The organism is Litoribacterium kuwaitense (assembly GCF_011058155.1).
In the GTDB taxonomy this organism is placed as follows: Bacteria; Bacillota; Bacilli; order Bacillales; family DSM-28697; genus Litoribacterium; species Litoribacterium kuwaitense.
Genome location: NZ_JAALFC010000001.1, coordinates 287163 through 343137, shown reverse-complemented (window position 1 = coordinate 343137; position 55975 = coordinate 287163). Strand labels below are relative to the sequence as shown.

The following is a 55975-nucleotide window of genomic DNA, read 5'->3' as shown; positions in this document are numbered from 1 at the left end:
TATTGTTTGCGTAGTATTCTGCCGCCGTGTAACCTCCAAACATGACACCAGCCCATAAAAGAATGGATAAACTCCACCATACAACGGTCACCCATGTCTTTTTTTCTTTCCCTTGCTCTTGCGAACGTGCATGATCGCCCTGATGCACGTCATGTTTTTCTAAGAGTGAGCGGGCCTCTTTATCTTGCATAGGTTTTCTGTCCTCCTCGATACGGGTCAATCCTTCAAATCATCAGTGGTCTCTGACATCGCCTGTTGATAGTCGTCTGTGTACTGTCGCAGCAGCCAAAGTGATACCCCTTTTGTCCGATAGGTATTGGCCAGCTCTATTTTTTCTCCCATAGTTTCCGGTGTTTCATGAACTAAATTGATGCCAACGAGCACTTTTTCTCTTGGAATAAAATGGAGCGTTTCCTCTAACCCTTTTTTTACAAGATTCATAGGTTCTGGTCGCTGGTGTGCGTCCCCTTCCGGATGATAATCATACAACATTACTACTGCCATATCAACGATTTGTCCAATCTGTTCGTACTCATATTCACTAAAAAAATTATTTGGCGGAGCAATCGCAACAGATAGCGCTAACTGTTTCTTATTTAATGCCTCGTCAAGCTGATCGAGAAAGGTTGTATATAACGACGATAGCTTTTTATCTTCTGGAGTAAACCCTTCAAAATCAATCATAACCCCTGAAAAATCATTTTCGTCGGCGACTGCCACAATCTCAGCGATCGCTTCTTTTTGTTTCGCCTCTGAGTGGAGTAAAGACGCAATATGGTCTCGATTGATTCCATGAACCATAAACCAAGCGTCGCGCCCATTTGACAAGCTCAGGTCAATGATTTCATCGGTACTGGCATCAGGATGATTTTCTGGCCAATAATAATCATTCAGTTTTCCATCAGTGGAACGACTCATTTGGAAATGACCTTCTTTAGAAATGGACCCCCATGTGAATGCCGTACTTGATAGCTCCGCGATGGCATCACGTTGTTGGAACGACCCTAGTCCGTAAAAGCCAAGTGTATATAGCTCCGTCGCTTCCGTCGTAATATTGACTGTTTGTGTATCGCTTTGCCACTGCACGTTCGTCCCTAATGATTCGGCGATAAAACGTATCGGGACAAATGTACGACCTTCACGAATCATAGGCGGTGCGTCTAAATGAACGGATTGCTTATTTACTTCAGCTTCTGTGTTGCCAACAGTCATCCGCACGACACCTTCGTCAGATTGAGTTGTGACTTGTTGGGAGGATGGATTCCAATTGACATGTACATCTAACGCTTCAGCGACTGCGCGAAATGGGACGAACGTACGTCCATCTTCAATAAATGCTGCACTTTCAACATCCATTGTCATACCGTCTACCTTAATAGAAATGTTATCAGCCGAGGGCTGAGCTAGTAAAAGCCCAGCACCGAGTATGCTACTGAGTAAATGCTGCTTCATTTATAAATATCCCTCTCAAATCGCCGGTTTATCTCTGTTTATCAATATTTATGTATAGAACATGTTTGTCTTTATTTGTGTCACTGTGTTTAATTGTTCGAAATTCTATGTTCATTTTTGCCTGTCTGTGATTTGGATATAGGCTTTCCTTTGAAAACATGGTACAATTTACGTCATATAAACTGTGTATTTTGAAGTATGGAGGTTTTTTGATGGATGTTATGGATCTTTCACTCACAGTGATGAGTGTCGTTTCAGTTGTCTATTTTATTTTCCTTATGGTCACTGAATAGTAGCAGGATGAAAAAACTCCCCTTAGCTGTGGGGAGTTTTTTTGTGTTTATGCGCCTTTTACAGTGTCAAAAGCTTGCAAAAGTTGTTCATAAATCTCTTGGGGCTCTGCGCCTTCAATCTCATGACGATGAATAAAGTGATGCACGCTCTTCCCTTTTAAGATCGCCATAGATGGTGAAGATGGAGGAATGTCTCCGAAATACTCACGCATCCGTTCAGTGGCTTCTTTGTCTTGACCAGCAAACACAGTGACGAGGTGTTTTGGTGCATCCTCTTGTTTAATGGCGTGGACAGCCGCTGGTCGTGCAAGTCCGGCGGCACATCCACAGACTGAATTGACGACAACAAGTGTTGAGTCTGCTTCATCTATTCCATTAAAAAACTTGTCCACTTCTTCAGCAGTTGTTAGTTCAGTAAAGTTGGCATTGACTAGTTCCTGGCGCATTGGCATAACCAATTGGCGCATATGTTCTTCATAAGCAGAAGACAATGGTAATCCCTCCATTTTTGTTCAATACGTTTATTGTACTACAAGGAGAGCCATTGCTTCAAATCGAGCCGCTTATCGTTCGCTCTCGTCTAAATCAGTGACCGCACCTTTTGCCGATGAAGATACAAGTCGTGCGTATTTAGCTAAAACGCCTCGCTGTACTTTTAATGCTGGTGCTTGCCAAAGCTCACGTCTTTTCGCAAGCTCTTCATCACTGACATCCATAGAAATTAATTGTTTTTCACTGTCGACAGTGACGATATCGTCATCTTGTAGCAAGGCAATGTTTCCACCGACCTGCGCTTCTGGCGCGATATGGCCGATGACGAGACCGTGCGTTCCCCCGGAGAAGCGTCCATCAGTGAGCAAGGCTACATTTTCACCAAGCCCTTTCCCAACGAGAATCGCCGAGAGTGAAAGCATCTCTGGCATACCTGGTCCGCCTTTTGGTCCTTCATATCGAATGACTAAGACGTCGCCTGGCTTAATGTTGTCGTTTAAGACAGCTTCAGTCGCTGCCTCTTCCGAGTTAAATACACGGGCAGGTCCAGTAAGTGATGTAACTTTTAAACCGGATACTTTTGCGACGGCACCTTCCTCAGCTAAATTACCACGTAAAATAACGAGGGGACCGTCTTTACGCTTCGGATTGTCTAAAGAGATGATGTCCTGTCCTTCTTTTAACGCAGGTGCTTCTGCTAAGTTTTCGGCAATGGTTTTGCCGGTGACCGTTAAGCAGTCGCCATGCAGATAGCCTTCTTCAAGAAGCATCTTCATCACAGCTTGGACGCCGCCGACCTCATGAAGGTGTTGCATAACATACTTTCCGCTTGGACGTAAGTCAGCAATATGAGGCACTTCCTTCTGGATGCGTTCAAAGTCTTCTAAGGTTAAGTCGACGTCAGCAGCATGAGCAATCGCCATGAGATGCAAGATGGCATTTGTCGATCCGCCGAGTGCCATCACGACGGTAATCGCATTTTCAAACGCTTTTTTCGTCATAATGTCTTTCGGATAAATGCCTTTCTCAAGCAAGTGATATACGGCCGTGCCTGCGGCTTCACAGTCTGCTCGTTTTTCCTCAGTCGTCGCCGGATTGGAAGAGCTTCCTGGTAAGCTCATTCCCATCGCTTCAATAGCTGAAGACATCGTGTTTGCGGTATACATCCCACCGCAGCTGCCTGCGCCTGGACACGCATGACATTCAATTTGATGGAGCTCTTCATCATTGATGTTTCCTTTGTTATGCTGACCAACACCTTCAAATGCGGACACGATGTCAATATTTTTACCGTTAAGTTTTCCTGGAGCAATCGTTCCACCATAGACAAAAACAGACGGAACTTGACTGCGCGCAATCGCAATCATACAACCTGGCATGTTTTTATCACAGCCACCGATGGCTACGAGACCGTCAAGATTTTCTCCACCTACAACTGTTTCAATTGAATCGGCAATCACTTCACGGCTTGTAAGTGAATAGCGCATCCCTTCCGTTCCCATGGAAATGCCGTCCGATACGGTGATTGTGTTGAAAATCATTGCTTTTCCGCCCGCGTCGTCGGCCCCTTTTTTAGAGCGGCGAGCGAGCTCATCAATATGTACGTTACAAGGAGTAACTTCACTCCACGTGCTGGCAATACCGATCATCGGTTTTTTGAAGTCTTCATCATTAAATCCGACAGCACGGAGCATCGCGCGGTTTGGAACTCTGCTTGCTCCCCCATCACTGATCACTTTACTTTTAATACGCAAATCTTTTTCTTGTGTCATTGTCTACTCCCTTTTCTACTTACAAGTGTTAATGAATTTTCTGACAAATGAAAGATCGATCATTTGCCAGATCGACTCCTTCGGATGCTTACAACAAACGAAAGAAGTAAAAAATAAGTCAATTAGAATAATTTATACTTAACAATATATCTCTTTTGCATGTACTTTTCAATGGGGACATCTGATTCAGGTGGGAAAACATAGTGAGATATACTTAAAAAACCTCGTGAAGACTTGTGTTGCTTCACGAGGTTCAATATTATGATGGATCTTCTTTTTTACTTCTCATCGTAGCTTCTGTCATTTGCTTCCATATTGAGCCTTTTGCTTCTCCACCACCTGATATTCGTTCAATCGCCATTTGCACTTGTAGGCTGACCTCGAATTCATCATCATCTTTTGCTTTTTCAAGTGCAGGGAGTGCAGTATCGTCCCCTACTTCATAGAGAAACATCGCTGCACGCCAGCGAACAATTTTATTTTGATCTTCCAACGAAGCGACCATTGCGGGAATGGCTTCCGTCATACCGAGATCAGACATTGCATCACCGGCTGTTCGTCTAACGGTCACAGAAGAGTCATTTAACGCTTGTTCAAGCAAAGGCAACACTTTTTTGTCTTCGATCATACCGAGGTAGACGACAGCAAGACGGCGTATCGATGCTTTTTCATCATAAAGTGCCTTTTTGAGCACTGGGAGATCCTCAATGGTCGGATCACTCATATTCTCAAAACGTTGATAGCGTACTTTCCAATCAGGATCATCTAAGTCACTTTCTGTCACACGATGGTATTTCTCGATAAAGGGTGTTGTTTCTCCCTTTTGTAATGACGTTAGACGTTCAGGTGGATAAAGTGCGGATAGCTCTTCCACAAGCGTAGCACCGACATCTTCAAAGTCACCAAAGCGGACGCCGTAGTCGTCCCATGTGCGGTCAAGAACAACATTTTCACCACTGGTTTGCAGCTGCATGACGGCATCACTAAAGCGTGTAGGTAGCCCTACTCTTTTTTCTGACTCGCCATTTGTCAGCTTGATTTGCATTGGAATGCCAGCATATTTTTGAATTTGAACAGAAATTTCACCAAAGGAATCATTACTTTGTCTCTGTACTGCCGATTCAGTCGGCTCTTCACCAAATGATTGGCGGACGGTCGCTAGAATAGGTTTCCAATCGTAGGAGGGATAACGATCTAGCGCCAAAAAGTCAGCGACATGATAAACGGCTTTTACACCGTCAATATTTAGAACGGCCTGAAGCCAGACAGGTGCTTCTTTATGATCTTCTTTTTTGTAATGTCGACTTTGCCCTGTTCCTAAAGCTTCAGATAAATTAATTTTCATTGTGTGCGGGCTTGGGGTTGGTTCGATTGAAACGATATGCATGCGAATCCTCCTATCCACGAATCTATTGAGTATTGTATCATGACAAAAGGTTAATTGCTGTCACGCTGTTTGGCTTGGTGTTTACGCGATTTTCTTGTATATTGACGTTAGAACGTAAAGGGGGAAGCGAACATGCATGCACCTTTAGCCAAATGCACATATATCCAACAGGAGCATCTGCTTTCTGTGGAGGGAAAACAGATCATTACGTCGGCTCATCGATTGTGCCTCTATCGCCACGAAATTACCTCCTCCATAAAAACGTGGAGATTGCAGGACGTTTTTGATGTGTCCTACTGGATGGTTTCTGAGCAGCTTGGGTTTATTTATTTGCATACAATTTACGGTGTGACGCCTTTTTTAATTGAGGAGCCTCCAGTTTCCTTCATAGAAACATTTAAAAATCTTCCTCATCTCTAAATCGTTAGGGTGGTTGTACAACGCAAGGCTTCACTGTAGAATAGTAAGCAGGCTCAATTGTCAAGGGGGGATTTCATTGCCAATTAATATACCAGCTCATTTACCTGCAAAAGAAATATTAGAAAATGAAAACATTTTCGTAATGGATGAAAATCGGGCCTACTCTCAAGATATTCGCCCATTAAATATTGCGATCTTTAATATTATGCCAAAAAAAGAAGAGGCAGAAACACAGCTTTTGCGCCTTCTCAGTAACTCTCCACTGCAAATTAATGTGACGTTGCTGCACCCTTCTACACATCAATCAAAAACGACAAGTGCTGAACATTTGCAAGCGTTTTACAAAACGTTACCTGAAATTGAACAGCAAAATTTTGACGGAATGATTATTACAGGGGCACCGATTGAGCATTTAGACTTTCAAGAAGTCAATTATTGGGATGAGTTTACGTATTTAATGGATTGGACAAAAACGCATGTGACGTCAACGCTTCATTCGTGCTGGGGCGCCCAGGCAGGGTTGTTTTATCACTATGACATCCCTAAACATAAGCTTGAGCAAAAATGCTTCGGTGTTTACTCGCATAACATCGTCGAGCCGAATTGTGAATTGTTGCGGGGATTCGATGATCGTTTTTACGTTCCGCATTCACGGCATATGACAACAACAAAAGAAGATATTTTGCAAGTGGACGATCTAATGCTGCTTGCTGAATCTGAAAAAGCCGGGGTTTGTCTCGTGCAAAGTAAAGATCGAAAACAAGTCTTTTTAACAGGACATCCAGAATACGATACACAAACGTTACAGAACGAATATAAGCGTGATGTGACAAATGGAATGAACATTCAACTTCCGGATTATGAATGTTGTGGTGGTCCATCAGAGTCCGTGCCACTGCATATGTGGCGTGCTCATGCTTATCTACTGTTTACGAATTGGCTAAATTATTATGTATATCAAGCGACACCATATCAATGGTAAAACGTCTTGTGTATGCTGTTTCGCAAATAAAAAGACCCGCGTCTTAGCGCGCGAGGTCTTTTTATTTGGCATCATTCATCTTCACGTTCCCCACCTAACATGCTCCCAAGCGCTTTTAATTCCTTTCCGATAGAACAGCGATGGATGCAAAACTGATGAGCTCGTTTTCGTCCGTAAACATGTCTATAATGAGCCTTCAGGAAGCAGCCTTCACAATACTCATCGAGAAGTTTTGTCGCTTCCTTTATGGCGGTCTGATCCTTCATCATCAGTCAACTCCTTCATATCTGACTCAAGGCGAGAAGTACTTTCAACAACAATATGATTTAACGCTTGATTTGCTAAGTGGTCACAGCGCTTGTTTTCCTTTGAAGGAATGTAGGACCACGTAATGTCTGCCTTTGTTTGTTCTAATTGCTCATCGATACGATCCGCCCAACGCTGTAACACTTCGTCATAAAGGGGCCAGTCCCCTGCCATTTGTCTGATGACGTTCATTGAATCACCGTGAATGTGTACAGAGGAAAAATCATTCGGTAGTGACAATAGCTCTTCACTTAACATCCAAAGTGCAGCAAATTCAGCTTCATTATTTGAACTTAGCGAAGAGAAATAACGGTTTTTTCTCATTTGCCAAGTCGTTTGACCATGATCGTATAAAATACAGATACCCACCCCGGAACGCTTTGAACTTCGATCAAAATTGCCGTCAAACCAACAGCGAACGTTTTGCAGCCTGTTTCGTTCAGCAGTTAAGAACTGTTTCAACGTTTTTTCGCTCCAAGATCGACCCTCTTTGTCAACAAACCGGATATTTTTTGCATGATTTAATCGTGTCGCCTCATTCGCCCAAGCCATCGCGTCTTCGGCTTCTAAATCGCCGGAGATAAATTCGATCGTTTGCTTCCCTTTTACAGTATAATCCCAATAAATTTGCACTTTCATCCGCGACCCTCCTCTAATGAAATGTATCGTGCGTCAAACAACTCTTTGATATACTACCTATGATTGAGAAAAGAGAGGAGAAATGGTGTATGGCAGATTTGTACATCGATGGTGCAAGTGCTGGGAATCCAGGTCCATCAGGAGCGGGGATTGTTCTTATCAATGACGGAATAGCGTATGAGAAAGCAATTCCTCTTCCTCCACTAACGAATCATGAAGCTGAATGGCATGCACTGATTGCGGGGATGAATTTCTGCAAGGAGCATGGGGTGCGAAATGTTTTCGTGAAAACGGATTCTCAATTAATTGAACGAGCGATTGAGAAAGAGTACATAAAAAATCCGCTTTATGTACCATTTTATGAACAAGTGCTTGCGCTATCCAAACATTTTGATTTATTTTTTGTGAAATGGATTCCAGAAAACAAAAATAAAAAGGCCGATCTTCTTGCTAGACATGCAATTCACTTAAGTAAACGATCGTAAAGACCTAAATTTTTGGCCATCTGAATGGCTTCTTTTTTTGTTTTTACATCATTTTCCTGCAAGCGCTCAACAAATGAAAGATAAAAGCTTGGATCAAATTCAAACTGAGTAGACCATACGACTTGAAGCGCAATGATCATCAGCTTGTCGTTTGCATTGGTAAATTTTTGTGCGAAATGGATGAACAATATATCGCTGTAGGAAAGCTTAAACCCTTTTCCTTGCATTTCGTCTAGATAATACCCCAGATTCTTCTGTTGCACCGGATTCAATCCCCATTCCTTGATATTCAAACCGACGTTAATATATATGCTGCATGTTTATAAAATCCGAAAAAACGCACATCCTAGTAATGAAAGGAGCGTTTTAGCCTATGAAAAAACAACGGCACAAAACGAGCGTCAACCCTCAAGGTCAAGCACCGGATGAGATGAATACTGCACCTAAAAGCCAAGGAGAAAACGAAGCTAAAAAGACGAATACAAAACACTCCTAAGCTTAATTATAGCACATATGTCCTGAGCTTATTGATCGTTCATTGGAAAAGCCCTCCACATGAATAGTGGAGGGCTTGAATTATATTAGCTAATCCCCGCGAGAACGGTGCTCGTCATCGTCTGTCAATCCCTAAAAGGAACGTGGGTGCCCGCATTCACGCGTTCGCCCTTACAGGCGTATTCGATCTAATATAGGGCTCCCTTTGACAAATCATCGGATTAAGACAAAAAACGAATCACCCGAACCGCAGGAACACCATTATATCGCGCATATTGGATTTGATCAAGGTTTTAAGTTTACTTACAATACGGTCATTGAAATTTTTTGAGGTTTGGCCAAAATTTCTTTTTGTTCTTATACAAAGCGGCTGCTTGATTGGTTGTCGCGTTTTGTAACGCGGCTTCTTCGGTCGGTATCCGTATCGCTAAAGCGGCACTTTGCAAAATCACACCAGCGACCATGGCGACATAGGCTTCTACAATGACTGCTAACAGAAGCATCTCTAAATAGACGATGACGTAGTTTGGGTGTTTCATCCAACGATACGGCCCTTTCACTTGTAATGGTGCCCCAGGCAATACGATAATTTTCGTATTCCAATATCGCCCTAATGAGCGCATCGTCCAAATGCGTAAAAAAAGGACACCACTATAAAGAAACATGAATATGGGCCAGTACGGTGAAAGCTGGGGGGCTTGAAAAGCTTCATATGTCCATACAAGGATAAACATCGTTTGCCCGACCACAAGCCAAATATAATGACTCTGGCCATACTCAATTGCCCCCTCCCTCTTCATCCATTGTTCATTTTTCCTCGCGATCCACAACTCAATCAAGCGCTGACTAAGTAAAATAATCAACAACAGCCATGCGATCATCATAAACTATGCCCCCTTCCATTCAAACAGAAGAAGGTCCGTTGAAAACCCAGGGCCTAACGCTGACATCAGCCCCTTTTCACCATGCTTTCGCGGATATTTCATACGTTCTTTAAGGACAAACAATACCGTCGGAGATGACATATTGCCAAATCTAGCGAGTACATCGTACGCAATAGCAAATGCTTGTTTAGGAACAGACAATCCTTCTTCATACGCTTCGAGCACTTTCCGACCGCCTGGATGAGAGACAAATGAAACTATATCCTCCAGCTCAGTGCCGTTCGCGGTGAGGAATGCTTTCGTTTCCGGAACAGCCCACGAATGGACAAGTTCTGGAATTTTAGGGGCAAAAATGACGTGCAGCCCACCTTCTTTTATTTCCCAACCCATGATCTCTTGGGAATGAGGAAGCAAGCTTTGAAATCCGGAAATATAATAGAGGGTATTGCCATCGGACTTACCTGCTTGATCCCCACTTACAACGACCGCTGCAGCACCATCTGCAAAGAGCGACGTACCAACAAGGTTGCTTTTTGAAGTATCATCATGCTGAAAGGTTGTTGAACACATTTCTACGCAAACGAGGAGTGCTTTCCTTTCCGGGTATCGTTCACAGTATGTAAAAGCTTTGTTTAAGCCGGAAACGCCTCCTGCACAGCCATATCCCCATAGAGGGTAACGTTCTGTCGTGGCGGGAAGGTCTAACGCTTCAATAAGGGCGACATCAAGCCCCGGTGTCATAATACCTGTACTCGTCACTACAAAAACCGCGTCAACTTGCCGAGAAGACGCCGGTAACTGCTCTAGACAATCTTCAACAGCGCGTATTGAACAATCGTATGCTGCTTGTTGAAAACATCGGTTTTTTTCCGAGAATGAATGCTCGACCGTGTACCAGTCAAGCGGCATTGCAAAATGGCGCTCATGAACAAGACCTGTGCCAAACACTTTCATTAAACGATCGATGTCTTTAAACGCATCGGCAAATATTTTTCGCACCAGAGGCATAATGTCTTTTTGTGTATATACATTTGCGGGAACTGCAGTTCCAACAGCTTCTAAAAAAGGCACGATGACCACTCCCTCCGACTTTTTCCTAGCATGTGGAAAAAAAGGAGGAAATATACCTAGGCAAATGTAACCTGCTGATTTTTTAAGGAAGCAATGATTGCTAGTGAACAAACGTTAATATTTTGCTGTCGCAGTTTCTCTCCCCCAGCCTGAAACCCCTTTTCGATGACAGCGCCAAAGCCGGCAAGGCTCGCTCCAGATTGCTGCACGATATCAAGTAAACCTTCTGCAGCCTGCCCATTCGCAAGAAAATCATCGATAATAAGTACGTGATCTTCTTCTTTGAGCCAATCCTTTGATACAAATATCGGATTATCTTCTTTTTTTGTAAAAGACGTAACCGTCGTCGTAAATACATGGTCTTGAAGCGTTAGCGACTTTTTTTTACGTGCAAAAATGCAAGGGACTTGAAAAGAAAGAGCTGTCATCATTGCCGGTGCAATCCCGGATGATTCTAATGTAAGCACCTTCGTAATTGGTTCATTTGCATAATGTTGATAAAACGCTGTACCGACACTTTGCATCAGCATCGGATCAATTTGATGATTTAAAAAGCGATCGACTTGTAATACTGTTTCTGAAATCACAATACCTTCTGTCAGAATTTTATTTTTTAACGCTTCCATGATCTCTGTTCTCCCTTTGTTTAAATGATCGCTAGCTTTTTAAAACAAGGTCAGCTTGTTTTACGCCCATGCCATAAAAAAAACCGCCATTTCGGCGGATTGAAGGGCTTATGTATGCTTCGTGTTGTTTTGATGGCCTAGCCCCTCGTAGTAAAATAATGCTTTAACATTGCTTAAACGCGCTTCCTGCAAAGATTGCTGAACGTGAGGACTTTCTTCACCTACAAAAGATTCAGCCCGTTTTAGCGCGCGCTCTACTCGCTCAAAAGTAACATACGGATTCAATGATAAGGCCCCTTTCTCAAATAAATCACACATATACCCGCTATTATATGCACGATGAAGGAGCCTTATACGTCTAATGGTGTTTTGACGCCCAAAATTGATAATATTGTGTTTCCAGGTAACCATTAAATAACTTTCTTTTTTTCGTCGCTTTTTGACCAGCATTTTTTTCAAATTGCTTGTCAGCAGTAATTAAATAATACGACCAATCGGGTCTTGTCTGTATGAGTTGTCCAACCTGTTCAGCAATGGCTTTTGTGCCTTTCTCATCACCCATGCGTTCACCGTAAGGAGGATTGCTGACGAGTACGCCATTTTCGTCTGGAAGTGTAAGATCGGCAAGCTGCATTTGTTTAAATTCAATATCAGACATGAGTCCTGCTTCTAAAGCATTTTCTTGACTTGTTTCAATCATTCTGTGATCAATATCACTGGCGAAAATTGACAATCGCGTATCGTAATCTGCCAGATCCTCAGCTTCTTCTCTTGCTTTTTCCCAAACGTCCGTCGGAATGAGCGGCCACCTTTCAGAAATAAACGAGCGGTTAAATCCAGGCGCAAGACGTAAACCAATCATTGCAGCCTCAATCGCTAGCGTTCCTGACCCACACATCGGATCAATAAAAGGCATATGCGGCTTCCAATTTGTCAAGAGCACGAGTGCAGCGGCTAATGTTTCTTTCAAGGGAGCCTCACCTTGATCAAGACGATATCCGCGCTTGTGTAAGCCCGTTCCACTCGTATCTAATGTAATTTCAGCCCAGTCTTTCGTCACATTAATCTCAATCGGAAAAGTGTCCCCTGATTCGTCAAAGCTCATAAATTGAATTTGTTTTGCGGACATGCGATCAACAATGGCTTTTTTCACAATGGATTGGCAATCGGGTACACTGGTGAGTACCGAGCGAACAGACTTTCCTTGTACTGGAAAGGCAGCATCAAAAGGTAAATAAGCTTCCCACGGTAACGCTTTCGTCCCTTCGAATAGCTCGTCAAACGTTTCGGCTTTAAAGCGACCTACAACAATCTTAATGCGATCAGCCGTACGCATCCATAAATTTAACCGAGCTACATCAGTCGCTGTTCCTCGCAAAACAATTCGACCGTTTTCCGTTGTCATGTCGGTATAACCAAGCTGACGAAGCTCTTGGGTGGCTACGGATTCTAAGCCCATTGCGGTCGTGCAAAGGATGGTAAGATCATTTTCCAATAGAGACACTCCTTATGTATTGCATAAAAAAGGCTCTCTTCATGAAGAGAGCCTTCTATTTAATCATTGTTTGCTGAACGTATCCAATCAAGGACGCGTTCATCCAAGTTAGCAAGGGACTCATGCGTTCTGTAAGCCATGTTCTGTGTCAAAGCACTGCAATCGGGTCCTTTGCCCCTCGTGCTTTGATAGCGATCATCTATCTGCATTGTATGATACAATGCCTTCTCATCCGTTTATATTCCTTTTGAGAAGCGCCCCTACCATAATTTGGGTTTCTCGCTCGTGGGGTTTACCTCGTTCCACTCTTCCTGTTTCCAGTGAAGACTCCGTCACTGTGGCACTTTCAAGAGCATAAAAGCCATATCCTCATGGACGTAGGCTTTTTCTCTGCCGTTAGTCACGCTGACTACCCTGACTTATTGTTTCGTCAGGCACGAACACTACAGCCATTTCAGGCTGTGCGAGCATGGACTTTCCTCTGCCTATGCTTGTGCATGGACAGCGATCGCTCGAACGCATAAAACGCTTGCCGAATTATTATACCAGTTCTACAAAAAAAGTCAAATATCTACTTACTCGTAGAGCTTACTTCCGAAAACATGCCTCTCTAAATTCGAAAGTCTTTTTAAAATATCATAATTCGTGCTCCCTTGCTGAGGAGCTGGTGACGTCGGAGCCTTTTGTTTTGGCATCTCCTCTGTCTGTCTTTTCAACTTTTCATTTTCCTGCTCAAGCGTTTCAATATGGGCATGCATGGTTTCATAATCTTTGATAACTTGATCTAAAAATTGATCGACTTCATCCTGATTATATCCTTTTAATCCCGTTTTGAAATCTTTCTCTAAAATGTCTTTTGCCGTTAACTTAAGCTTGTCTGATAACATAGCATTCACCTCGTTCAATGCGTGCGTCGTTAGCATCTATTTTTTCAGAAACACGACGAAAAGTCAATTTTTCTTACCAATCATTCCGTCCATCCCCTTCTAGCTCTTGCATCATCCGTTCTGCTTCGCTGACATCTTCGATTGTAATCCAGTTAATTTCATATGTATTTGCCGCTTGCTTAGCCCGTGCTTCCTTAAGAATGTATTGAGGTGTACCTTGCTGTTCTTCATCATATAATAGCAGTAAGCCGTCAGTATGCTTGACGAGAAACGCATTTCTTATGCGGAGCTGTGTCGGTGACTCGTACGGCCGTTCTGTTATGTACTTTGCATAATCTGCCTGTGAAAGCAGAGATTGAAATAACTCCTGCTCTTGTGGCGACCAACGTTCCTCCCAACCAAAAAATGGAGGTAATATCGCTGTTTTTACATGGGGGTAATCAGCTTGTAAGGTTTGAACAATATCCATTGCCCACAGCTCCACCCCTGTCTGTGCTGATGATATAAACCATTCGACACCTGTCTCCACTTGTTCAATCAGTTTCGAATGAAGTACTGTTCGAATCACTTTTATGCCAGGATGATTTGCTTTAAATATACCGAGTTCGTAAGGCTTGTAACCACTGATGGCGATTGATTTGATTGGATTCATTGGCTCACCTCCAAACACATTGACCTCTTCTATCGTCATTTACAGGTATCAGTTAACAAGTTCTGACGGATGATACTAGTCAGCTATGAAGTCAAATTGGAGACGTCACGTAACCTGAGAGTGAAGACAAATGTATTCTTGCCTTTTCCTATCTTAGCAAATGAGCAGCCTCTCTGTTATTTACAGCCTGGCTTGACATCGGTTAGCAGCCAAGATACGAATAGAGCCTGAGCTTATGATACGAAGAGCAAGATAGCAGGGTCCACATGAAGTGTTTGACAACACGCTGAGAAAGCTGACAAAGTCAGCTTTCCTGTTAACAGTCTTTAGGCATAAGATTTTCTGGCATTTCACAGCAATCGAAATGCTGATGTTTGCATCCGCAACATTCGAAACTGTTTGAGGATAATAATGACGATGTTCATACATGTTATGCTGACGATATTCTGTATGCACTGGATGGATATGCGGTACGATATGACGAACGTATTGATTTTCAACCACCTGTCGTGTCGGGTGAACAATCGGCTGCATCATGATTGGCTGCGTAGCTGCCGGCATCATCTGTTGTGGCATTGGCGATTGCGCGGGCAATTGTGCCTGCGGAGGCTGACAGTGATGCGGCGGATGTGGGCAACAATGTTTATGCATGAGCTTTACTCCTTTCTCTCCTCGTTAGCGAGTACACTATAACCTATGCGTCACTGAACGAAAACGAGATAAGCCAGACACCCAAATACGTAAAAAAGCACAATGAAATCTCCCCGTCGATTGCCGCGATTTTATGCCGAAAGCTCTCACATCCTGCGCTTGCCCGGGAAATGATCTGGAGAAATATCTCTATTTCCTCAGAGATATTTTCGTCCGTAAACGCTTTTCCCGATGGAGAAATTCTGGCATGTCACCTCGAGCTTCTTTGGCCAGTTCTACACACTTGAGCGCAGCTTCATATTCTTTAAACTGGTGCTCATAAAGCATCGCCATGCCAATCTGTGCTTCGTGCAAGCAATGAGGGGCGTCGACCTCGTGATAAACGGTTAATGCTTTATGGAATTGTCCGTTTTGTTTATATAAACGGGCGAGACGAAGCCGGGCGACGTCTTGGGAGTTCTCCTCACGATCTGCGATCACCTTATATAACTGCATCGCTTCTCGTCTGTCACCGACATCCTCCATCCATTTTGCTAGTGCTAAAAGCTCTTCGCTGTCGGCGCTTGCTCCTTCGTGAACTCGTTTTGAAAGATGAATGTAAAGACCGACGAGACTAATGATATCCTTGGCATTATGTGTGATAATCCCTTTTAACCAGCGGGCATCTTCATTTCCGATATATTCTTTGTACATCATTGGTGCCAAAAAGCCAGGAGTGTCATCCATTCGGGAAATGCCAAGCTCTGCCTCTTCAACCTGGCTCAATGAAACCTTTGGTAAACGGTGTTTCCAAAGTCTTCTGGAAGCATGAAGAAGATCATAATGGCCATATGCAGGAAGTGCAGGGACGAGATGACGAATCAGCACATGCTTCGATTTGACTTGAGGCCAATCGAATGACTTTCCGTTGTAGGTGACTAAGTCTGACAGTGCACCATGCTCTTGTAAAAAAGGGAGAAACAGCCCTGCCTCAAGCCCTGGTCTTGCTAAGACATATTGCTTGACTTGAAAACCGGCCGAAGAAAAGCGTCCGGTGCCAAATAAAAAAATCGTATGGCCTGCCCCGTGGGACAGACCCGTCGTCTCAGTATCAAAAAACAGCAAATCCTCTGCTGTTTTTCCTTTGGACGATAAAGGAGAGTGTGAAGTTCGTTTATTCCATTCGGCAACAGAAGCGTACATATCGCCGAGCGTATACTTTCCAATAGGAGTATGAACATCAAAGCACTCGGTTTTTACATAACAGTAGCCTTCCTCAGAATGGACGGCCTCAAAGCCGAGCTCTTTCCAACTTTCCTCAGCAAAAAAAACGTTTTCGTTCTCTCGATTTCCTTGCTGCTTCTTTGGAGGAGATGATGATTGGGCAGAGGTCTGTGCTTGCATTTGTTTATATCGTTCAAGCTTCTTTTTTAGAGACATGATTTCACCTCTTTACGAGCGCCAATAGCTCCAGGGTATAGGCTTTCCCTCGTTCTCCAGCATCCATTCCTACACAGGCAGGGCATCCTTCTTCACATGAGCATGACTGAATCAAATCAATCGCTTCTAGTAATAGCTGCGGCATTTGCCGGGCAATTTTTTGACTAAGACCAACTCCGCCAGGGTAACTGTCGTAAACGAACAACGTCGGCAATTGATTGTGCGGAGCTTTCACTTGCGGGACGACATGAAGATCAGTTGGATCGCACATGACAAATAAAGGAGCCAAATGTTGTATCACATTTTGCAGACCGACAAGCGCCGACTCCAGCAATTCTTCTTTCATCGCTTCAGTATCCGCAAATGAGATCCATGCACTTTCCGTATGCATTTCAACCTCTGGCAAGTGAATGGGGCCTGAACCGATGTTTTCGTGTGTATTGAATTTAATCTTTTTAAAAATGGTCGCCATGCCGCGAACACTGACGTCACCATGCTCAACAGTATACCTGTCACGTTTAAACGTTTCATTCGTTTCTAAAACATCTAACTGTACGGCGAGCTGTGCATCTGTGTAATAATCAGCAGCCACTTCACGGACATATGCCTTTTTTTCTTCCCAATCAAGCGTTTCAACTTGGAATTGCACGCCTTGGTGAAGATAAATGGCTTCTTCGTGTAGAAGGGTTAACGCACTGAACGTATCCATCTCCCCGATCACTTGATGCTTTCCCGTCGTCGATTGATCAATAATGACGACATTTTCCTGGGAAGCGGAACGGAGGCTAATTTCGTGTGCGGGAAACGCATCGCTCATCCAATGCCATCGACCTTGATGAGCGTGCAGAACTTGTTGTTCAGCCAAGTAGTCGAGAAGATCATCGACCTCTTCTCCCCCAAACAAATCTCCTCGTTGAAAAGGAAGCTCGTAAGCTGCACATTTTAAATGATCCATTAAAATAATCAAATTGTTTGGATGAATGCGCGCCGTTTCTGGAGAATGCTGAAAAAAGTAATCTGGGTGTGACACGACATATTGGTCTAACGGTGTAGAGCTTGCGACCATAATGACAACGGATTCTTTCTGCCGCCGTCCAGCTCGTCCTGCTTGCTGCCAAGCGCTGGCAATCGTTCCAGGATACCCGGTCATAATACAAACTTCTAGCTGACCAATATCTACGCCGAGCTCAAGTGCGTTCGTACTTACTACACCGTATATTGAGCCATTTTTTAAACCTTCTTCAATCTGTCGCCGCTGTGTAGGTAAATACCCCCCACGATATCCTTGAATCGCTTTGGGGCCAAGATTTTTTTGCACGAGCCGTTGGAGATAAGTCAGTAATACTTCAACCCGAACACGACTACGGGCAAAAACAATCGTTTGGATCCGATTTTTCAAGAAACCCTCTGCTAGTGCTTTAACTTCTAGCGTTGCACTACGACGAATATTCAACGAACGGTTCACGATCGGTGGATTATAAAAAATAAAGTGCTTCTTTCCAGTTGGGGCACCGTTATTATCAATCAATGACGTCGGCTTTCCTGTCAAAAGCTCTGCTAATTCCTCGGGGTTTTTGATCGTTGCTGAAGTACTGATAAATACCGGATCTGAGCCATAATACAAGCAAATCCGTTTTAAACGGCGAATGACGTTGGCAACATGACTGCCGAACACGCCGCGATATGTATGAAGCTCATCAATAATGACGTACTTTAGATTTTCAAATAAAGACACCCATTTTGTATGGTGCGGTAAAATTCCCGAATGAAGCATATCGGGGTTTGTTAAAACGATATGTCCAGCTTTCCGTATTTTTTGCCGGATATTTGCAGGTGTATCACCGTCATACGTATATGAATGAATCGTGGCTCCGATGGCATCAATCATGTCAGCCAATTCTGTTTTTTGATCTTGTGCCAGTGCTTTCGTTGGATATAAATAGAGTGCCCTTGCATGAGGCTCTTCTAAAATCGTTTGCAATACAGGCAAGTTATAGCATAACGTTTTCCCTGATGCCGTCGGTGTGACCGCAACGAAAGACTGTTTTTCACGCGCGCACTCATACGCTTCTTTTTGGTGTGTATACAAATGTGTGATGCCGCGCTCGTTTAAAGCGGAAGAAAGCCGATGATGCAGATCGTCTGGGAGCAGACAGACTTTAGCCGGACGCTCGTCAATGGTTTGCCAATGGACGACATTTGGCTGAAAGCGATCATCTTGACGAAGTAGACGCACGATTTCCTGTAGCGATTGAGGCTGCATACAAAACACCTCCCTATCATTCCAGTATAGAGAATATACGTTCGAATGACAATACTTTGGATAATGTTTATTTTTACTTTACATTACGGTCATTGAAATTTTTTTGCGCTTTCCAAATGGTGAAACCGAGCGCTGTACTGTGCTTCATCGTGAGTTGTTGATGCATGTCTAGAACACGTACTTCTTCATTTGTAAATGGCTCTTCTTCAACAATAAAGTCTTGCGGATTTGCCATGAGCAAACCGTCGATAATTGTACCAGATTTTTTCTTCTCAAAGCTTAGCCTAGCGTGCTGACATACGTCTTGCCAATCTTCTTCTGTCCACATTTTAGAAAATCCATAAAATGACGTCAGCGTCCTTTGCTCTTGATGCTGAAGCGGATGAAGCATCGTCATTTCATTACACCAAATAGACCCTTCTTCCTTGAGCACTCGTCGCATTTCAGCCAGCACACGATCAATCGGCTGAACAAATGAGAGCACCGATTCGCAAAAGATAAAATCAAATGAAGCATCATTAAACGGGAGCTGACATAGATCTGCGGTGACGTATTGATGTTGTGGGTGCGCTTTTTTAGCCGCTTGAATGAAGTTCACATCACGGTCAACTCCGATCACCTTTGCTTTCATTTCTTTTGCCAATAATGCTCCAGAATGTCCAGTGCCACAACCCGCTTCCAGCACGAGAGACGACGCCGTTACGCCCGCTTGCTCCGCCATCCAAAGTGTTGCCCCGCGCCCACCCGGATGAGCAAACGGGACGCTTCGATTAGCAATCACTTCTAAATAATTCATTGTTGCCCCCTCCCTTTAATTCCATATATGCCTTAATGCACCTGTCCCATACATTTTAGACCGACTTTGCATAGTGTAATGGTAAGACGAATAATGAAGGGAGTTTGCTCATGTCGTATCGCCATTATGATACATGCTGTCGTTATCACGGCAGACCTGTAATGATTCGCTGCCAAAATGGTGCAGAATATCGTGGTGTGATCCGGAATGTGTCTAGATCACACGTATACCTTGAACCGCTCGGAAAAGGTCTGGCCTTGGATATGGCTACGGTGGTTGGGGCTGGGGCGGATGGGGCTATGGAGCCGGTCTTGGAATTGGTGTAGCCCTCGGCTCAATTGCAACGATTGCCCTCCTTCCTTTCTTCTGGTAATTCATAAACAATAGGCACAAAAACCCTGGCCCTGTCATAATTTAAAGGGCAAAGGGTGGTGAGATTGTGTCAAATGAACAAATGCTAGACTGGATTAAACGTTGTTTTTCATCCACTGCTTCAAGTTGGTCTCCCTCTGATGAGCAATGGATGAACCAGTTTGCCAACTTCTTTCCTGGGACACAACCGGTTCAGCACAAAAAAGCAACCGTCGAAACTACGGAATCGTTTTGCATCATCCGCTATCCTGTAGAAAAAGATGCTATAAAAAAATTATCTATCCAGCATTCTTCTTCAATTGTTTGGATTAAGGACAGGGCAAACGAAACTCACGAAGAGGTTCGGCTCCCCTGTCTCATTCAAAAATCGTCGAGTGGCTGGTCTTACGAGCACGATACCCTCGTCGTCAGGTGGCCAAAAAAAATCGATCCTGTTTTGGCAGAAATGCACTTCAATCCCGATATTTTATAGGATTGATTTTTTTTTGCCTTCACATAGTAAAAGAAAAGCGATCGACAAAGGAGGCCGCTTATGCACACCATTTGGAAAGGTGCCATTAGCTTCGGCTTAGTAAACATTCCTGTCAAATTATATAAAGCGACAGACAGTCCATCCATTCCCTTAAGACAACTTCATAACGTATGCAACACTCCTATTCAATACAAGAAGCATTGTCCTACGTGTGACATTGATGTGTCAGGAAAAGACATCGTAAAAGGGTATGAATATGAAAAAGATACATTTAAAGTCGTCAATGAGGAAACGTTAGAAAAACTGCAAAGCGACAACAGCCCGAAAGCTGTATCAATACAACAATTTGTTTCAGTCACTGAAATAGACCCTGTCTATTATCATACGTCGTATTACCTTGGACCTGATGCGACTGGTCATAAGCCATATGCCCTGTTACACGAAGCACTTCACGAAACAAACAAAGCAGGGATTGCCACCATCGTATTACGGCAAAAAGAACACCTTGCGTTAATCCGTCCGTATGACAACGTGTTGCTTATGGAAACGATGCACTTTCCGGAGAATCTTCGTTCCACAGAGCAAGTGCCAGACCTGCCCAAAGAAACGACGGTGTCGGAAAAGGAATTGGCAACAGCGGAAAAACTCATAGAGCAATTAACTGAGCCCTTTGAACCGGCAGCCTTTAAAAATACGTATGCTGAACGATTCAAAGATGCTTTACTCAATACAGAAACAATGATTTCAGCTGGGGAAACTCACAAAAAGGAAACAAATGTTCATGATTTAATGAAAACATTGCAAGCCAGTATTGATCAGACTCAACCAGAGCAGCATCCACCGAAAAAACAAAAGACCGCTCGTAAAACTAAAACAGCACCAGGAAAGAAAGCAACGTGACAACGGGTTTTACATTCACTCCACCTATGAAGCCAGTTCTTTCTACGCGTTGGCCAGAGGAAATGGCCCAATGGGTGTTTGAACCGAAGTGGGACGGCTACCGAATGCAGCTTTTGATCGATCGCCAACACATTGCGCTTAGGAGCATGCACAATCATGATTATAGCCATGCTTTTCCCGAGATTATTACAGCGGCAAAGCGCATTGCCGAAAAACTTCATCATGAACTCCCGATTGTCTTAGATGGGGAAATGACCATGTTAGACAGCGCTTTACACTGTCGCTTTGATTTGCTCGTAAAACGGGCAAACCGAAAAACACAAACGAACGATGACAAAGCGACTTTGAAAGCCACTTTTTGTGTCTTTGATCTATTGTCGAGCGGATCGATTTCCCGTAAAAACGAACCGCTTATCACACGAAAAACACACTTAAAAAAACTGGCTGAACTTGGCGGCTTTGCAGATCCGCCAAAACGAGGAAGCACCATTGCCCTTGCGCCGACTTATACAAATTATGCACCTCTATGGAAAGACATTATTCGGGAAAAAGGAGAAGGTGTCGTCGCCAAAAAACGACATAGCCTTTACGTATCAGGGCGATCAGACGTCTGGAAAAAGTATAAAAACTGGCAGAAGGTTGCTGTTGTCATTATCGCCGAAACAGAGACAGGCTATTTTAAAGGGGTAGTATTACAAAATGGAGCATGGGTATCAGTCTGTACGATCCGCCACGGTATGTCACCTGAAGAAGCGACCGCGTTATCAGCAGTGCTTAAAAACAATCCAAATGCGCCACCAAGTATTGTGCTGGAAGTATTGACGATCGGTTATGCCAATGGCGCGTTACGAGACGTCCGCTTTTCACGTTTTTTGCCTCATCGTTCCCCACATTCGTGTACTTTCACAGCCTTGACAACCGGGCTAGCCTACACACCTGATGTGACACGGCCTGAGAAAATATTGTGGCCAAAGCAGCAATGGACGAAAAACGATTATGTGCAATATATGAAAAGCGTTGCCTTTGATATGATGTCTTTCCTCCACGGACGGGCTTTAACAGTAGTGCGTTGGCCAAATGGTGTTAATGAAGCTTCTTTTTATCAGAAACACACGCCGGCATATGCGCCTCAGACTGTCAAACAAGCTTGTGGTGAACCTGATGGAATGATTTGTCTTGAGATGGATGGGCTCTTATGGCTCGCTAACCAAGCAGCAATTGAGTTTCATGCCCCCTTCCATCGCGACGGTGAGCATCACCCACGTGAGCTTGTCATTGATATCGACCCATATCCGTCTGCACCTATAGAGAAGATCGCCACAGCCGCACTCCAAATCAAAGCATTGTTTGATTCATTTTCCTTGTTCACTTTTGTGAAATCTTCAGGCAGCCGGGGCCTACAACTGTATATCCCCCTCCAGCCTAATGTAGTGTCGTATGTAGAGACTCGTCTGTTTATGGAAGCTGTTGCTGAACTTTTGCTCGCCCAAGCGCCAAACCTTTGGACGATTGAGCGAAGAATCGATCGCCGCGGCAACAAAATGTACCTTGATTACGTTCAGCATCATCCGAAAAAAACCATCATTGCCCCGTACTCCTGTCGTGGACGAGAAGAGGGCTATGTCGCAACACCACTCAGTTGGACACAAGTAGAACGGCACGAGCTTTTTCATTCGCAAAAAGATGTGCTCGAGCAGCGCGCTAGAGGTCACTTGCCATTTTTACAAATGGATGAGACAAGACAAAAAACACAAAGCACCTCCAGGCAATGGCCGATGCTTTGCGTTCTCCCCACTCGTCATAAATGTTGAACATGGAGTCAAGTGTGTAGACATCGTGATACGAGCGATTTGTCTACACTTTTTCTTTACAGCTCATATAGCTTCAAGCAGTGTCGTTTATTTATCTTTTTTAGCCAAGGAATCAATGAGAGCCATTTTTGTGTCGTACACTTTTTGGCTTAAATCGACAAAATACGTTTGCGGGTTTAAGAGTCTGAGCGTCGGCTCCCAAATCTCTTTCAATTGCTCCAAATGAAAGGCACGAATTTCATCGATATTTTTTTTCTCGTATACACAATGGCCGTCCTCAAAAATCGGCACGAGCAGTTCCTTTGCTGTATAGTCGCTAACGATTTTAAACGAATACGGATTATTCGGGTCAAACATTTTCAGCTTGTCTTGCTGGACGTTTTCTTCAACCATCGCGACATAATCGCCTTCGGTTTTGCCGGTTTTATTATTGATAATCCGATACACTGTCGTAAATCCAGGCGTCGGTATTTTTTCCGGGTTTTCGGAAATTTTAATAACGGGCTCATAGCCGGTTTCCGTTTCTTTCGCCACCATTTTATATACGCCGCCAAGTGCTGGCGATTCAGCTGCGGTAATGAGCTTCGTTCCAATCCCCCACATGTTGATTTCGGCTTCTTGAAGCTTTAGATGCAAAATAATTTCTTCATCAAGGTCATTGGATGCAGAAATTTTGACATCGGTAAAGCCTGCCTCATCTAACATCTTGCGAGCTTGTTTCGATAAAGTCGCTAAATCGCCACTGTCAAGGCGAATGGCTTGTAAACGATGGCCACTTTCAGCCATTTTCTTCGCTACTTTTATGGCGTTTGGCACGCCTGACTTTAATGTATTATATGTATCGACGAGCAAGGTTGTATTATCAGGAAATACGTTCATATACGCTTCAAAGGCTTCTTCTTCAGAGTCGTGATCCTGCACCCACGCGTGGGCATGTGTCCCTGATGTTGGAATGCCGAACAGCTTCCCAGCACGAACATTGCTCGTAGAATGAAAGCCCGCAATATATGCTGCCCTTGCACCCCAAATGGCCGCATCCGCTTCCTGAGCTCGGCGCGTTCCAAACTCCATTAAAATATCGTTCTCACCAGCCACTTGTCTGATTCTTGAAGCCTTTGTTGCAATGAGAGTCTGGTAGTTCATAAAGTTAAGCAGTGCCGTTTCGATCATGTGTCCTTCAAAGACCCGGCATTCCACGCGGATAATCGGTTCATTAGGGAAAATAATCTGGCCCTCTTCAACCGCATTGAGCGTCCCCTTAAAAGAAAAAGCTTTTAACTCCTCCAGAAAGTCTTCATCGTAATTTTCCGGCTCTTGGCGTAAAAATTCGATGTCTTCCTCTTCAAACTTCAACCCTTCAATGTAGTTGATAATTCGCTCTAAACCAGCAAAGACAGCATAACCATTATGAAAGGGGTTTTTGCGGAAGAAAGCGATAAACACACGTTTACGATTGTGGGTACCATTTTCCAATGAGCATACATTTGATTAATCTGATATTTGTCGGTATGCAGCGTCAAATTCTCATAATTCAGCATATGAGTGCCTCCAAGTCCTTCGTTGTTTACAATAATATGTTCAGAATAGAGAATTGAGTCAAAAGAGTCAATGTCTCCCTCTTATTTAACGATGAAAATCCTTTTGTTTTAAGAGTATCGCCCAAATCATCGTGCTTTACAACAACTTTTGGTTGAAGCAAAAAGTACACCACTATATCAGTGATGCACTCATTTAAGATGTCTAACATGAAAGACAGGTGATTATTTTTTAATCAAGATTCCATTCACTTGCTTGCCTATAGTAGCGCAGGACCGCGTTTTTTCAGCTGATTGATTTGCTGCTTAAAGGATAAACCACCTTTTTATTGCTCCTTTGGTTGAAGCGCTGCTTCGATACTTTCCAGGACATAGATGATTGCCTCTATCGTATTAATGAAACGTGTTTTCCGTACTTTTGTATGGAAGCATTGCACGGCAGCCATCAAAGCATTTTCAACGGTCTTATCGACTTGTACTGGATGGATATACAAAGGACGAGCTTCTTTTATCCATTGCTTTGCTTCCACGCGCCACGCTTCGGCAGTCTCGGTCACTTCATCAACAAAGGGCTTCACTTCTCCGTAAAAGTCGACCTCATAATCAGGAGACGGACTGCGCTCTAAATATTGCGTCTTCATCGCTTCGGTTTGGCGTAAAAGGTTTCGTTTAACGTATATAAATCGTGTTGAATCACGTATCATTACCTCCACCCTCTTATCATACCAGAGGACGCCAACAGTGGAAAGCGACGGATTTTAAAAACCAAAACGATGCAGCAAACGTTTTCTTTTCGGTTTTTCATTCAACGTACTTTGCTCTTGTTGTTCAGGTGCTTGATTGATTTGACTCACGAGGCGATCAATTTTACGCTCGACATGCTCGACTTTTTCGATTAATTCGTCCATTTCTCGTCGATGCTGGAGCATTTGTACTGTGACGACATCGTCCGCTTTTGCTTTTAATTCGCGATCTATCTTATCGACTCGATCCACTAAAGCATCCATTCGGCTATAAAACTCGTCAATAGGTAATCCTTCTTTTTCCGTTGGTGGCTCATCATTTAATACACCATTTTGTTTCTTCAGCAGGATTAGCGTATCGAGTGCCTCCTGGTGAAACACAAAGTGACCTTTATCATTACGCTCACAAGGAATATCGTACTTTCTGACCCAGTTGCGAATCGTTGTCATCCCAATACCTAGTTCATCAGACGCTTCCTTCGTTTTAACGGTGCCTGCATGAGTCTCCCCCCATATCGCTTTATTTGCTAGAAATATTCTCTCTTTGTATGCACGCTCCCTTCACGCTTGACAAAACTAGAAGAGATTCCGCGAAAGAAATCAGCTTCCGGCAAAAACTTCTCTCTTCATTCGACACTAACTTTTCAATATTGTGCATAGTTTTCCATTTTTTATAAACACTATGTCCAATGGACAGGAGGTGATACTATGGCACAATCACATCAAAACAACAGCCCTGCGCAAAAAAAGCAGCACAAGCAAAATGAGGCTCGAGAAGCTATGAACGAGCCTACGACGAAAACATCTGGTGAAAATAAACCGTCAACGTAATCATTAACGGACTCTCCAATCGTGAGGGTCCTTTTTTATGTTTTTGGAAAATAAGCTAGCATACGTAAAAGAAAAGTAAGCTGCTTTCGTTTATCATCAAACCAGCGATTTAACGGTTCATCAATTAATGTACCGTGATGTTTCGGCTCGAGATAACGAAGGTGAATAAACCAATCATTTGCTGTGAAACGCTGATGTCGTATCATCGGTACTGCAGCTCGTAACAACGGCCCAGAAAAATCGTGTCCGAGATGGATATACTTCTGGTAGTCAAGACGCTTTCCTGTATGAACAACCGTTTGAGCAAACTGTCTCACTGACCGGCTATACGGTCGGAAAAACATCATTTGATACAACTTGCGCCCAAGCTGTATTCGGGCTTTTATATGCGTAAAACGTTGTACAGACTGACCATACAGCACACCGTGAAGCGTCGGGAGAAGAACGACACTTTCGTGCAAGGCCTGTTGACCGTAGAACAGCGGCGACGTAAATACTTCTTTTAACCTTTTTTCTTGTAAAATCGGGCGGGTAATGACATGCTGTTCATTCGTAATCAACGCATGTGTAAGTATGTGCGATTGACGTTCCTTCCAAAAAGACATCCAATGCTTGTACATAAACGACGACACGTGAAATCGATCTAATAGATGAAATAAAGGCTTGTTCAGTCGGCAGGAGAATTCATATAAAAGCAGCTGAGGATATGCATCTTGAAAAATGAGCCAATTCGCCCGCTCATACGCCATAAATAATGACCAACGCACCCGCTCTGAAAGACCATGAATCATGTCATCATGCCAAAGATCAGTCATTTGATAACCGGCATTTCTTGACACCGAAGCTGCAAGTAACGCCCAATGCAGCTCTGGCAGTCGATGATACATCCTGCGATAAGCTTCAGTGCGACTAATATTATCGACATTTAAACGAGTCGTCTTTCGTTGAATGGTCTGAATGAGACGATGTTCGTTCACTACCTGGTCACTCCTTTTTTTAAAAAACGCCTAAAAGTGTACCTTTATTGTGACCGAGAACGTCTAATCTCATAATATGATTTGAGTTTAAACAGCAGACAAAGGTAAAATAGGTAAAGAGCTTTCTCAAGAGAGGAGGACAACTATGATACGATACCCGAATGGAAAGGTCTACGAAGCGCCGCTCACGAATGACCATTATGACAAAAAGAGAAGCTATGGCAAAAGGGGCATGACCCTCGAAGAGGATGTGAATGTATCGAATACATATTATTTGAACGAGGGCATTGCCGTCATTCATAAAAAACCGACACCCGTACAAATCGTTCATGTTGATTACCCAAAGAGAAGTGCAGCCAAAATTACTGAAGCCTACTTTAAGCAGCCTTCTACGACAGACTATAATGGTTTGTACCAAGGGAAATACATCGATTTCGAGGCTAAGGAAACGAAAAATCTGCACTCCTTTCCCTTAAAAACATTCATGAACATCAGATCACCCATATGGAAGCTATTCAAAAGCATGGCGGTATTGCATTTATGTTGATTCGTTTTTCAAAAAATAGAGCAACCTTTTTATTAGATGGTGAGCCGGTGATCCGATATTATAAAGGAATGCAGTCGGAAGAGCGTAAATCGATACCGCGAAAGGTGATTGAAGAGGAAGGTATACCAGTCATTGAAGGCTACGCCCCTCGCCTCGATTACTTACGCGCTCTGCGAACAATGTATTTTTAAGGAGTAGCTGATCTTTTCAGAAAGGCAGGAAAGCATACGATGGCAGATCAATATAAGACGAGGACAGAACGTAAAAAGGGATCTCAACGAAAAACAGCGTCCTCATCAACTCAGAAAAACAAAAAGCCGAAGAAAAAGGGATCTCTGTTTAAAAACATCATGCTCGGGCTGACGATTTTTTTCTTGCTTTGTATATCCATCGCAGGAGTCGCTGCCGCTTTTATTATTAAAGATGCACCAAAAATTAGTGCTGAAGCATTGGAATCACCGCTTTCATCACGAATTTATGATGTCAATGGTAACGAAATTGCAGAGCTTGGCATGGAGAAGCGAGAGCAAGTCAACATCGATGACATTCCCGACGTCGTAAAAGACGCTTTTATCGCTACTGAAGATGTCCGCTTTAAAAAGCACTTTGGTATCGACTTACGGCGAATTGGCGGAGCAGTCATTGCTAACTTCCAAGATGGCTTCGGTGCTGAAGGAGCTAGTACGATTACCCAACAGGTCGTTAAAAATTACTTACTGACTTCAGAAAAAACGATGACTCGTAAAATTCAAGAGGCATGGCTCTCCATTAAGCTCGAGCAGCAATATTCAAAAGACCAAATTCTTGAGCTCTATCTAAATAAGATTTTATTTGCTCAAGATATATATGGCGTCGCTAAAGCAACGGAATTTTATTTTAATAAGGACATTACGACAGACGAAATCACCGTTGAGGAAGCGGCTCTCTTAGCTGGATTACCGCAAAGTCCAAATTACTACAACCCATTTCGTAATCCGGAAGCCGCTGAACAACGACGCAATACCGTCATTTCTCTGATGGAACAACATGGATTTATTGATGCGTCCGCGGCTGAACAGGCAAAGGCTATACCAGTCATCGATTCGATTGTCGAGAAACAGGATAACCCTCAGCCATACGATGCTTACATTGACCAGGTCATTGAAGAATTTCAAGCGAAAACTGACATTGACCTTTACTCTTCAGGTGTTGAAGTCTACACACACCTAGATCCTGAAGCACAGCGTGTCGTCGAGCAGGCGCTAGACACAAATCAATACGTTCAGTATCCCGATGATCAGTTCCAAGCAGGGATCGCCGTCGTCAATACAAAGACAGGTGGCGCCGCTGCCATAGGAGGCGGTCGGAACCAAGAAGTAAAGCGTGGTTATAACTATGCAACAGACATTAACCGTCAGCCTGGCTCTACCATTAAGCCGATCTTAGACTTTGCACCGGCGATCGAACATCTTGAATGGTCTACCTATCATCCAATTGTTGATGAGCCTTACGAGTATTCAGATGGAACGCCAATCAATAACTGGGATAACCGTCATTTAGGACAGATGACTCTACGTACAGCACTTGCAAAGTCACGTAATATCCCAGCACTTAAAGCGATGCAAGCAGTCGGTTTGCCAAAAGCAAAATCGTTTGCCGAAGGGTTAGGAATTGACGTCGGTGAGAACATTTATGAATCTTACTCGATTGGTGGTTTCAACGGCGTGTCGCCACTTGAAATGGCTGGTGCATACAGTGCCTTTGGAAATAAGGGCATCTATAGCAAGCCGCACACCATTGCTAAGGTTGTCTTCCCTGATGGCAGTGAGCAGTCGTTCACGCCTGAGCCTACCGTTGCTATGAAGGAATCGACTGCCTTTATGACAACAGATATGCTAAAGTCTGTAATGACAAGTGGTACGGGAACAGCCGCCAACGTCTCCAACGTCCCAGTTGCCGGAAAAACCGGTACATCTAACTTTGATGACGAAACGCGGGCAAAATATGGACTGCCACAAGGTGCAGTGCCAGATAGCTGGTTTGCAGGCTACAGCACAGAGTATTCCATCGCCATTTGGACTGGGTATCCGAAAACGACGAGCGAGTATTACATGGATTATTCAGCGCAACAAATTTCAAAGCAGCTCTTCCGCAGCATTATGACCGAGATTTCAAGCGGTCAAGTCGCTGATTTTGAACAACCAGACTCCGTCGTTCGTGTCGGCATTGAAAAAGGGTCCAATCCACCTCGTCTGCCGAGCGATTTTACGCCGCAAAGCGAGATTGTATATGAATATTTTATTAGAGGGACAGAACCAAGCGTTCGTTCGGAAAGGTTTGAAGCTGAAGAGCCTGACGCAGTTAGTGGTTTGACTGCTACCTTTGATGAGGAAGCGATGCAAGTTTTGCTTCGCTGGGATTCAATCAGTGATGAGGCAACTTATGAAGTCGAAGTGTCAATTGATGATGGGAACTATGAACCACTCACAACAACAGATGAAACGAGTGTCAGCTTCCCAGACGTCATTCCCGGTGCTATTTACAGCTTCCGTGTCACAGCAAGCGAAAATGAGTTGACCGGCCCAGCTGCATCTACAACGATCGAAATTCCAGATGGCACAGAAGATGACAATGACGGTGAGCCCGGAGAAGATGGGCTCGATGATGAAGAATCAAATCCTGAGGAGTCAGATGGAGATGGCGAAGAAAATCCGGACGATGACATCCCTGGCTTCCCTTGGGACGATCCAGAAGAAAATAACGATGGCGACGAAGAACAGCCGAACGACAACGAGGAGCAAACACCTCCGTCCGGAAACAATGACAATGAACAGGAGCAAGAAGGCAACAGTCCTCCGTCAGAAGACCAACCATCATCCGATGGGGCACAAAGTTCCGGTCAGCGTGAAGATGATGAACGAACTTCAAATTCACAAAATGATTAACAGCTAACGTAAACAAAAACAGCTCTTATGAGGTCTTTTCCTCTAAAAAGAGCTGTTTTTCTTATTGCACAACGCCCCCCTCTCCTACATCGACTATCGTAACTTGCGGAAGCGGAAGGCGACAAATCTTTCATCTTTGTTAAAAAAATACGGTTGACGCCTATGGCATTGTCGAGTGAAACATTCTCCTCGAGTGATCACGGCAATATAATATTAAACAAAGGACAGGCTGGGTTATTAGATTTTCAAATGGATTAGAAGATAAAAAAGCACATCTCTACAAATCTTGCCTGCGCAAAATTCAATAGAGAGTGTGCTTCTGCAGACGAATTGAGCTTGTTCAAGCCATGTTTAATACAACATTTATTCTGCCTGTTCCCACCTGTCTCGTATACGTTACGAATGCTTCAGGCGATAAACCGCCAGCGACTTGCGCAGCTCAATATACATCTGATTTAATTGAATGAAAGATGCATAATGACGAGGTCTGGACACAATAAAGGGCATGCGTTCTTTTAAATTCATTGGGGTAATCGGGCATTGAAGCATGTCTTCCTGCCAACTGGTCAATGCTTGAACAGGTTGGCGTCCGATCCAAAACAATAGGGAGAGAAAATTTGCAGTGCCTTGAATCATCATCGGGCCAGCAACATCCTTCTCATCGTTTGAAAACGCCGTTTGAATCGGTCCTTTCCACGTGTCTTCCCACCAGTTAAACACTTCATTAAACTCGGAGTATGGCGCTTCATATATACGGACATGCGGCTCATGAAGCGCCGCTGCTACATCAATGGCAAAAGGGACGCTCTCAAGCCATGCAGATAACGGCGCATCGCCTTTTGGCAGATGAATGCGGGCACTCTGCTCATAAAAAGGACGAATGCTAAATGATGCAGGCACTTGAATGGCCGTCATACAGCTGCCCCCTTCATTCTTTTCTGCCCTTCTCGACACATATCAAGAAGCGGACACTCTCGACACTGCGGCGACTGCGCCTTACAGTGGTAGCGTCCAAAAAAGATCATTCGGTGATGCGTTATACTCCATGCTTCGGGAGGTAGCTTTGCCATAAGCGTCTCTTCCACTTGTCGTACAGAATCTTTCCATCGGCAAATTCCAAGTCGTTTGCTTACCCGCTCAACGTGGGTATCTACAGCGATGGCTGGCTCGTTAAATGCAACAGACAGCACGACGTTGGCCGTCTTTCGTCCAACGCCCGGGAGTGCTTCCAAGGCTTCTCTACTGTTTGGCACTTCCCCACTGTGCTGCTCAAGCAATTGTTGACTAAGCTTTTGGATGTTTTTAGACTTATTGCGATAAAGACCGATCGAACGAATATCGTTTTGCAGCTCTTCTAAAGGAACGGCAATAAAGTCCTCTGGCCTGTTATATTTTTGAAATAATGAAGCGGTCACTTTGTTCACAAGCGCATCTGTGCATTGAGCCGATAAAACGACCGCGATTAACAATTCAAATGCATTTTCATGGCGCAGCTCACACTGCGCCTCAGGAAACATCTCTCCCATCGTCTCAATGGCTTCAATGGTTGCTTTTTTTGAGAGCATACGCTTCCCCTCCTCCCTTTACTCTAGCCAATTATAAAAAGGGACCGTCGCTGTCCTCGCAGCCGACGAATCTTGCGGTGCCTGCCTCTTCCTATCACGAAACTGCTTTGCATGCTTTTGTGCATCTTCCACGGTTTTTACTTGATTTTTTTGCCATTCAAATAAAATGCGATCAATATAGCGAAAGCTGAGTTTGCCACCTAAAACAGCTTCACGCAAAGCGGCTTTAATGAGGCTAGTCGAATAGTCATCCTTATCCACCCACATGCTTAGCGTTTCGTATTCGATAGGGGATAAAGCCCGCCCAAATTCCTGCTCAAACAGCCCGAATAGCTCATCCGCTTTTTCCTCTTCATCTTTCGCGTTTTGTCGAGCGGTCATGTTCTCACGCCATTCGTAACACTTTTTAAAGAGTGGTTCCAATGACAACGTTTCTGATTTCATATCTCCGCTCTCTAAATCGTCTTTAAGGTCAATTAAGCCGCGGCGAATTAAAGAGGCTAGCATCGCTTGAATGTCGTCTTCATGAGCAGACATCACTTGTGATAGCTCATGAGGGCTTGGAAACTGTACGCCACGTTGCTGCAGATGCCAAATATGCATAATTAAAACCCACTCATGATCGTTTAATCCGAGTTTGCTGTAGGACGTTATGAGAAATGAAGGTACAGCGAAACTCCCTTGCTGCATGAGCTGAACGAACGTTTTTTCGTTCATCAAATCCCACTCCCTTTTCTCAAATACATCATCAAGGCGTTAGACGATTCAGAAGCCTTGGGAACGGAATCGTTTCTCTCACATGCTCAATTCCTGCGATCCACGCCACCGTCCGTTCCAAGCCAAGACCAAAGCCTGCATGAGGAACTGAGCCGTACTTACGTAAATCAAGGTACCAGCCGTACGATTCTTGATCGAGATTGTGCTCCTTGTAACGTTCTTCCATAAGAGCGAGATCATCGATCCGTGCAGAACCACCAATAATCTCCCCATAACCTTCAGGCGCAATTAAGTCTGCACATTCAACGACAGCAGAATTGTTCGGATCAGGCTTCATATAAAATGCTTTTAGCGATGTTGGGTAATGGGTGATAAACACAGGCAGGTCAAAATGATCTGCAATCGCCGTTTCGTGTGGTGCACCAAAGTCATCGCCCCACACAATATCGTCGAACCCTTTCTCATGTAGCAGTTCAATCGCTTTTGTATATGTAATGCGTGGAAACGGCGCTAATATCTTTTTTAACATCTCAGGATCACGGTTTAATGTCTGAAGCTCTACGCTACAATGCTCTAGTACGGAAGACACGAGGTGCTGCACATACGCCTCTTGAATGGCAAGGCTTTCTTCATGTGTACAAAAAGCCATTTCCGGCTCGATCATCCAAAATTCGATAAGGTGGCGGCGTGTTTTTGATTTCTCAGCACGAAATGTCGGACCAAAAGAATAAACGCGTCCAAGTGCCATGGCAGCTGCTTCCATATACAATTGACCAGATTGCGATAAGTACGCATCTTCATCAAAGTATTTCGTATGGAATAACTCTGTCGTTCCTTCAGCACTCGTTGACGTTAAAATTGGCGCGTCAACTTGAACAAACCCTTCTTTATGGAAAAATTCGTAGGTAGCACGAATAATTTGATCACGAATGACCATTTGCGCGTGCTGTTTTGACGAACGCAACCAAAGGTGACGATGATCCATTAGAAATTCTGTCCCATGCTCTTTTGGTGTAATCGGATAATCAACGGCTTCGTGAATGATTTCAATGTCTGTAACTTCTAATTCTACTCCTAATGGAGAACGTTCATCAGCTTTGACCAAGCCTGTGACATACATTGACGTTTCCTGTGTCAATGCTTTTGCTTTCGTAAAAATATCTTCATCAGCGGCTTTTACGACAATTCCTTGGATGAAGCCAGTGCCATCACGTAGCTGTAAAAAAGCAATTTTTCCGCTGGAACGTTTATTTGTCAGCCATGCGCCAATGGTCACTGTTTCACCAACATGGTTGACCGTCTGTTTAATCGTTTTGTTTTGCATCGTCGTCATCTTCCTTCCTCATTTTTTCAGTGCAAACGAGTGGCTCCATAGACGAACCACTCGTTGTTTTTCTTTTTTACTCGACAATCTTGTTATTGACGATGTTTTTCCACAAAGCGTGCCATTCTTGCCACCGCTTCATGCAAGTTGTCCATCGATGTTGCGTACGACAAACGGATATAATCAGGTGTACCAAATCCAGAGCCAGGAACAACCGCCACTTTTTCTTCATCTAAGAGGGCTTCCACCCACGCATCGACATTGCTGAAGCCACACTGCTCAGCCGCTTGTTTTACATTTGGATATAGATAAAACGCACCCGTCGGCTTAACACAAGCGACGCCTGGGATGGCAACTAACGCTTTATACGTTTCATCTAACCGCTCACTAAAGGCTTTCTTCATCACATCTACCGGTTCTTGACTGCCTTCGTACGCTGCAATGGCAGCATACTGCGCAACAGAGGTCGGATTTGATGTCGAATGACTCGCCAAAGAGGTCATTGCTTTAATGATGCGCCGATCACCAACAGCATAGCCAATTCGCCAACCCGTCATCGAATGTGATTTACTTAAGCCATTAATGATGATCGTCTGCTTTTTTAGCTCAGCAGACAATTCGGCAATGGACGTATGAACAACCTCGCCGTAGACGAGCTTCTCATAGATCTCGTCAGAAACGATTAACACGTTATGACGTAGACATACGTCGCCAAGTGCCTGCAGCTCTTCTTTTGTATACATCGCACCGGTTGGATTGCTCGGCGAATTGATTATCACCGCTTTCGTTTGATCAGTTATCTTGTGCTCAAGGATATCAGGTGTCAGCTTAAAGCCTGTCGTTTCATCGGTATGTACGAAGACTGGCTCCCCTTCAGCAAGCTTTACTTGCTCAGGATAGCTCACCCAATATGGCGCTGGAATGATCACTTCATCACCTTTATTTAGCAACACTTGAAACAGGGTGTAAAGTGCATGCTTTGCACCTGTCGTTACAATCACTTCATCTTGCTCATATGTCAGCTTTTGGTCTTGTTGAAGCTTAGCGACAATGGCTGCCTTCAGGCGAGGCAATCCACCTGAAGGCGTATATTTTGTATGGCCTTCATCCATCGCTTGCTTTGCAGCACTTAAAATGTGTTCAGGTGTATTAAAATCGGGCTCGCCGGCCCCTAAACCAATGACATCATGACCTTCCTCACGTAGTGCTTTTGCTTTTGAAGTGATGGCCAGTGTGGCTGACGGTGTTAAAGCAGCAACTCTTTTTGCTAATTCCATAACTAAACTCCCCCTAAGATCGTTTCAGTGAGATAGATTCTAAAAACGTACCGTCTTGAAATGAGTAGTATTCATAATACTGACGCTGATCTTCTGCGATGTACACAGCGCGCCAAACCGGCTGTTGATTTCGTAATCCAAGGCGAATATCGAGAATCTTTTCTGGCTTCCCGTCGGCTTTTAATGTATCAATAATGGTTTTCTTGTCAACTCCATCTGCTGTTTGCTTGACAAGAATATCTTCTTCAGACGAGGCAGGGACCCAAGCGATGTGCGACTCTCCGTCAAGCATCCCTTTAAAGACGTGAACGGTTGTTTCACCATAATACGTTTGTCGCTCAGTGATTCCTGCAAACGAATGAGCGTTTAAAAGTCTCTCTTCAGCGACTGTCTGTTCTTCTATTAATGGTTCACGCGCTGTAACATATGTATCTACAAGCAGCCAGCTTAGAAGAAGAAAGACAATGACACCAATGACGCTAATGATTTTACTCATTTGGACGTGCGGTAAATCGTGAAGACTGCTTGCTCTGGATCGTTATCATCTAAAGAAAGACCAAACATCAGGTCGTCCTCTTTTAACGTCCGGTTGAGTGCATCGACGATTTTGTATAGATCTTTATGATGCTGGAGTGATTGGGTTGCCAGCGTTCTAACACCCTTTTGATCCATGTTTCTTTCGCCTCTCTTTTTTGGTCTGCTAACGATTCTTCCTAGTCTAGTATAACAGCAGAAGACACGCTCGTCATGAGTGTAACGACATACCATACTTAATCAACATAGAGATATGGTGAATAAAGCCTCCCTCAAAAGGTCAGGAGGCTTGAATATGACGCTCTTTCGTTTTTTGCTGCGACTTGTGTGTGCCGTTAACAGCGAAGAGCACAAGCCCATTATCATATGGCAGGCAAGTACAGTTTGCTTTTATAAAACTGTCGAATGGGGTTCATCGAGGAGCATTCGTTCAATCCGATTTTGTCGATCAAGCAGAGCCACTTTAGGAGCAAAGTTTTCCAGTTCCTCTTTTGCAAAAATGCCATAGGCAATGATGATCACTTCGTCTCCTTTTTGAACGAGCCGAGCAGCAGCACCATTTAAACAAATGGTCCCACTACCTCGCGGACCAGGGATAATATATGTCTCTAAGCGGGCACCATTGGCATTGTTCACAATTTGTACGCGTTCATTCATCTGCATACCGACAGCGTCGAGTAAATCCTCATCAATCGTAATGCTGCCAACGTAGTGAAGGTTTGCTTCTGTGACAATTGCTTTATGGAGCTTTGCATACATCATCGTTTTCAGCATGGGCTTATTCCTCCTCCCATAATAAATTATCTATGAGGCGGGCAGCTGAATAACGAACAGCCAGGGCAGCAAGTTGAGGTCCTTTGAACGTCGGTTTCTGCAGCTCAGGAAACGACAAGATGCGTGCGTAGTCAATGGATCCAAAACGAAGCTTTTCTTCTAAAAAGCGAAGCCATTCAGCCTCCAGTACATCGACGGTTAAATGAGGATGAGCATCATAGTATTGTCTGACAAATTGCAGACTTTCATACAATACCGGCGCCTCTTTACGTTCCTCGGACGTTAAACGGACATTTCGGGAGCTCCTTGCTAAACCGTCTTCTTCTCGAACCGTTGCTACCTTTCTTATCGTCACCGGAAGAAAATACTCATGAACCATCCCTTCAACGACGGCAACCTGTTGTGCGTCTTTCATGCCGAAATAAGCTCGAGCCGGCTGAATGAGCATAAACAGCTTTAACAAAACGGTTAGCACACCGTCAAAATGACCTGGACGTGACGCACCACATAGTTCTCGGGCTGCTTTTCCGGCTTGGAGCGATACGCGGAGAGGCTGTACCGGGTACATCTCTTGCACAGTAGGGGTAAACAAAATATCAACTTGCTCCGCTGTTGCGATGTCTCTGTCTCTCTTCATATCCCTAGGATATTTGGCAAAATCCTCATTCGGGCCAAACTGGGTTGGATTCACAAAGATACTTAAGACGACGATATCATTTTCTTTCCGTGCGTCTTTTATGAGAGCGCGGTGTCCCTCATGCAAATAACCCATTGTCGGGACAAAACCGATTGACTTTTGCTTGAGCTTTGTGTCGTGGACGAACGCTACCATTTCGTTTAGTGAAGTTATTTGCTTCATCGCGACCGCCACTTTTTTAATTCGTCATCCGTCATGGCAAACGAGTGTGAAGCATCTGGGAAAGCGCGCGTTCTCACTTCTTCCGCAAAATGCGTTAGCGCTGTTTTCATCCGGACGTAGCTTTGATCATACACTTTAGCGAACGAAGGCGCTTTTGCAGGGCTATAATTGAGCACATCATGGTATACGAGGACTTGTCCATCCGTTTCTGCACCTGCGCCAATTCCAATCACGGGAATGTTTAGGGCCTTTGTTAAATCGCTAGCGACTTCAGCAGGTACACATTCAATGACAATCGCACTGACCCCAGCACGTTCAAGCGCTTTCGCATCGTCAAGAAGTTGGGCTGCTTGATCTGCTGTTTTTCCTTGGATGCGGAATCCGCCTAATACGCCGACTGACTGTGGTGTCAAACCGAGGTGTCCGATAATCGGTACGCCCCCTTTGACGAGCGTTTCGATTTGTGGACAAATGTCTTGACCACCCTCAAGCTTTAACGCATGCGCCCCCGTTTCCTGCATCATATACCTCGCTGTCTCGACCGTTTGTTCAATGGAGCCGTGGTAGGTAAGGTAAGGCATATCAACGACGATGAGCGTGTTTTCGGCCCCACGCTTGACCGCGCGTGCATGATGAACCATGTCAGCGACCGTCACTCGAATAGTGGACTCATAGCCAAGCACGACCATACCAAGAGAATCTCCAACGAGTATAATGTCAACACTTGCATCCTCTGCGAGTGACGCGGAGGGAAAATCATAGGCCGTAAGCATAACAATCGGCTCCATGTTTTCTTTCTTTTTTTGTAAATACCGTAGCGTTTTCAACGCATTTTCCTCCCTTTTTGAAAAGATGTCAGCCACCTTTTCTAGTCTGTCCCTGTCTTTTATCGATCAGAGCAGTCAACAGCATAAATAGAACCGTTCTCGAGGTACAGTTCCAATGAATAGATACTGTCCTTGAACGGTTCTTAGTATAGCATATATTATTCCCCAATATCAGTGATATACACTGAATGGGATTGACCACATTCGTCTTTAATGACCAATGCTCCATCACTAGACAAGCCCGTGACATAACCTTGTAGACCTTCGAGTTGCACATACTTTCCTATTGTTTCCGCTCGTGCTTCCCACAACAGTCGAATGACTGTAAAGCCTTCTTTTTTATAAAGCTTATACAGCCTTTCCACTTCAAGAAAAAGCTGCTGCAGCAAGGCATTCCGATCAAAACGTTTGCCTTCTTCACAAAACAGTGATGTTGCCTTCTCGCTCAGTTCCAAGGGCCATTCCTTACAAGACTGGTTCACGTTGATCCCGATGCCAACGATCGCGGCCACGACTTGATCGGGTTCAGCGACCGTTTCTGTTAAAATGCCAGCAAGCTTTTTACCATTTAAAAGAAGATCATTGGGCCATTTTATTTGACAATATACGCCTGCAACTTCTTCAATCGCTTCCGCACATGCGACCGCCATCACGAGCGTAAGCTGTGTCGCTTGCTGCAGTGGGATGTTCGGTCGGAGGAGCATACTGACAGCAATATTACCACCCTCACCTCCATACCACGAACGTTGTAAGCGGCCTCTGCCGTTGGTTTGTTGATCACAAATCACGGCAGTTCCTTCTTTTGCACCTTGCTGAGCTAATTCATGAAGCTTCGTTTGGGTAGAAGGTAGCGCTTGATAGACGTACAAATGCTGTCCAAAAGTATCTGTTTCGAGACCCGCAAGTAACGTATTTTCTGAAAGAGCATTCGGAACGTGCTTTAAACGATAGCCTTTCCGATTCACCGCCTCAATGTCAAACCCTTCCTCTTGAAGCTCTTTGACGTGTTTCCAAATGGCCGCCCTCGAACAGCCTAACTGTCTAGCCGCTTCCTCACCAGATATAAAATCACTGGGACGAGACTGAAACAAAGAAAATAACCTTTTCTTAATCATGCTCATCATACCACTCCTGCAATGCTATATATGAATTTTCGACCGTCCCATGTAAAACGGCTTCCTCTGCTCTGCGCAGGACGTTTTCAACCCAAGGACCCGCAGGTCGTCGACTCCATGCGAGTACATCTTTTCCTGAAATCGCCAGTTCCTTTCGGTGATGGATCGGCATGTTTTCATAAAGGGCTTCTATGTCACGCCATGCTGGAACAGCGTGCTGAAGATGACGACATACCTCCCAAGCAAACTGCGAAATTGTAAGGTCATTCTGATAGAGAAAACCGATTGTAAACCCTGCTTTTACAGCGTCGTGATAGGCATCTATTCTAGAAAGCACACCATTTTGTAAGGCACGTGACTGCTTCCACCGACGTAAAAACGACTGTATCGCTTCTTTGTCCATCTTTGCCAAGATAGCTAAAAATGCCCAGCGTTCCTCCATCCTCGTCCAAACCCCTTTTGTTTGGACAAACGATGGAAGTACGCGAGCCATCGGTGCAAACAGCGGCAGTTCATCAGCGACGCCAGACCGCTGTAAAATGTCCAAAGCATGATGATCAGCAAATGTAAGCCATTTTGACCATTCGACAGCAATTCGTTCAATAGATAAATGGGCAATCCATGCCTTGGACGCCTGTACAGCCTGTAAAGTGTCATCGTCTAACGTAAAATGTAGCTGAGCCGAAAAGCGGAGCGCGCGAATGATGCGTAAAGGATCTTCACGAAACCGATCGACCGGTTCTCCGACCGTTCGGATGACCTTCTCTCTTAAAGCGCCCTTCCCATCAAACGGATCAATGAGCCGAAAATGCTGATCCATCGCCATCGCATTCATCGTAAAATCGCGCCGACTTAAATCTGCTTCGATCGTTTGAATAAACGTCACTTCTGAGGGGCGACGATAATCATCGTATTCGCCTTCTGCACGGAATGTGGTCACTTCGTACGGCGTATGGTCGACAATGACGAGAACAGTCCCATGCTGCAATCCTGTAGGGACTGTTTTCGGAAAAATCTGCATGACCTCTTCAGGACGCGCAGAAGTAGCAATGTCAACATCTTGAATGGGGAGCGCTAGGATACGATCGCGAACACAGCCGCCAACAAAGTAGGCGTCATGCCCTGCTGATGCCAATATCTCAAGAACCGTTTTTCCTTTAATGAGCAGAGAATCCATACGTATTCCCCCGTAACGTTTGTTCATAAAGCGCCTCATATTGGCTCACAATGCGCTCAGAAGAAAATGACTCCTGAACTTTATCGACAGCCGCCTGCCGCATTGTGCGATTGAGCGTAGCATCTTGAAGAATTCGCAGCACTTTATCAGCAATGTCATCAATGTTACCAACGTCGGTGAGAAAGCCTGTTTTTCCATCATCAATCACTTCAGGGATGCCGCCAATTCTCGTACCAATACTAGGTACACCACAAGCCATCGCTTCCAGAAGAACAAGCCCAAAGCTTTCTTTTTCCGATAGTAAAAGCTTGACATCACTGATCGAGAAAAGCTCGGCAAGGTTATCCTGCTGTCCTAGTAACAACACATCTTCTTTTAGGTTTTCACGTTCAATCAGCTGGCATACTTCGCACATTTCAGGTCCATCCCCAACGAGCAGCAGCTTGGCAGGGATCGAGGCACGAACTTTTTGAAACGCTTTAACGACGTCCTGGGTTCGCTTCACTTTGCGAAAGTTAGATACGTGAATCAAGACCGCTTCATCTTCACGAATACCATACTGCTGTCGCAAGGTCGGGCTTTGGACATGATGATAGACGCGCTCATCAACAAAATTGTAAATCGTTTCAATCTTTGCATCTGTATTTAAGTCACGATGCGTTTGCTCTTTTAAACTTTTTGACACAGCGGTCACTGCATCAGATTGTTCAATGCCAAAGCGAATCATATCACTTAAGCTCTTATCCTGAGCAAGGATTGTAATGTCTGTTCCATGTAAAGTCGTCACAACCTTTAAGTCACGTTTACACAGTTGCTTTGCTAAATACGCACAAATGGCATGAGGCATTGCATAGTGAACGTGTAAAATATCAAGCTTTTCCCGATCAGCAACTTCAGCCATTTTACTCGCTAAAGACAGGTCGTATGGTGGATATTGAAATACAGAGTATTGATTGACTTCAACCTCATGAAAATAAATATTTGGATAAAGCTTTTGCAGACGAAAAGGGACTTTTGACGTAATGAAATGAATGTTGTGTCCGCGTTCAGCGAGCAATTTGCCAAGCTCAGTCGCAATGACGCCTGAGCCTCCAACAGTTGGGTAGCATGTAATGCCTATATTCATCTGCTTAACTGAACTCCTTTATTGATTCAGGTGCGAAAACGAGCGGTTTGTCACTTAAGAAACCTTCTGCAAGCGTTAGACCCTGTTCCTTTGCCATGAGTCGGTCACGCCCTTCAATGGTTTCCAAATACCCATCAGTGAGGGGCGTTTGCACGTTTGATTGCTGTCCAAACTGTGTCGTATAAGCAAGTAAGCTCGCTCGCTTCCGTTCATAAACCGAAGCAACATCGATTAGGAATTGTGGAGGGGTAAACCCATTGATCATATAAAAATACAGTGCACTTGCTTTGTGGGCTTTCCCAAGGGTCGGATGACTTTTAAAAATCCCTGCCGAAAAAACCGCTTCTTTAACTAATGTTGCACATTGGCCATGGTCTGGATGACGGTCGTTTGCAGAAGGCGCAAACACGACCTTCGGCTGAACTGTCCGAATTAAGCCGACAAGATAAGCAATAATGTCTTGCCGGTGCTCGTACAAGCCTCGATCTGGAAATTGGCCGTTTTGTCTATAGGCTCCTAAAATATCAGCTGCTTTCAGTGCTTCTTCGCGCCTCGTCTCAACCGTGCCATTTGAGCTCATTTCTCCTTCAGTTAAATCACAAATCATCGTTTTAAGATCTTCCTGATGAAAACGAGCGAGCGCACCCCCCATCCCAATTTCTACATCGTCTGGATGCGCTCCGATGGCAAGAACATCAATCGATGGCATGTTCTTCTTTACCATGGACAAGCGACCTCCAATTCAAGTCCCCTCGTTCAAGACCGTGTATAAAGATTTCAGCTCCACCCGTATTGGTCGCTAACGGAATGGAGTACACATCACAAAGGCGAATTAATGCCATAATATCTGGCTCATGGGGCTGAGCGGTTAACGGATCACGGAAAAACAACACCATATCCATTTTGTTTTCCGCAATCATTGCCCCAATTTGCTGGTCTCCGCCTAAAGGTCCCGATTGAAAACGATGTACCTCTAATTGCGTAGCTTCAGCAATCCGTGTGCCGGTTGTTCCAGTTGCATACAATTTATGGTTTTGTAACACGTGTTCGTATGCCATCGCAAACCGTACCAATTCGTCTTTTTTCTGATCATGAGCGATCATTGCAATATTCATTTTCACTTTTATCTGCTCCCCCTTTTTTATGTGTGCACTTTAGTCAATAAGCTCGTCTAGCCCGTATACGAGTGTATTGAGTGATTGTACCGTTTCTACAGCCAACTGTACGCCAGACATAAAGCTGACACGGTGAATCGAATCGTGCTGAATCGTTAACGTCTCTCCATTGCTACCGAAAATGACCTGTTGGTGAGCTACGAGTCCAGGCAGCCGCATCGAGTGAACTTTCATACCATCAACATCTGCGCCGCGAGCACCCGGCAGGATCTCTTTTTCATCTTCATGCCCTTGATGCTTTTGCTCACGAACGTCACGAATCATTTCTGCTGTTTTGACAGCGGTGCCGCTTGGTGCATCTAACTTTTGATCGTGATGCTTTTCGATAATTTCTACATCAGGCATATACTTTGCAGCAGTTTTGGCAAATTTCATCATTAATACGGCGCCTAAAGCGAAGTTCGGAGCGATAATACACCCTGTTTCTTTGGCTTCCGCAAGCTCTGTCAATTGGGCAATATCATGCTGTGAAAAGCCCGACGTCCCTATCACAGGAGATACACCAGCCTCTAAAGCCATTTTAGCATGACGCTTCCCTGCTTCCGGAATGGTTAAATCGATTAATACGTCAGCATCGACATTGTTCAAGCATTGCTCGGCGTCGGTATAAATCATGGCATCTAATGGAATATTTGTAACATCACGGACGGTTTCACCGTCATGTGTACGGTCAATCGCAGCTACGAGTGAAAAATGTGCTGTTCTTTCGATTAATTGCAAAGCCTCGCGTCCCATTTTCCCACGGGGACCGGCAACAATAATTTTAATCTGTTCCATATATACACTTCCTCTTTAATGGCTTATTTTTTCGTCCAGCGGTCACGATCACGCGTATTAAATTTTTGCATCACGAGTTCATGCGCATCGTCCAATGAAATATGTAATGAATTGGCTAGGCACGTTAGAACAAACAACACATCACCGATTTCTTCTTCGATGGCTCGTTCTGTTTCTGTCGTTTTTTTTGGCTTTTCTCCGTACGTATGGTTCACATCTCTTGCCAGCTCACCCATCTCCTCAGTGAGCCGAGCCATCATCGCTAAGGGAGAAAAATAGCCTTCCTTAAACTGGCCTATGTAGTCATCGACGTCTTTTTGCATTTGTTCAATTGTTTTTGCCATTGCTCTCACCTGCTTTAGTCGTATTCTCTTAGGATGGTACTCGATGTTGCTCTTACCTGCAATGTTTGAGCTAAGAAAAAAATGTCATCATGCGAGCTTAATATCCGCTCTTTTGTTATTGAGTCTTATCGTCTTGTTCGTTATACTGTCTAAGGCATGCTGTCTTTTTGGAGGTGATTGAATGCGGTGGGGCATCCGCTTAAAAAATATCATTATGATTTTGTTCGGTTCTGCCATCTTCTCGTTCGGTATTGTTCACTTTAATATGGAAAATAACTTAGCAGAGGGCGGCTTTACGGGAATTACCCTACTATTATACTTTTTATACACAATAGACCCCGCTCTGTCCAATATTGTACTTAATATTCCTGTATTTTTTATTGGCTGGCGCTATCTTGGACGAACGACTTTTGTCTATACGGTTATTGGGACAATAGCGGTATCGATCTTTTTATGGATTTTCCAAGACCATATTCACTTTTCCATCCCTCTTCATAACGACATGACGCTCGCAGCTCTCTTTGCTGGTGTCTTTTTAGGCGTAGGGCTAGGGATTATCTTCCGTTATGGTGGTACGACCGGCGGTGTGGATATTATTGCACGCTTAATTAGCAAGTACACAGGCGTTTCCATTGGCAGAGCAATGTTTGTTTTTGACTTTTTTGTCATTGCTGCATCGATATTGCTCTATCTTGATTATACACAAGGGATGTATACCCTTGTCGCAGTTTTTCTCGGTGCCAAAGTGATCGATTTTATGCAGGAAGCAGCCTATTCTGCAAAAGGCGCTTTCGTTATTTCCAATGATTACGAAGCCATTGCGCAACAAATTATGAATGATATGGATCGTGGCGTCACCGTTTTTAAAGCCGAAGGAAGCTACAGCAAACAAGAACGAAACGTACTCTATTGTGTCGTAGCAAGAAATGAAATTGTCCGGCTAAAGAATGTGATTCATAAGGTTGATCCTCACGCCTTTGTCAGTATTACCGAAGTCAAGGACGTACTAGGCGAAGGATTTACGTTTGATGAAAATCGAAATCCAATGGAGCCATAAAATTCACATAAAAAGCCAGAGGAAGCTTCCTCTGGCGCAACTCTGCTCTTCAACCCTCAGGCAATTATTTTAAATCACCTGAGCACGTCTAACGCTTTCTATTAGGCAACCAAACGCTCCTACACATAAAAAAGTAACGAGTGTAAACTCCAGCAATTTTTCTTACACTCTTTGTGACAGGAATTCTCCGCTTGTTTTACTCGTCACTACCTCCAAAGATAGCCAATAGTCTCAGTAACTCCATCACCGCCACGACCGTCGCAGCAACGTATGTTAAAGCAGCGGCATTCAGCACCTTTTTAGCAGAAGGTTCCTCATTATTTTGTAATATGCCTAACGAAACAAGTTGATCCATCGCTCGGCTCGAGGCATTAAATTCAACGGGTAAAGTGACAAATTGAAACAACACCGCAAAAGCCATAAACGCGATGCCGAGCCAGACGAGACCGAGCATACCGGAAATGGCACCGATAAAAATGAGGATGTATGAAAAATTCGAGCCAAGATTTGCGACAGGAACAAGCGCATGACGAAAACGCAAAAATGAATAATCTTGTGCATCTTGTATGGCGTGTCCCACTTCATGAGCGGCAACTGCCGTTCCAGCAATTGAATGCCCATGATAGATCGAGCTTGATAGATTGACGGTTTTATGCCCTGGATGATAATGATCGGATAAGAAGCCTCGCGTCTCACGTACTTCTACATCGTAAATACCATTTTGATGCAAAATGAGTCGAGCAACTTCCGCTCCACTCAACCCGCGCATCGCTGGTACTTTCTCAAAACGCTTGTATGTCCGCTTCACTTTCATACTTGCTAACAGAGGGATCGTAAGCAATAGCGCAAAGTAGGTTAAGTATGTCAATGACATGAACCATTCCTCCATACATTTGTCTACTTATAATATTCCCTAAAAACACATCATAAGTCAAAAATAATGCTTGTCTTGCTCTTGACGCGGCTGTTTTTTCCGTTCCCCAAGATATTTGCGCCATCCGGCATAAAATAAAGATAAAAAATAAATCCGCCTACCATTGCAAGCACCCAATAAAAAGAGGAATCAGCTTCACTTTCTTTAGGAATGCGGTAAGCTTCTTTTATCGTCGCTTGAACCATGTCTAAGATCCCATGCTCATCTTTATTATTAACAAGTACGTTTCGCTGGCGTTCTAAAAAAGCGAGCTGGGACTGCAATTTCTCGGCGATTTCTGGTGATTCTGTCGCAATGATCGACGGACGAATCATCTCTGATAGCAGTAAAAACTGATTGAGTGCTTTTTGAAAGCCTCGCGCATCTCCTTCGCTGACCGTCACTTTTACATCCTCTAATGCTTTCAACACTTGTGAGGACGTTTCCAACCAAAGTGGCTGCTTTGGCCGCTGTAAAGCATCGACGAGCAATTTAAACTTTGCGACCTCTGTATAGCGTTGCGTATCTGCCATTGTCACTTGTGTCACAGCCTGTACTGCATCTTTATAACTCATGCTGAGTAAATACATGTCTTCCATTGACAGCTGTAACCCATTTCCTTGTGTCGAAAATGATTCTTCCGAAAGATAGCTTAAAGTCGATTTCGCTTGATCATACTGCTTTTGTTTAACCTCTTTTAAAGCACGGGTTGCTATTGTGTCAATATCTTTCCATGCTTGATTAGACTCTTTCGCATAAAGAGACGTATCGGCACCAAAAGCATATAAAAGAAATAACAAGGCGATACATAGAACGCTTGCCTTCGAAAAATATAATTTCATGGTTGTCCAACCTCCTTTCAAACCCATCTTATGAAAGGAGGTGCACAGCTATGCCATTCTTTCTCACAAAGGCAACGAACGTCGCAATCGATCGTTTTTTACACCGAAAGCATATGCGACTAGAATGGATAACATCGATAGCCAAAATGTAAAGTAACCAATTTCCGGCACATATAAATCAAGCGCAGGATATCTAGGCAACTGGCCAAAAACATAGTCAATCACATCATTATGTAACGTCCAGACAGCGGCGAACAAAAGTGGTCCGACAGTGAAACGATAAAAAGGACTGTACAGTATCGCCTCAATCGCCATTGCCCCGTGTGAAAACACGAGCATTAAAGCGGTCAGTGACAACGATCCTGTTTCTGCCCACGTCAATACGTTCATTACGACCGCCCAAATGCCATATTTAAACATTGTGACGAGAGCGAGTGCTTCAATCCACCGATTATGCTTTCCAATGAGCCACAAGCCTAGCACAATCGTAAAAAACAGGCTGGCTGTCGGGCTGTCAGGAACAAAAATATAAAAATGAGCTGGCGTATCCTCCAACTGAAATCTATACCAGTAATACCCATATACCGTCCCAAGCGCGTTAACGATAAATAAAGCCGTCATGATAGCACGATGCCTAAAAAATTTTGCGATCATACGTCCTCCCTACTAAAAAAAGCTGGCTGCCAATCGACAGCCAACCTCTTTAAAAAAGTCTATTCTTATTCCTCTGCGCCTAAGCCAGCAATAAATTCAGACAGCTGCTGTAGCTCTTCATCAGAACCGTCAAACTGACCACCTGGCATCGTCCCGATACCGTTTACCGCAATATCGGCAATTTCTTCAGTGGTAAGGTCTAATCCAATTAGCGTTGGTGCAGCTGGACCGCCTGCTAAGTTATCACCGTGGCACGATACACAAGACTGTGCCTGGTAAATTTCATAACCAGGGGCAGCCGTATCAATTTCCACATCAGGCGTTTCCTGAATTTGACCTTGCTGCGCAGCAGCCTCCCAGTCATGCGTAATGACTGACTCCCAAGTCAAAAACGTAATGGACACGACCGCCATCAACATCATCCCTGTCGCAATCGGACGACGGGCTGGACGACGATCCTTTCCGTTATCTAGCCATGGCGCTAGCATAAGTGCAGTGAACGCCAAGCCAGGAATGACAATCGCACCAACAACTGTGTATGGTCCAGCCGCGAATTCATATTTTAGCAACTGGTATAAAAATAAGAAATACCAGTCCGGCAGCGGAATATACGCAGTGTCGGTCGGATCTGCCGGAGATTCAAGTGGCGGTGCGTGAGACACCGTCAACAATAAATACCCGACTAAGAAGACAGCTCCAACCATCCATTCCTTCAGCAAAAAGTTCGGCCAAAAGGCTTCTGTTTTGCCTGGATACTCAGAATAGTCTTTCGGTATATTTGGCATACGTTCAGCCGGAATACGTGAATCTCCGACAAACTTCATCCCTTTTCCACGATGCATTGCAATCCCTCCTCATGGTTCCCATCGTTTCGGTTTATAGCGGACCAGAAATTCCTTGTTTGCGAATCATAATAAAGTGTGCCGCCAGAAGACCGAGCAACGCAGCTGGTAGGAAAAAGACATGAATCGCAAAGAATCGAGTCAGCGTCTGTGCACCAACAATCGTTTCATCACCGGCCATCAATACTTTTAGCTCAGTACCGATAAACGGAACGGCTTCAACAATTTGTAATGTAACTTTCGTTGCAAATAATGCTTTCATATCCCATGGAAGCAAATAGCCCGTTAGACCAAGGCCTAAGATGACCATGAAAAGCAGCACACCTACAACCCAGTTTAATTCTCTCGGCTTTTTATACGAGCCTGTGAAGAATACGCGTAGTGTATGTAAGAACATCATGACGATGACTAAACTAGCGCCCCAATGGTGCATACCACGGACAATTTGCCCGAAAGCAACTTCATTTTGTAAATAATACACCGATTCCCAAGCATTGATGATATCCGGAACGTAATACATCGTCAAAAACATTCCAGATAAAAATTGAATGACCGTGATAAAAAAGGTTAATCCGCCGAAACAGTAAACAAACGCTGAGAAGTGATGAGCAGGGTTTACGTGTTCGGGCACTTCATGGTCTGCGATATCTCGCCACATCGGTGTAATATCGAGACGTTCGTCGACCCAATCGTAGATCTTATTTAACATTCTCCCTAAGCTCCTTCCCCTCTTGGCACAGGTCTACCAAGATACAACTTTCCATCACGAACTTCTTGCTCATAAACGTCCAAAGGCGCCGTTGGTGGCGTTCCTGGTACGTTGACCCCATCTTTTGTGTATCTTCCGGCATGACATGGACAATAAAATTGGTCTGGATACGCCGGATTGGAAGCCCAGCTGACCCCGCATCCAAGGTGTTTACATATTGGTGAAAACGCCTGAATGTCTCCGTTATCATCTTTAAAAACCAACGCCTGCTGGTCGATGGTTGATTCATACCATCCATCTACCTGTTCGACAGGGAAGTTCACACTCTGTGGTGTTGTTGTGATTTCAGAGACGTCCATTACGGGAACCAAATCAGATCCTCCAGACGTTTGCAATACCGGATCAACAGCAAACCGTACCATCGGCAAAAGTATACCGGCCGCCATAAAGCCGCCTACTCCAGTAAGTGTGTAGGTTAAAAACTGCCTCCGGGAGACCCGATGCTCCTTTTCCTCGCTCATGACTTTGCTACCCCCCTCATCCGAAAACAACGGACAATTGTTTCATATTACACATAGACTACTAGGACATACCAATGATAGCGTAACAATTGGAAGCGTGTCAATACAGCCGCTGCGAACTGTGAAGATTTTGTTACTTTTTTAAGTCCACGCTTCTGTAAATGAGGCGATTAAACCACTGACACTGTCACGGACGACTTTGCGACGCATCTCTTCATCGAAATTTTCCATCGGAACAGCAGGCAACCATAATAATGTGCCTTCACCTGTATACGCCTGTTGCCACCATACATCAGATGTGATAAAGAAAACATGCTTAGCTCCGGCCTCTCTGCATTGATTCTCCCAAGCTTGGAGACGTTCTACAGCCCCTTCTTCTCCAACCCAATAACTGTATGAAGGTAAAAGCAGCATCCTTCCTTTAAACTGTCGCTCGATTTCCGCACTGACATAAAGAATATATTCACCCATGGATGCCGTTTGCTTTGCTGTACTGCTCAAATCCAATGGGATGAGTGGGATAACAACCGTATCCACAAATTCTTTTTCTTGAAGGTATTGACCGACTTCTTTCATCATCCATTTCACTGTTAAAGCTCACCTCACCCTTCCAATCGCAACAATGATGTGCGTCATACATTGACCGCACCAAATCTTCCTATGTATATAGCCTCTGTGTATTGTACATCGTGCGCTTCTTCAATTCAATAGATGGTGAAAGAGAAACGTAAAATACGCACAACTGAGCAAATGAAGCTCATTGTGCGTATAAGTGTTGTTTTTCGTCATTTTTTCTTTTTGGACGAGCGAGGAGGTTTTAACGCGTTTAGCTTGGCGCTATGCACGAGAAAAGCTTCTTTATCTCTTTCGTCTAATGACGCATTCACTTGTCTTTTTAATTGAGTGACTTGGTATTGATAAATGGATTCATTTAAGAAGCGTTCGGCTAAATCTTGATCTTGAACATTTTCAAATGATTGAGAGGGGGCATACGGATTGTCGACTAACACCGCCGCAAATTCTGGCGTTTGATGGTTATTTTTAAAGTTCAACTGGATGTAAATTCGCTCGGAGTCATGTAAACGAATGTCATGAAAAGCCTTTTCTGCGTCGGTCGTAACGACATTATTCTTATAAAACCGAAAGCCTGCTTCACGAGTACACTTCGTAGACATAATCAGCGCACGCGGGCAATAATTGGCTTGATCTACGAAATGAACCATCTTTAACAGGTGTTCATGATTCGCTAAATAATTTAAAATCCAAACGCATTCCCGTTTTTGCAACTGATACGAATGAAGAAACCATTGTAGAAAATCTTTTTTTTCTTGCACTGATATGGCTTCCATCCCCATGACTCTCTCCTCCCTAAACGTTATCTCTCATCTAATAAATCTTCATAAAGCATTTCAAGCTCATCGTCCAATGGCTCGCTTGTGTGGGCGCGAAAAGTTTCTAATGCCTTTAAAGCCGATAAACGCTTTCCTTCCTCTAGCATAAAACGAACATAAAATTTCACGAAAGCTGCGCGGTGTTTTAATAAAGGATATGTTTCTTCATATAATTGTCTTGCTTCTTCATACGCTTCTTGGCGATGATATGCTTTTGCCAAGGCGAAAAGGCTATCAGGATCCGGGTATTCGTCTGCTTGATTTTGCAGGAGATCAATCAAAGCCTCATCCTCTTCTTCCTGCTCGTACACTTTAACGAGCCGTTGAACAGCTTCTTGTGACCATTGATCCTTCAAAAGCGCTTCTTTATAGTATTGTATGGCTTCAGCTTTTTCATGCTGACGCTCTGATAAGCGTCCTGCGAGCACATAGAGCTCAACTTGTGTATCGTCTTTTGCAATGCCTTCTTTAACAGCAGCAAGTGCTTCCTCATACAATCCTTCTTCTTCGTAAGCTTCGGCAAGCGGTTTATAAAGCGAAACAAAATCGGCGTCCATGTCTTTTAATTGCTCCAATGCGTGAATCGCAGCCTGCGCCTCATCAACTTTTAAGGCAACTAAGCCAAAGCCGAACAGCGCTTCAACAGTTGTTTTCTCTTTGAGACCAAGCGTGTAATGGTGATAGGCATTTTCAAACTGACCTGTTAAACTGTATGCTTCGGCAACTAACAAATGAACCTCTCCTGAAGGAATTTCCCCTTCTTTTTGCAATACTTTCTCTAAATAAGGCACTGCTTTTGCGCAAACCTTGTTCTAAGTAAAATGAGCCTAAAGCCATATCAATGAATTCATTGTAGGGTTGCTCCCTCTTTGCCTGCATGAGCTTTTGCTCAGCTACTTCCTCAAGTCCTTGAGACGCGTAAACATCTGCTGAAAGGACAAGAGCCCGGAGAAATGAGGGGCTTTCTTCTGTAAAACTGTTTAAGAGCTCTAGAGCGTCAAGCTCACGGCCGTCTTCCAAATAAACTTCAGCGAGATCAATCTGCAGTTCACCATCTTCAGGATAAGCCTGTAATAGCTCTTCATATAAACGAATCGCGTTTTGTACTTGCCCCCATTCGGCATAAACCCCGGCAAGCTGATATAACTGCTCATCATCCCCAGATTGTTCAAGCTGTTGCAGCTTTTCAAGTCCTTCTTGGACACGACCTTCTTCAACGAGAGCGACGGCTTCCTCAATACGCAAACAAAACACCTCTATTTATCAGTCTATATAGTATTACGTGATTTAATCATACTCTCCTGTTGAAATCAACTGACAAATGCCGACGAAGAACGTCACGTATGATATGACGAAATCAACAGAATACAGGTTGCAAAAACATGGGACATTATTTAAGTATAGTATATAGAGCGCCACGATAAAAAGCCTGTGCGGTATACACAGACTTCAAAGTGTAGACAAAGTCATCATTTATTAACAAATGCCTTGGATCAAAGTCCTGGATTGAAAGTGTTGATCACCAGTCAAGATCAGCCTTTCTGCTATAGAAGACGGATATGATGAACAACATTAAGAATGTTTAACTATGAAAAACTGTTAACTTACACGTAACGAGATTCACTCCCGCCTTCTCATTGAGGTGGGAGTCTTTTAGCGAAGAAACGACAGAACCTTTTACAAATGCTAACCGTTTGTCGACTTTTTAGCCAGAAATATACGTTGGATAACTCGCCTCTTCCAAAAGCACTTCGGCTTTTTGACGATCCGATTCCGTTCGAAAGCTGAGTCGCAAAGCCCCGAGTATATCTTCGCGCGTTTCTAAAATACGTAAGTTCGTCAAGCTGATCCCTTTTTCAGCGAGCAACCGAGTCACCTCAGAAATCACTCCTGGGTAGTCCGGTACATCTACATACAAATCATAAAATGACGGAATTGCCCCCTTCGCTCGAACAGGTAAGGCATCGCGAAAGAATTTTGCCTCCTCAAAAAAAGAAAAAAGCTCTTCGCCAGATGACTTTTTCAGCATCTCTTGAACATCATTCATGCGCTCTTTCCACTCCTCAAGCATTGCGAGCATTTCATCTTTATTATGTAATAGTACGTCACGCCACATCGTCGGGCTTGAAGATGCAATTCGCGTAATGTCTCGAAAGCCGCCTGCCGCCATTCGCATGGCTATCGGGTGCTCTTTTGATAAGTCGGCGACTTGCTGCACGAGTGCAGAGGCGACAATATGTGGAAAATGGCTGATGGCACCTGCGATTTTATCATGCTCCGCAGCTGACATCTCCACAATCGTTGCCCGGGTCGCTGCGAGCCAGCGCTTTAACGTTTGCATTTGCACATCCGTCGTTGCCTCAGTCGGCGTCAAAATATAGAACGCATTTTCGAATAAATGCTTTTGTGCTGCTTCAACGCCGGATTTATGTGAGCCAGCCATCGGATGCCCGCCGATAAAGCTCTGATCAGCAGGAAGCACTTGTTGAGCCATCTCCATCACTTCGAGCTTTGTGCTTCCGACGTCGGTAATAATGGCGTTTGGCTTCAGCTTACAAGTAGCAAGCTCCGTTAAAATCGTCCTCGTTTGTTGAACTGGCGTTGCAATGATAATTAAATCTGCTTTTCTGGCGCCTTCCTGGATGGAGGGCTCGGCTAAATCAATTACACCGAGCGCCTCAGCGAGTTTCAACTGCTTTTCTGATATATCATACGCGGACAAGGTGATCCGATGCTTTGACCGTAAAGCGAGCGCAATCGACCCGCCAATCAGACCAAGTCCGATTAAAAAGACATGACCTTTCATTGCGCCTCACCAGAGAGTTGTTCTTGACGTAATTCTTGAATGGCGGACTGAAGTCCATTCATGTCCTCTTTCGTTCCAACCGTGATTCGGACAGCCTCAGGATAACCTAATGCAGCTCCTGAGCGGACAATATATCCCTTTTGGAGCAAAGCATCATATATTTCAGCAGCAGGGCGTTTGAAATCAACAAGAACGAAATTCGTTTCAGATGGATAGACGTCTAGCCCTTGCTCTTTGCAAAATTCGACAAATGTTTTGCGAACGACGGCATTTTCAGTTCGTGTTCGTTCCAAATAATCTACATCCGCAATGGCTGCGACCGCTGCTGCTTGAGCCGGAACCGATGTATTAAATGGACCACGTGCGGGATCAACACCTTGAATAAAATCAGGTGCGCCAATCCCATAACCAATACGCATGCCTGCCAAACCATACGCTTTTGAAAACGTTCGGAGGATGATTAAGTTCTTGTACTGTTCAAGTGCTTGTATTGTGTCGGGAAAGTCATCGGCAGTGACGTATTCGACATACGCTTCGTCAGAGACGACCAATACGTGAGAAGGCACTTGTTGCATAAACGCATGAAAATCTTCTGTATTCATGTAAACACCAGTCGGATTGTTTGGGTTACATAACCAAACAATTTTCGTCTGTTCATCAATTTGCTTTAGCATACCATTCAAATCATGGGCGCCATCAATCAGCTCAACTTCGCGCATCTCACAGCCTTCTATCTGTGCGTTATGAAGATATTGCGAAAAAGAGGGCGTCGGAGCAACGGTGTTACTCGTTGCATCAAGCAACGCACGGCAAAGAATCATAATGATCTCGTCCGTTCCGTTACCGAGAATAAAATGCTCTTTAGACAATTGATATCTTTCGGCAAGGGCAAGTTTAAGGTTCAGCCCATAGCCATCAGGATAGATCGCTGCTCCTTGCATACTTTCTAAAGCTGCTTGAACCGCTTTAGGTGACGGTCCATATGGATTTTCATTAGAAGATAATTTCACAATTTTTTCAAGACCTAAATCACGTTGAACTTGTGCCGGTGTCATCCCCGGCTTGTATGATGCCATACCTTGTAGTTGTTTTTTAATATTCATTCACTGTGCACCTCAGTTAGACATTAGATTTCACAGGAACCAGCGATTGTATAAACCGTCTAAACTCTTCCAGACCCGCTTGACGTGTTGCTTGATTTGCTAATTCGTCTTGAAGATCACCTATCTTGCGAACAATAGCGCTGCCGATAATGACTCCGTCACATTTCTTGAAAAAGTGCTCTACCTGCTCCTTCGTCGAAACACCGAAACCGACGGCTACAGGAACTGAACTGTGCTGAGACGCATCTTGCAAAAACGCATCTACCTTTTCGGAAAACGAAGCACGTTCCCCGGTCACACCCATTGATGACACACAATATAAGAAACCATCGGCTTCGTTCGCTACCATTTTAATGCGTTCTTTCGACGTCGGTGCGACGAGAGAAATGAGAGAAAGGCCATGCGCACGGCATTTTTCTTTTAAATCTTGGCTTTCTTCAAACGGAAGGTCTGGAATGAGGACGCCATCAATCTGATTCTCTTGCGCTAAAGCAAAAAAGCGTTCCTCTCCTAATTGTAGCACAGGATTATAATAGGTAAAGATCACAACAGGAATTTCTACACCTTCCGCTCGCATTTTGGAAACGAGCTGCATTGCTTTCGTTAACGTCATGCCACTAGCAAGCGCTCTTTGAGAGCCCTCTTGTATGACTGGTCCGTCAGCCAACGGATCAGAATAAGGAATACCTAGCTCAAGGACGTCCGCGCCTTCCTCTTGAAGAACTTTACACAACTGAACCGTTGCTTCAGGCGTCGGATCGCCCACAGTAATAAATGGAATAAACAATTCTTGACGTCTTTTGAGGCGTTCTTCAAATGTCATTGTTGTCCTTCCTTTCTTTCTGCAAGATAATTTTTTACGGATTGTACGTCTTTATCACCACGACCGGACAAGCATACGACTAAAGCTTCATTTGTTGGAAGCTCCGGGGCAATCTGAAACGCATATGCCAACGCATGAGCACTT

Annotated in this window: 65 protein-coding genes, 2 other RNA genes and 2 pseudogenes (2 of these 69 only partly in view); 13 read left to right on the top strand and 56 right to left on the bottom strand. The window is 44.2% G+C overall.

All coding sequences use genetic code 11. From position 1 onward, the window contains the following. From G4V62_RS19680 to G4V62_RS01875, 5 genes are all read right to left on the bottom strand, one after another. A protein-coding gene (locus G4V62_RS19680; RefSeq protein WP_246218180.1) for a hypothetical protein crosses the window boundary here: on the bottom strand, window positions 1-190 show its beginning. Its footprint begins 278 nt before the window's first position; 190 of the gene's 468 nt are visible here — the first part of the coding sequence; the start codon lies at window positions 188-190; its stop codon lies beyond the left edge, outside the window. Window positions 191-216: 26 nt separating this feature from the next. Further along, entirely contained in the window at window positions 217-1452 is a 1236-nt protein-coding gene (locus G4V62_RS01890; RefSeq protein ID WP_165199057.1) for a stalk domain-containing protein, read from the bottom strand. Window positions 1453-1792: 340 nt separating this feature from the next. Further along, window positions 1793-2236 (bottom strand): BrxA/BrxB family bacilliredoxin, encoded by a 444-nt coding sequence (locus tag G4V62_RS01885; RefSeq protein WP_246218179.1) that lies wholly within the window; start codon window positions 2234-2236, stop codon window positions 1793-1795. A gap of 72 nt (window positions 2237-2308) precedes the next feature. Then, window positions 2309-4009, bottom strand: coding sequence for a dihydroxy-acid dehydratase (gene ilvD, locus G4V62_RS01880; protein WP_165199056.1), 1701 nt, complete (start codon window positions 4007-4009; stop codon window positions 2309-2311). A 259-nt stretch (window positions 4010-4268) separates the two neighbouring features. Beyond that, the gene (locus G4V62_RS01875) at window positions 4269-5396 is read right to left on the bottom strand and encodes a conserved virulence factor C family protein (RefSeq protein WP_165199055.1); all 1128 of its coding nucleotides are present in this window, start codon (window positions 5394-5396) and stop codon (window positions 4269-4271) included. A gap of 132 nt (window positions 5397-5528) precedes the next feature. On the opposite strand from G4V62_RS01875, the gene G4V62_RS01870 reads away from it, so the two are divergent. Both G4V62_RS01870 and metA read left to right on the top strand, forming a co-directional pair. Further along, on the top strand, window positions 5529-5816 hold the full coding sequence (locus G4V62_RS01870; RefSeq protein ID WP_165199054.1) for a hypothetical protein: 288 nt from the start codon (window positions 5529-5531) through the stop codon (window positions 5814-5816). A gap of 76 nt (window positions 5817-5892) precedes the next feature. After that, window positions 5893-6798, top strand: a complete 906-nt coding sequence (gene metA, locus G4V62_RS01865) for a homoserine O-acetyltransferase MetA (protein ID WP_165199053.1) — start codon at window positions 5893-5895, stop codon at window positions 6796-6798. A gap of 71 nt (window positions 6799-6869) precedes the next feature. Here the strand turns inward: metA and G4V62_RS01860 are convergent, their stop codons facing one another. Further along, window positions 6870-7064, bottom strand: a complete 195-nt coding sequence (locus G4V62_RS01860) for a zinc-finger domain-containing protein (protein ID WP_165199052.1) — start codon at window positions 7062-7064, stop codon at window positions 6870-6872. Further along, a complete protein-coding gene (locus G4V62_RS01855; RefSeq protein WP_165199051.1) occupies window positions 7018-7743 on the bottom strand; it encodes a reverse transcriptase-like protein in 726 nt (241 codons plus the stop codon). Before G4V62_RS01855 ends, G4V62_RS01860 begins: the two co-directional genes overlap by 47 nt. A gap of 89 nt (window positions 7744-7832) precedes the next feature. Here G4V62_RS01855 and G4V62_RS01850 point away from each other — a divergent pair, with 89 nt between their 5' ends. After that, window positions 7833-8228 (top strand): ribonuclease HI family protein, encoded by a 396-nt coding sequence (locus tag G4V62_RS01850; RefSeq protein WP_165199050.1) that lies wholly within the window; start codon window positions 7833-7835, stop codon window positions 8226-8228. On the opposite strand, the gene G4V62_RS01845 is transcribed toward G4V62_RS01850, so the two are convergent. Next, window positions 8207-8491 (bottom strand): DUF6123 family protein, encoded by a 285-nt coding sequence (locus G4V62_RS01845; protein WP_165199049.1) that lies wholly within the window; start codon window positions 8489-8491, stop codon window positions 8207-8209. The genes G4V62_RS01850 and G4V62_RS01845 overlap by 22 nt on opposite strands. A 110-nt stretch (window positions 8492-8601) precedes the next feature. Here G4V62_RS01845 and G4V62_RS01840 point away from each other — a divergent pair, with 110 nt between their 5' ends. After that, window positions 8602-8724: a small, acid-soluble spore protein L gene (locus G4V62_RS01840; protein WP_165199048.1), complete on the top strand. Its 123-nt coding sequence runs from the start codon at window positions 8602-8604 to the stop codon at window positions 8722-8724. Between the two features lie 89 nt (window positions 8725-8813). Here the strand turns inward: G4V62_RS01840 and ssrS are convergent. The 10 genes from ssrS to G4V62_RS01790 all read right to left on the bottom strand — a co-directional run bounded on the left by ssrS (window position 8814) and on the right by G4V62_RS01790 (window position 14872). After that, window positions 8814-8982: non-coding RNA, 6S RNA (gene ssrS / locus G4V62_RS01835), on the bottom strand. Window positions 8983-9037: 55 nt separating this feature from the next. Beyond that, on the bottom strand, window positions 9038-9607 hold the full coding sequence (locus G4V62_RS01830) for an isoprenylcysteine carboxyl methyltransferase family protein (protein ID WP_165199047.1): 570 nt from the start codon (window positions 9605-9607) through the stop codon (window positions 9038-9040). Window positions 9608-9610: 3 nt separating this feature from the next. Beyond that, window positions 9611-10678, bottom strand: coding sequence for a type III polyketide synthase (locus G4V62_RS01825; protein WP_165199046.1), 1068 nt, complete (start codon window positions 10676-10678; stop codon window positions 9611-9613). A gap of 56 nt (window positions 10679-10734) precedes the next feature. Next, window positions 10735-11304, bottom strand: coding sequence for a xanthine phosphoribosyltransferase (locus G4V62_RS01820; protein WP_165199045.1), 570 nt, complete (start codon window positions 11302-11304; stop codon window positions 10735-10737). A 108-nt stretch (window positions 11305-11412) separates the two neighbouring features. Then, window positions 11413-11589, bottom strand: a complete 177-nt coding sequence (locus tag G4V62_RS01815; protein WP_165199044.1) for a hypothetical protein — start codon at window positions 11587-11589, stop codon at window positions 11413-11415. Between the two features lie 73 nt (window positions 11590-11662). Then, window positions 11663-12799 carry a THUMP domain-containing class I SAM-dependent RNA methyltransferase gene (locus tag G4V62_RS01810; RefSeq protein ID WP_376768247.1) on the bottom strand — a complete coding sequence of 379 codons (1137 nt, stop codon included), beginning with the start codon at window positions 12797-12799 and terminating at the stop codon, window positions 11663-11665. Window positions 12800-12926: 127 nt separating this feature from the next. Then, window positions 12927-13319: RNase P RNA component class B (gene rnpB, locus G4V62_RS01805), an RNA gene on the bottom strand. A gap of 55 nt (window positions 13320-13374) precedes the next feature. Continuing rightward, window positions 13375-13686 (bottom strand): cell division regulator GpsB, encoded by a 312-nt coding sequence (gene gpsB, locus G4V62_RS01800; RefSeq protein WP_165199043.1) that lies wholly within the window; start codon window positions 13684-13686, stop codon window positions 13375-13377. A 73-nt stretch (window positions 13687-13759) separates the two neighbouring features. Beyond that, window positions 13760-14338 (bottom strand): SLOG family protein, encoded by a 579-nt coding sequence (locus G4V62_RS01795; protein ID WP_165199042.1) that lies wholly within the window; start codon window positions 14336-14338, stop codon window positions 13760-13762. A gap of 180 nt (window positions 14339-14518) precedes the next feature. Further along, entirely contained in the window at window positions 14519-14872 is a 354-nt protein-coding gene (locus G4V62_RS01790) for a CotD family spore coat protein (RefSeq protein WP_246218199.1), read from the bottom strand. On the opposite strand from G4V62_RS01790, the gene G4V62_RS19675 reads away from it, so the two are divergent. Then, window positions 14756-15031: a hypothetical protein gene (locus G4V62_RS19675; protein ID WP_246218202.1), complete on the top strand. Its 276-nt coding sequence runs from the start codon at window positions 14756-14758 to the stop codon at window positions 15029-15031. The genes G4V62_RS01790 and G4V62_RS19675 overlap by 117 nt on opposite strands. A 147-nt stretch (window positions 15032-15178) precedes the next feature. Here G4V62_RS19675 and G4V62_RS01785 read toward each other — a convergent pair whose 3' ends face one another. The 3 genes from G4V62_RS01785 to G4V62_RS01775 all read right to left on the bottom strand — a co-directional run bounded on the left by G4V62_RS01785 (window position 15179) and on the right by G4V62_RS01775 (window position 19467). Further along, window positions 15179-16408 carry a ribonuclease H-like domain-containing protein gene (locus tag G4V62_RS01785; RefSeq protein WP_165199041.1) on the bottom strand — a complete coding sequence of 410 codons (1230 nt, stop codon included), beginning with the start codon at window positions 16406-16408 and terminating at the stop codon, window positions 15179-15181. 4 nt (window positions 16409-16412) lie between these two features. Continuing rightward, a complete protein-coding gene (locus G4V62_RS01780; RefSeq protein WP_165199040.1) occupies window positions 16413-18671 on the bottom strand; it encodes a DEAD/DEAH box helicase in 2259 nt (752 codons plus the stop codon). Window positions 18672-18744: 73 nt separating this feature from the next. After that, complete coding sequence (locus tag G4V62_RS01775) at window positions 18745-19467, bottom strand: class I SAM-dependent methyltransferase (RefSeq protein WP_165199039.1); 723 nt, start codon at window positions 19465-19467, stop codon at window positions 18745-18747. Window positions 19468-19577: 110 nt separating this feature from the next. On the opposite strand from G4V62_RS01775, the gene G4V62_RS01770 reads away from it, so the two are divergent. From G4V62_RS01770 to ligD, 4 genes are all read left to right on the top strand, one after another. Continuing rightward, on the top strand, window positions 19578-19793 hold the full coding sequence (locus G4V62_RS01770) for a hypothetical protein (protein WP_312855408.1): 216 nt from the start codon (window positions 19578-19580) through the stop codon (window positions 19791-19793). Between the two features lie 113 nt (window positions 19794-19906). Further along, the gene (locus G4V62_RS01765; protein ID WP_165199038.1) at window positions 19907-20311 is read left to right on the top strand and encodes a hypothetical protein; all 405 of its coding nucleotides are present in this window, start codon (window positions 19907-19909) and stop codon (window positions 20309-20311) included. A gap of 60 nt (window positions 20312-20371) precedes the next feature. Beyond that, window positions 20372-21211 carry a non-homologous end joining protein Ku gene (gene ku / locus G4V62_RS01760; protein ID WP_165199037.1) on the top strand — a complete coding sequence of 280 codons (840 nt, stop codon included), beginning with the start codon at window positions 20372-20374 and terminating at the stop codon, window positions 21209-21211. Continuing rightward, window positions 21208-23022 (top strand): DNA ligase D, encoded by a 1815-nt coding sequence (gene ligD / locus G4V62_RS01755; RefSeq protein ID WP_165199036.1) that lies wholly within the window; start codon window positions 21208-21210, stop codon window positions 23020-23022. The genes ku and ligD overlap by 4 nt, the downstream gene beginning before the upstream one ends. 87 nt (window positions 23023-23109) lie before the next feature. On the opposite strand, the pseudogene G4V62_RS01750 reads toward ligD, so the two are convergent. From G4V62_RS01750 to G4V62_RS01740, 3 genes and pseudogenes are all read right to left on the bottom strand, one after another. Next, window positions 23110-24560, bottom strand: a pseudogene (locus tag G4V62_RS01750) (nicotinate phosphoribosyltransferase). Between the two features lie 323 nt (window positions 24561-24883). Beyond that, complete coding sequence (locus G4V62_RS01745) at window positions 24884-25261, bottom strand: YppE family protein (protein ID WP_165199035.1); 378 nt, start codon at window positions 25259-25261, stop codon at window positions 24884-24886. 54 nt (window positions 25262-25315) lie between these two features. Then, entirely contained in the window at window positions 25316-25816 is a 501-nt protein-coding gene (locus G4V62_RS01740; RefSeq protein ID WP_312855414.1) for a MerR family transcriptional regulator, read from the bottom strand. A 192-nt stretch (window positions 25817-26008) separates the two neighbouring features. Between G4V62_RS01740 and G4V62_RS20240 the strand changes: the two genes are divergently transcribed. Next, entirely contained in the window at window positions 26009-26131 is a 123-nt protein-coding gene (locus G4V62_RS20240; RefSeq protein WP_281357969.1) for a hypothetical protein, read from the top strand. Between the two features lie 35 nt (window positions 26132-26166). Here the strand turns inward: G4V62_RS20240 and G4V62_RS01735 are convergent, their stop codons facing one another. Further along, complete coding sequence (locus tag G4V62_RS01735) at window positions 26167-27108, bottom strand: DUF2515 family protein (RefSeq protein ID WP_165199033.1); 942 nt, start codon at window positions 27106-27108, stop codon at window positions 26167-26169. Between the two features lie 145 nt (window positions 27109-27253). On the opposite strand from G4V62_RS01735, the pseudogene recU reads away from it, so the two are divergent. After that, window positions 27254-27846 (top strand): annotated as a pseudogene (gene recU, locus G4V62_RS01730) (Holliday junction resolvase RecU). Between the two features lie 39 nt (window positions 27847-27885). Then, complete coding sequence (locus tag G4V62_RS01725; RefSeq protein ID WP_165199032.1) at window positions 27886-30579, top strand: penicillin-binding protein 1A; 2694 nt, start codon at window positions 27886-27888, stop codon at window positions 30577-30579. A 396-nt stretch (window positions 30580-30975) separates the two neighbouring features. Here the strand turns inward: G4V62_RS01725 and G4V62_RS01720 are convergent, their stop codons facing one another. The 17 genes from G4V62_RS01720 to G4V62_RS01640 form a co-directional block, all read right to left on the bottom strand. Next, on the bottom strand, window positions 30976-31494 hold the full coding sequence (locus G4V62_RS01720; RefSeq protein WP_165199031.1) for a YpoC family protein: 519 nt from the start codon (window positions 31492-31494) through the stop codon (window positions 30976-30978). Continuing rightward, window positions 31491-32144: an endonuclease III gene (nth, locus tag G4V62_RS01715; RefSeq protein ID WP_165199030.1), complete on the bottom strand. Its 654-nt coding sequence runs from the start codon at window positions 32142-32144 to the stop codon at window positions 31491-31493. Before nth ends, G4V62_RS01720 begins: the two co-directional genes overlap by 4 nt. Before the next feature lie 18 nt (window positions 32145-32162). Beyond that, window positions 32163-32861 carry a DnaD domain-containing protein gene (locus G4V62_RS01710; RefSeq protein ID WP_165199029.1) on the bottom strand — a complete coding sequence of 233 codons (699 nt, stop codon included), beginning with the start codon at window positions 32859-32861 and terminating at the stop codon, window positions 32163-32165. Window positions 32862-32892: 31 nt separating this feature from the next. After that, window positions 32893-34185, bottom strand: a complete 1293-nt coding sequence (gene asnS / locus G4V62_RS01705) for an asparagine--tRNA ligase (protein WP_165199095.1) — start codon at window positions 34183-34185, stop codon at window positions 32893-32895. 92 nt (window positions 34186-34277) lie between these two features. Further along, on the bottom strand, window positions 34278-35462 hold the full coding sequence (locus G4V62_RS01700; protein ID WP_165199028.1) for a pyridoxal phosphate-dependent aminotransferase: 1185 nt from the start codon (window positions 35460-35462) through the stop codon (window positions 34278-34280). Window positions 35463-35475: 13 nt separating this feature from the next. Further along, complete coding sequence (locus G4V62_RS01695; protein ID WP_165199027.1) at window positions 35476-35958, bottom strand: hypothetical protein; 483 nt, start codon at window positions 35956-35958, stop codon at window positions 35476-35478. Beyond that, the gene (locus G4V62_RS01690) at window positions 35955-36134 is read right to left on the bottom strand and encodes a YpmA family protein (RefSeq protein WP_165199026.1); all 180 of its coding nucleotides are present in this window, start codon (window positions 36132-36134) and stop codon (window positions 35955-35957) included. The genes G4V62_RS01695 and G4V62_RS01690 overlap by 4 nt, the downstream gene beginning before the upstream one ends. Before the next feature lie 252 nt (window positions 36135-36386). Beyond that, entirely contained in the window at window positions 36387-36770 is a 384-nt protein-coding gene (gene panD, locus G4V62_RS01685) for an aspartate 1-decarboxylase (protein ID WP_165199025.1), read from the bottom strand. 4 nt (window positions 36771-36774) lie between these two features. Next, on the bottom strand, window positions 36775-37629 hold the full coding sequence (gene panC / locus G4V62_RS01680) for a pantoate--beta-alanine ligase (RefSeq protein WP_165199024.1): 855 nt from the start codon (window positions 37627-37629) through the stop codon (window positions 36775-36777). Next, window positions 37626-38456, bottom strand: a complete 831-nt coding sequence (gene panB, locus G4V62_RS01675) for a 3-methyl-2-oxobutanoate hydroxymethyltransferase (RefSeq protein WP_281357968.1) — start codon at window positions 38454-38456, stop codon at window positions 37626-37628. The genes panC and panB overlap by 4 nt, the downstream gene beginning before the upstream one ends. A 158-nt stretch (window positions 38457-38614) precedes the next feature. Next, window positions 38615-39577 carry a biotin--[acetyl-CoA-carboxylase] ligase gene (locus G4V62_RS01670; RefSeq protein WP_246218178.1) on the bottom strand — a complete coding sequence of 321 codons (963 nt, stop codon included), beginning with the start codon at window positions 39575-39577 and terminating at the stop codon, window positions 38615-38617. Next, complete coding sequence (locus G4V62_RS01665; RefSeq protein ID WP_165199022.1) at window positions 39564-40775, bottom strand: CCA tRNA nucleotidyltransferase; 1212 nt, start codon at window positions 40773-40775, stop codon at window positions 39564-39566. Before G4V62_RS01665 ends, G4V62_RS01670 begins: the two co-directional genes overlap by 14 nt. Beyond that, on the bottom strand, window positions 40729-41874 hold the full coding sequence (gene bshA, locus G4V62_RS01660; protein WP_165199021.1) for an N-acetyl-alpha-D-glucosaminyl L-malate synthase BshA: 1146 nt from the start codon (window positions 41872-41874) through the stop codon (window positions 40729-40731). The genes G4V62_RS01665 and bshA overlap by 47 nt, the downstream gene beginning before the upstream one ends. Window positions 41875-41878: 4 nt before the next feature. Beyond that, window positions 41879-42598: a bacillithiol biosynthesis deacetylase BshB1 gene (gene bshB1 / locus G4V62_RS01655; RefSeq protein ID WP_165199020.1), complete on the bottom strand. Its 720-nt coding sequence runs from the start codon at window positions 42596-42598 to the stop codon at window positions 41879-41881. Next, entirely contained in the window at window positions 42570-42989 is a 420-nt protein-coding gene (locus G4V62_RS01650; RefSeq protein WP_165199093.1) for a methylglyoxal synthase, read from the bottom strand. The genes bshB1 and G4V62_RS01650 overlap by 29 nt, the downstream gene beginning before the upstream one ends. Before the next feature lie 39 nt (window positions 42990-43028). Next, a complete protein-coding gene (dapB, locus tag G4V62_RS01645) occupies window positions 43029-43826 on the bottom strand; it encodes a 4-hydroxy-tetrahydrodipicolinate reductase (RefSeq protein ID WP_165199019.1) in 798 nt (265 codons plus the stop codon). Between the two features lie 23 nt (window positions 43827-43849). Further along, window positions 43850-44170 carry a nucleotide pyrophosphohydrolase gene (locus tag G4V62_RS01640; protein ID WP_165199018.1) on the bottom strand — a complete coding sequence of 107 codons (321 nt, stop codon included), beginning with the start codon at window positions 44168-44170 and terminating at the stop codon, window positions 43850-43852. Between the two features lie 181 nt (window positions 44171-44351). Between G4V62_RS01640 and G4V62_RS01635 the strand changes: the two genes are divergently transcribed. Further along, window positions 44352-45227, top strand: a complete 876-nt coding sequence (locus G4V62_RS01635; protein WP_165199017.1) for a YitT family protein — start codon at window positions 44352-44354, stop codon at window positions 45225-45227. Between the two features lie 196 nt (window positions 45228-45423). On the opposite strand, the gene G4V62_RS01630 is transcribed toward G4V62_RS01635, so the two are convergent. From G4V62_RS01630 to trpB, 14 genes are all read right to left on the bottom strand, one after another. Further along, complete coding sequence (locus G4V62_RS01630; RefSeq protein ID WP_165199016.1) at window positions 45424-46101, bottom strand: zinc metallopeptidase; 678 nt, start codon at window positions 46099-46101, stop codon at window positions 45424-45426. 50 nt (window positions 46102-46151) lie between these two features. After that, window positions 46152-46982, bottom strand: coding sequence for a sporulation protein YpjB (locus G4V62_RS01625; protein ID WP_165199015.1), 831 nt, complete (start codon window positions 46980-46982; stop codon window positions 46152-46154). A gap of 63 nt (window positions 46983-47045) precedes the next feature. After that, the gene (lhaT, locus tag G4V62_RS01620) at window positions 47046-47636 is read right to left on the bottom strand and encodes a lipoprotein heptaprenylglyceryl N-acetyltransferase LhaT (protein WP_165199014.1); all 591 of its coding nucleotides are present in this window, start codon (window positions 47634-47636) and stop codon (window positions 47046-47048) included. Between the two features lie 65 nt (window positions 47637-47701). Continuing rightward, on the bottom strand, window positions 47702-48478 hold the full coding sequence (locus tag G4V62_RS01615; RefSeq protein WP_165199013.1) for a menaquinol-cytochrome c reductase cytochrome b/c subunit: 777 nt from the start codon (window positions 48476-48478) through the stop codon (window positions 47702-47704). 34 nt (window positions 48479-48512) lie between these two features. Then, a complete protein-coding gene (gene qcrB, locus G4V62_RS01610) occupies window positions 48513-49187 on the bottom strand; it encodes a menaquinol-cytochrome c reductase cytochrome b subunit (protein WP_165199012.1) in 675 nt (224 codons plus the stop codon). 5 nt (window positions 49188-49192) lie between these two features. After that, window positions 49193-49708 (bottom strand): Rieske (2Fe-2S) protein, encoded by a 516-nt coding sequence (locus G4V62_RS01605; protein ID WP_165199011.1) that lies wholly within the window; start codon window positions 49706-49708, stop codon window positions 49193-49195. A gap of 141 nt (window positions 49709-49849) precedes the next feature. Further along, entirely contained in the window at window positions 49850-50287 is a 438-nt protein-coding gene (locus G4V62_RS01600; RefSeq protein WP_246218197.1) for a YpiF family protein, read from the bottom strand. 206 nt (window positions 50288-50493) lie between these two features. Beyond that, window positions 50494-51057 (bottom strand): ReoY family proteolytic degradation factor, encoded by a 564-nt coding sequence (locus tag G4V62_RS01595; protein WP_165199092.1) that lies wholly within the window; start codon window positions 51055-51057, stop codon window positions 50494-50496. A 26-nt stretch (window positions 51058-51083) separates the two neighbouring features. Next, entirely contained in the window at window positions 51084-51830 is a 747-nt protein-coding gene (locus G4V62_RS01590) for a tetratricopeptide repeat protein (RefSeq protein WP_165199009.1), read from the bottom strand. Then, complete coding sequence (locus tag G4V62_RS01585) at window positions 51790-52344, bottom strand: tetratricopeptide repeat protein (protein ID WP_165199008.1); 555 nt, start codon at window positions 52342-52344, stop codon at window positions 51790-51792. Before G4V62_RS01585 ends, G4V62_RS01590 begins: the two co-directional genes overlap by 41 nt. Before the next feature lie 460 nt (window positions 52345-52804). Further along, on the bottom strand, window positions 52805-53905 hold the full coding sequence (locus tag G4V62_RS01580) for a prephenate dehydrogenase (RefSeq protein ID WP_165199007.1): 1101 nt from the start codon (window positions 53903-53905) through the stop codon (window positions 52805-52807). Beyond that, a complete protein-coding gene (hisC, locus tag G4V62_RS01575) occupies window positions 53902-55008 on the bottom strand; it encodes a histidinol-phosphate transaminase (RefSeq protein ID WP_165199006.1) in 1107 nt (368 codons plus the stop codon). The genes G4V62_RS01580 and hisC overlap by 4 nt, the downstream gene beginning before the upstream one ends. A 16-nt stretch (window positions 55009-55024) precedes the next feature. Beyond that, entirely contained in the window at window positions 55025-55831 is an 807-nt protein-coding gene (gene trpA / locus G4V62_RS01570; RefSeq protein WP_165199005.1) for a tryptophan synthase subunit alpha, read from the bottom strand. Then, window positions 55828-55975 carry the final stretch of a tryptophan synthase subunit beta gene (trpB, locus tag G4V62_RS01565; protein ID WP_246218177.1) on the bottom strand. Its footprint extends 1064 nt past the window's final position, so only the last 148 of its 1212 coding nucleotides appear in the window; its start codon lies off the right edge, out of view — the gene reads right to left on this strand; it ends in the stop codon at window positions 55828-55830. The genes trpA and trpB overlap by 4 nt, the downstream gene beginning before the upstream one ends.

What these genes read in the sequence shown, in the direction of transcription:
- G4V62_RS01890 (WP_165199057.1), bottom strand. Translation starts at nt 1,452, where the DNA reads ATGAAGCAGCATTTACTCAGTAGCATACTCGGTGCTGGGCTTTTACTA.
- ilvD (WP_165199056.1), bottom strand. Translation starts at nt 4,009, where the DNA reads ATGACACAAGAAAAAGATTTGCGTATTAAAAGTAAAGTGATCAGTGAT.
- G4V62_RS01875 (WP_165199055.1), bottom strand. Translation starts at nt 5,396, where the DNA reads ATGCATATCGTTTCAATCGAACCAACCCCAAGCCCGCACACAATGAAA.
- G4V62_RS01870 (WP_165199054.1), top strand. Translation starts at nt 5,529, where the DNA reads ATGCATGCACCTTTAGCCAAATGCACATATATCCAACAGGAGCATCTG.
- G4V62_RS01860 (WP_165199052.1), bottom strand. Translation starts at nt 7,064, where the DNA reads ATGAAGGATCAGACCGCCATAAAGGAAGCGACAAAACTTCTCGATGAG.
- G4V62_RS01855 (WP_165199051.1), bottom strand. Translation starts at nt 7,743, where the DNA reads ATGAAAGTGCAAATTTATTGGGATTATACTGTAAAAGGGAAGCAAACG.
- G4V62_RS01850 (WP_165199050.1), top strand. Translation starts at nt 7,833, where the DNA reads ATGGCAGATTTGTACATCGATGGTGCAAGTGCTGGGAATCCAGGTCCA.
- G4V62_RS01840 (WP_165199048.1), top strand. Translation starts at nt 8,602, where the DNA reads ATGAAAAAACAACGGCACAAAACGAGCGTCAACCCTCAAGGTCAAGCA.
- G4V62_RS01830 (WP_165199047.1), bottom strand. Translation starts at nt 9,607, where the DNA reads ATGATGATCGCATGGCTGTTGTTGATTATTTTACTTAGTCAGCGCTTG.
- G4V62_RS01820 (WP_165199045.1), bottom strand. Translation starts at nt 11,304, where the DNA reads ATGGAAGCGTTAAAAAATAAAATTCTGACAGAAGGTATTGTGATTTCA.
- gpsB (WP_165199043.1), bottom strand. Translation starts at nt 13,686, where the DNA reads ATGTTATCAGACAAGCTTAAGTTAACGGCAAAAGACATTTTAGAGAAA.
- G4V62_RS01795 (WP_165199042.1), bottom strand. Translation starts at nt 14,338, where the DNA reads ATGAATCCAATCAAATCAATCGCCATCAGTGGTTACAAGCCTTACGAA.
- G4V62_RS19675 (WP_246218202.1), top strand. Translation starts at nt 14,756, where the DNA reads ATGTTCATACATGTTATGCTGACGATATTCTGTATGCACTGGATGGAT.
- G4V62_RS01790 (WP_246218199.1), bottom strand. Translation starts at nt 14,872, where the DNA reads ATGCAGCCGATTGTTCACCCGACACGACAGGTGGTTGAAAATCAATAC.
- G4V62_RS01785 (WP_165199041.1), bottom strand. Translation starts at nt 16,408, where the DNA reads ATGTCTCTAAAAAAGAAGCTTGAACGATATAAACAAATGCAAGCACAG.
- G4V62_RS01780 (WP_165199040.1), bottom strand. Translation starts at nt 18,671, where the DNA reads ATGCAGCCTCAATCGCTACAGGAAATCGTGCGTCTACTTCGTCAAGAT.
- G4V62_RS01775 (WP_165199039.1), bottom strand. Translation starts at nt 19,467, where the DNA reads ATGAATTATTTAGAAGTGATTGCTAATCGAAGCGTCCCGTTTGCTCAT.
- G4V62_RS01770 (WP_312855408.1), top strand. Translation starts at nt 19,578, where the DNA reads ATGTCGTATCGCCATTATGATACATGCTGTCGTTATCACGGCAGACCT.
- ku (WP_165199037.1), top strand. Translation starts at nt 20,372, where the DNA reads ATGCACACCATTTGGAAAGGTGCCATTAGCTTCGGCTTAGTAAACATT.
- G4V62_RS01745 (WP_165199035.1), bottom strand. Translation starts at nt 25,261, where the DNA reads ATGATACGTGATTCAACACGATTTATATACGTTAAACGAAACCTTTTA.
- G4V62_RS20240 (WP_281357969.1), top strand. Translation starts at nt 26,009, where the DNA reads ATGGCACAATCACATCAAAACAACAGCCCTGCGCAAAAAAAGCAGCAC.
- G4V62_RS01725 (WP_165199032.1), top strand. Translation starts at nt 27,886, where the DNA reads ATGGCAGATCAATATAAGACGAGGACAGAACGTAAAAAGGGATCTCAA.
- G4V62_RS01720 (WP_165199031.1), bottom strand. Translation starts at nt 31,494, where the DNA reads ATGACGGCCATTCAAGTGCCTGCATCATTTAGCATTCGTCCTTTTTAT.
- nth (WP_165199030.1), bottom strand. Translation starts at nt 32,144, where the DNA reads ATGCTCTCAAAAAAAGCAACCATTGAAGCCATTGAGACGATGGGAGAG.
- G4V62_RS01710 (WP_165199029.1), bottom strand. Translation starts at nt 32,861, where the DNA reads ATGAACGAAAAAACGTTCGTTCAGCTCATGCAGCAAGGGAGTTTCGCT.
- asnS (WP_165199095.1), bottom strand. Translation starts at nt 34,185, where the DNA reads ATGCAAAACAAAACGATTAAACAGACGGTCAACCATGTTGGTGAAACA.
- G4V62_RS01700 (WP_165199028.1), bottom strand. Translation starts at nt 35,462, where the DNA reads ATGGAATTAGCAAAAAGAGTTGCTGCTTTAACACCGTCAGCCACACTG.
- G4V62_RS01695 (WP_165199027.1), bottom strand. Translation starts at nt 35,958, where the DNA reads ATGAGTAAAATCATTAGCGTCATTGGTGTCATTGTCTTTCTTCTTCTA.
- G4V62_RS01690 (WP_165199026.1), bottom strand. Translation starts at nt 36,134, where the DNA reads ATGGATCAAAAGGGTGTTAGAACGCTGGCAACCCAATCACTCCAGCAT.
- panD (WP_165199025.1), bottom strand. Translation starts at nt 36,770, where the DNA reads ATGCTGAAAACGATGATGTATGCAAAGCTCCATAAAGCAATTGTCACA.
- panC (WP_165199024.1), bottom strand. Translation starts at nt 37,629, where the DNA reads ATGAAGCAAATAACTTCACTAAACGAAATGGTAGCGTTCGTCCACGAC.
- G4V62_RS01670 (WP_246218178.1), bottom strand. Translation starts at nt 39,577, where the DNA reads ATGAGCATGATTAAGAAAAGGTTATTTTCTTTGTTTCAGTCTCGTCCC.
- G4V62_RS01665 (WP_165199022.1), bottom strand. Translation starts at nt 40,775, where the DNA reads ATGAACAAACGTTACGGGGGAATACGTATGGATTCTCTGCTCATTAAA.
- bshA (WP_165199021.1), bottom strand. Translation starts at nt 41,874, where the DNA reads ATGAATATAGGCATTACATGCTACCCAACTGTTGGAGGCTCAGGCGTC.
- bshB1 (WP_165199020.1), bottom strand. Translation starts at nt 42,598, where the DNA reads ATGGTAAAGAAGAACATGCCATCGATTGATGTTCTTGCCATCGGAGCG.
- G4V62_RS01650 (WP_165199093.1), bottom strand. Translation starts at nt 42,989, where the DNA reads ATGAATATTGCAATGATCGCTCATGATCAGAAAAAAGACGAATTGGTA.
- dapB (WP_165199019.1), bottom strand. Translation starts at nt 43,826, where the DNA reads ATGGAACAGATTAAAATTATTGTTGCCGGTCCCCGTGGGAAAATGGGA.
- G4V62_RS01640 (WP_165199018.1), bottom strand. Translation starts at nt 44,170, where the DNA reads ATGGCAAAAACAATTGAACAAATGCAAAAAGACGTCGATGACTACATA.
- G4V62_RS01635 (WP_165199017.1), top strand. Translation starts at nt 44,352, where the DNA reads ATGCGGTGGGGCATCCGCTTAAAAAATATCATTATGATTTTGTTCGGT.
- G4V62_RS01630 (WP_165199016.1), bottom strand. Translation starts at nt 46,101, where the DNA reads ATGTCATTGACATACTTAACCTACTTTGCGCTATTGCTTACGATCCCT.
- G4V62_RS01625 (WP_165199015.1), bottom strand. Translation starts at nt 46,982, where the DNA reads ATGAAATTATATTTTTCGAAGGCAAGCGTTCTATGTATCGCCTTGTTA.
- lhaT (WP_165199014.1), bottom strand. Translation starts at nt 47,636, where the DNA reads ATGATCGCAAAATTTTTTAGGCATCGTGCTATCATGACGGCTTTATTT.
- G4V62_RS01615 (WP_165199013.1), bottom strand. Translation starts at nt 48,478, where the DNA reads ATGCATCGTGGAAAAGGGATGAAGTTTGTCGGAGATTCACGTATTCCG.
- qcrB (WP_165199012.1), bottom strand. Translation starts at nt 49,187, where the DNA reads ATGTTAAATAAGATCTACGATTGGGTCGACGAACGTCTCGATATTACA.
- G4V62_RS01605 (WP_165199011.1), bottom strand. Translation starts at nt 49,708, where the DNA reads ATGAGCGAGGAAAAGGAGCATCGGGTCTCCCGGAGGCAGTTTTTAACC.
- G4V62_RS01600 (WP_246218197.1), bottom strand. Translation starts at nt 50,287, where the DNA reads ATGATGAAAGAAGTCGGTCAATACCTTCAAGAAAAAGAATTTGTGGAT.
- G4V62_RS01595 (WP_165199092.1), bottom strand. Translation starts at nt 51,057, where the DNA reads ATGGAAGCCATATCAGTGCAAGAAAAAAAAGATTTTCTACAATGGTTT.
- G4V62_RS01580 (WP_165199007.1), bottom strand. Translation starts at nt 53,905, where the DNA reads ATGAAAGGTCATGTCTTTTTAATCGGACTTGGTCTGATTGGCGGGTCG.
- hisC (WP_165199006.1), bottom strand. Translation starts at nt 55,008, where the DNA reads ATGAATATTAAAAAACAACTACAAGGTATGGCATCATACAAGCCGGGG.
- trpA (WP_165199005.1), bottom strand. Translation starts at nt 55,831, where the DNA reads ATGACATTTGAAGAACGCCTCAAAAGACGTCAAGAATTGTTTATTCCA.